This is a genomic window from Marinobacter salexigens (assembly GCF_018860765.1).
Classification (GTDB): Bacteria; Pseudomonadota; Gammaproteobacteria; order Pseudomonadales; family Oleiphilaceae; genus Marinobacter; species Marinobacter salexigens_A.
Window position 1 is genome coordinate 410,529 of record NZ_JAHKPV010000021.1, and the last position, 57,671, is coordinate 468,199.

At 51.1% G+C, this 57,671-nt stretch carries 43 protein-coding genes and 4 tRNA genes (2 of these 47 cut by a window edge); 13 read left to right on the plus strand and 34 right to left on the minus strand.

Features of this window, described 5'->3' with window-relative positions; all coding sequences use genetic code 11:
* The 4 genes in view from KO508_RS15555 to KO508_RS15570 are tightly spaced (at most 21 nt apart) and all read right to left on the minus strand, a layout consistent with a single transcriptional unit that may run on beyond the window.
* Nucleotides 1-78, minus strand: partial view of a TlpA disulfide reductase family protein gene (locus KO508_RS15555; protein ID WP_216009208.1) — the start only. 420 nt of this gene lie to the left of the window's left edge; 78 of the gene's 498 nt are visible here — the first part of the coding sequence; its start codon is at nt 76-78; its stop codon lies beyond the left edge, outside the window.
* 16 nt (nt 79-94) lie between these two features.
* Complete coding sequence (locus tag KO508_RS15560) at nt 95-754, minus strand: outer membrane beta-barrel domain-containing protein (RefSeq protein WP_216009209.1); 660 nt, start codon at nt 752-754, stop codon at nt 95-97.
* Entirely contained in the window at nt 724-1,473 is a 750-nt protein-coding gene (locus KO508_RS15565) for an SH3 domain-containing protein (protein ID WP_216009210.1), read from the minus strand. The genes KO508_RS15560 and KO508_RS15565 overlap by 31 nt, the downstream gene beginning before the upstream one ends.
* A 21-nt stretch (nt 1,474-1,494) precedes the next feature.
* Complete coding sequence (locus tag KO508_RS15570; RefSeq protein WP_354668047.1) at nt 1,495-4,149, minus strand: hypothetical protein; 2,655 nt, start codon at nt 4,147-4,149, stop codon at nt 1,495-1,497.
* Between the two features lie 268 nt (nt 4,150-4,417).
* On the opposite strand from KO508_RS15570, the gene KO508_RS15575 reads away from it, so the two are divergent.
* Genes KO508_RS15575 through KO508_RS15585 form a run of 3 tightly spaced genes read left to right on the plus strand, consistent with a single transcriptional unit; the run spans nt 4,418 to nt 9,703 of the window.
* The gene (locus KO508_RS15575; protein ID WP_216009211.1) at nt 4,418-5,608 is read left to right on the plus strand and encodes a hypothetical protein; all 1,191 of its coding nucleotides are present in this window, start codon (nt 4,418-4,420) and stop codon (nt 5,606-5,608) included.
* Between the two features lie 6 nt (nt 5,609-5,614).
* A complete protein-coding gene (locus KO508_RS15580) occupies nt 5,615-8,128 on the plus strand; it encodes a LamG domain-containing protein (RefSeq protein ID WP_216009212.1) in 2,514 nt (837 codons plus the stop codon).
* A 12-nt stretch (nt 8,129-8,140) separates the two neighbouring features.
* Entirely contained in the window at nt 8,141-9,703 is a 1,563-nt protein-coding gene (locus tag KO508_RS15585) for a general secretion pathway protein GspF (RefSeq protein ID WP_216009213.1), read from the plus strand.
* Nucleotides 9,704-9,731: 28 nt separating this feature from the next.
* Here the strand turns inward: KO508_RS15585 and KO508_RS15590 are convergent, their stop codons facing one another.
* The gene (locus KO508_RS15590) at nt 9,732-10,760 is read right to left on the minus strand and encodes an FAD:protein FMN transferase (RefSeq protein WP_252738158.1); all 1,029 of its coding nucleotides are present in this window, start codon (nt 10,758-10,760) and stop codon (nt 9,732-9,734) included.
* Nucleotides 10,760-11,290 (minus strand): methylated-DNA--[protein]-cysteine S-methyltransferase, encoded by a 531-nt coding sequence (locus KO508_RS15595; protein WP_216009214.1) that lies wholly within the window; start codon nt 11,288-11,290, stop codon nt 10,760-10,762. The genes KO508_RS15590 and KO508_RS15595 overlap by 1 nt, the downstream gene beginning before the upstream one ends.
* A gap of 242 nt (nt 11,291-11,532) precedes the next feature.
* Between KO508_RS15595 and KO508_RS15600 the strand changes: the two genes are divergently transcribed.
* Nucleotides 11,533-12,783 (plus strand): ABC transporter substrate-binding protein, encoded by a 1,251-nt coding sequence (locus KO508_RS15600; protein ID WP_216009215.1) that lies wholly within the window; start codon nt 11,533-11,535, stop codon nt 12,781-12,783.
* Between the two features lie 26 nt (nt 12,784-12,809).
* Here KO508_RS15600 and KO508_RS15605 read toward each other — a convergent pair whose 3' ends face one another.
* The 10 genes from KO508_RS15605 to KO508_RS15650 all read right to left on the minus strand — a co-directional run bounded on the left by KO508_RS15605 (nt 12,810) and on the right by KO508_RS15650 (nt 25,042).
* Complete coding sequence (locus KO508_RS15605) at nt 12,810-14,480, minus strand: NADP-dependent glyceraldehyde-3-phosphate dehydrogenase (protein WP_216009216.1); 1,671 nt, start codon at nt 14,478-14,480, stop codon at nt 12,810-12,812.
* 11 nt (nt 14,481-14,491) lie between these two features.
* Complete coding sequence (gene tpiA / locus KO508_RS15610; RefSeq protein ID WP_216009217.1) at nt 14,492-15,298, minus strand: triose-phosphate isomerase; 807 nt, start codon at nt 15,296-15,298, stop codon at nt 14,492-14,494.
* 26 nt (nt 15,299-15,324) lie between these two features.
* On the minus strand, nt 15,325-16,626 hold the full coding sequence (eno, locus tag KO508_RS15615; RefSeq protein WP_216009218.1) for a phosphopyruvate hydratase: 1,302 nt from the start codon (nt 16,624-16,626) through the stop codon (nt 15,325-15,327).
* Between the two features lie 150 nt (nt 16,627-16,776).
* The gene (locus tag KO508_RS15620) at nt 16,777-18,783 is read right to left on the minus strand and encodes a methyl-accepting chemotaxis protein (protein WP_216009219.1); all 2,007 of its coding nucleotides are present in this window, start codon (nt 18,781-18,783) and stop codon (nt 16,777-16,779) included.
* Nucleotides 18,784-18,909: 126 nt separating this feature from the next.
* Nucleotides 18,910-20,658, minus strand: coding sequence for an ABC transporter substrate-binding protein (locus KO508_RS15625; protein WP_216009220.1), 1,749 nt, complete (start codon nt 20,656-20,658; stop codon nt 18,910-18,912).
* 219 nt (nt 20,659-20,877) lie between these two features.
* Complete coding sequence (locus KO508_RS15630; protein ID WP_216009221.1) at nt 20,878-21,153, minus strand: DUF2160 domain-containing protein; 276 nt, start codon at nt 21,151-21,153, stop codon at nt 20,878-20,880.
* 11 nt (nt 21,154-21,164) lie between these two features.
* Nucleotides 21,165-21,971, minus strand: coding sequence for a carbohydrate ABC transporter permease (locus tag KO508_RS15635; RefSeq protein WP_216009222.1), 807 nt, complete (start codon nt 21,969-21,971; stop codon nt 21,165-21,167).
* 10 nt (nt 21,972-21,981) lie between these two features.
* Entirely contained in the window at nt 21,982-22,848 is an 867-nt protein-coding gene (locus KO508_RS15640; RefSeq protein ID WP_216009223.1) for a carbohydrate ABC transporter permease, read from the minus strand.
* Nucleotides 22,845-23,948, minus strand: a complete 1,104-nt coding sequence (locus KO508_RS15645; RefSeq protein ID WP_216009224.1) for an ABC transporter ATP-binding protein — start codon at nt 23,946-23,948, stop codon at nt 22,845-22,847. The genes KO508_RS15640 and KO508_RS15645 overlap by 4 nt, the downstream gene beginning before the upstream one ends.
* A complete protein-coding gene (locus KO508_RS15650; protein WP_216009225.1) occupies nt 23,948-25,042 on the minus strand; it encodes an ABC transporter ATP-binding protein in 1,095 nt (364 codons plus the stop codon). The genes KO508_RS15645 and KO508_RS15650 overlap by 1 nt, the downstream gene beginning before the upstream one ends.
* 328 nt (nt 25,043-25,370) lie before the next feature.
* On the opposite strand from KO508_RS15650, the gene KO508_RS15655 reads away from it, so the two are divergent.
* Nucleotides 25,371-27,272, plus strand: coding sequence for a sigma-54-dependent Fis family transcriptional regulator (locus tag KO508_RS15655; protein ID WP_216009226.1), 1,902 nt, complete (start codon nt 25,371-25,373; stop codon nt 27,270-27,272).
* Nucleotides 27,273-27,297: 25 nt separating this feature from the next.
* Here KO508_RS15655 and glpK read toward each other — a convergent pair whose 3' ends face one another.
* Nucleotides 27,298-28,770, minus strand: coding sequence for a glycerol kinase GlpK (gene glpK, locus KO508_RS15660; protein ID WP_216009227.1), 1,473 nt, complete (start codon nt 28,768-28,770; stop codon nt 27,298-27,300).
* A 208-nt stretch (nt 28,771-28,978) separates the two neighbouring features.
* Here glpK and KO508_RS15665 point away from each other — a divergent pair, with 208 nt between their 5' ends.
* Both KO508_RS15665 and glpD read left to right on the plus strand, forming a co-directional pair.
* Nucleotides 28,979-29,737, plus strand: coding sequence for a DeoR/GlpR family transcriptional regulator (locus KO508_RS15665; protein WP_216009228.1), 759 nt, complete (start codon nt 28,979-28,981; stop codon nt 29,735-29,737).
* Between the two features lie 189 nt (nt 29,738-29,926).
* Nucleotides 29,927-31,456 (plus strand): glycerol-3-phosphate dehydrogenase, encoded by a 1,530-nt coding sequence (glpD, locus tag KO508_RS15670; protein ID WP_216009229.1) that lies wholly within the window; start codon nt 29,927-29,929, stop codon nt 31,454-31,456.
* Nucleotides 31,457-31,664: 208 nt separating this feature from the next.
* Here the strand turns inward: glpD and KO508_RS15675 are convergent, their stop codons facing one another.
* Complete coding sequence (locus KO508_RS15675; RefSeq protein ID WP_216009230.1) at nt 31,665-32,804, minus strand: porin; 1,140 nt, start codon at nt 32,802-32,804, stop codon at nt 31,665-31,667.
* 383 nt (nt 32,805-33,187) lie between these two features.
* On the opposite strand from KO508_RS15675, the gene KO508_RS15680 reads away from it, so the two are divergent.
* Nucleotides 33,188-34,936 (plus strand): ABC transporter substrate-binding protein, encoded by a 1,749-nt coding sequence (locus KO508_RS15680; protein WP_436836628.1) that lies wholly within the window; start codon nt 33,188-33,190, stop codon nt 34,934-34,936.
* A gap of 25 nt (nt 34,937-34,961) precedes the next feature.
* Here KO508_RS15680 and KO508_RS15685 read toward each other — a convergent pair whose 3' ends face one another.
* A complete protein-coding gene (locus KO508_RS15685; protein ID WP_216009232.1) occupies nt 34,962-35,573 on the minus strand; it encodes a uracil-DNA glycosylase family protein in 612 nt (203 codons plus the stop codon).
* Nucleotides 35,574-35,692: 119 nt separating this feature from the next.
* On the opposite strand from KO508_RS15685, the gene KO508_RS15690 reads away from it, so the two are divergent.
* Nucleotides 35,693-36,436: a nitroreductase family protein gene (locus tag KO508_RS15690; protein ID WP_216009233.1), complete on the plus strand. Its 744-nt coding sequence runs from the start codon at nt 35,693-35,695 to the stop codon at nt 36,434-36,436.
* Nucleotides 36,437-36,462: 26 nt separating this feature from the next.
* Here the strand turns inward: KO508_RS15690 and edd are convergent, their stop codons facing one another.
* Complete coding sequence (gene edd / locus KO508_RS15695) at nt 36,463-38,286, minus strand: phosphogluconate dehydratase (protein WP_216009234.1); 1,824 nt, start codon at nt 38,284-38,286, stop codon at nt 36,463-36,465.
* Nucleotides 38,287-38,455: 169 nt separating this feature from the next.
* Between edd and gap the strand changes: the two genes are divergently transcribed.
* Both gap and pyk read left to right on the plus strand, forming a co-directional pair.
* Nucleotides 38,456-39,460, plus strand: a complete 1,005-nt coding sequence (gene gap / locus KO508_RS15700) for a type I glyceraldehyde-3-phosphate dehydrogenase (RefSeq protein ID WP_216009235.1) — start codon at nt 38,456-38,458, stop codon at nt 39,458-39,460.
* 68 nt (nt 39,461-39,528) lie between these two features.
* Nucleotides 39,529-40,977, plus strand: a complete 1,449-nt coding sequence (pyk, locus tag KO508_RS15705) for a pyruvate kinase (RefSeq protein ID WP_216009236.1) — start codon at nt 39,529-39,531, stop codon at nt 40,975-40,977.
* On the opposite strand, the gene KO508_RS15710 is transcribed toward pyk, so the two are convergent.
* From KO508_RS15710 to zwf, 3 genes are read right to left on the minus strand one after another with little or no spacing between them, the layout of a single operon-like run.
* Nucleotides 40,970-41,620 carry a bifunctional 4-hydroxy-2-oxoglutarate aldolase/2-dehydro-3-deoxy-phosphogluconate aldolase gene (locus tag KO508_RS15710; RefSeq protein WP_216009237.1) on the minus strand — a complete coding sequence of 217 codons (651 nt, stop codon included), beginning with the start codon at nt 41,618-41,620 and terminating at the stop codon, nt 40,970-40,972. The two genes, pyk and KO508_RS15710, sit on opposite strands and share 8 nt — an antisense overlap.
* Before the next feature lie 38 nt (nt 41,621-41,658).
* Nucleotides 41,659-42,378 (minus strand): 6-phosphogluconolactonase, encoded by a 720-nt coding sequence (pgl, locus tag KO508_RS15715; RefSeq protein WP_216009238.1) that lies wholly within the window; start codon nt 42,376-42,378, stop codon nt 41,659-41,661.
* On the minus strand, nt 42,365-43,840 hold the full coding sequence (zwf, locus tag KO508_RS15720) for a glucose-6-phosphate dehydrogenase (RefSeq protein ID WP_216009239.1): 1,476 nt from the start codon (nt 43,838-43,840) through the stop codon (nt 42,365-42,367). The genes pgl and zwf overlap by 14 nt, the downstream gene beginning before the upstream one ends.
* A 212-nt stretch (nt 43,841-44,052) precedes the next feature.
* Here zwf and hexR point away from each other — a divergent pair, with 212 nt between their 5' ends.
* Nucleotides 44,053-44,931 carry a transcriptional regulator HexR gene (gene hexR, locus KO508_RS15725; RefSeq protein WP_216009240.1) on the plus strand — a complete coding sequence of 293 codons (879 nt, stop codon included), beginning with the start codon at nt 44,053-44,055 and terminating at the stop codon, nt 44,929-44,931.
* Nucleotides 44,932-45,015: 84 nt separating this feature from the next.
* Here hexR and KO508_RS15730 read toward each other — a convergent pair whose 3' ends face one another.
* The 10 genes from KO508_RS15730 to KO508_RS15775 form a co-directional block, all read right to left on the minus strand.
* Entirely contained in the window at nt 45,016-46,878 is a 1,863-nt protein-coding gene (locus tag KO508_RS15730; protein ID WP_216009241.1) for a SurA N-terminal domain-containing protein, read from the minus strand.
* Nucleotides 46,879-46,994: 116 nt separating this feature from the next.
* Entirely contained in the window at nt 46,995-47,267 is a 273-nt protein-coding gene (locus KO508_RS15735; protein ID WP_044386154.1) for an HU family DNA-binding protein, read from the minus strand.
* 239 nt (nt 47,268-47,506) lie between these two features.
* Nucleotides 47,507-49,924, minus strand: coding sequence for an endopeptidase La (lon, locus tag KO508_RS15740; RefSeq protein WP_216009242.1), 2,418 nt, complete (start codon nt 49,922-49,924; stop codon nt 47,507-47,509).
* Between the two features lie 184 nt (nt 49,925-50,108).
* Nucleotides 50,109-51,392 carry an ATP-dependent Clp protease ATP-binding subunit ClpX gene (gene clpX, locus KO508_RS15745; RefSeq protein ID WP_216009243.1) on the minus strand — a complete coding sequence of 428 codons (1,284 nt, stop codon included), beginning with the start codon at nt 51,390-51,392 and terminating at the stop codon, nt 50,109-50,111.
* A 78-nt stretch (nt 51,393-51,470) separates the two neighbouring features.
* On the minus strand, nt 51,471-52,106 hold the full coding sequence (gene clpP / locus KO508_RS15750; RefSeq protein ID WP_216009244.1) for an ATP-dependent Clp endopeptidase proteolytic subunit ClpP: 636 nt from the start codon (nt 52,104-52,106) through the stop codon (nt 51,471-51,473).
* Nucleotides 52,107-52,286: 180 nt separating this feature from the next.
* Nucleotides 52,287-53,591: a trigger factor gene (gene tig / locus KO508_RS15755; protein ID WP_216009245.1), complete on the minus strand. Its 1,305-nt coding sequence runs from the start codon at nt 53,589-53,591 to the stop codon at nt 52,287-52,289.
* Between the two features lie 279 nt (nt 53,592-53,870).
* Nucleotides 53,871-53,955, minus strand: a tRNA-Leu gene (locus tag KO508_RS15760).
* Nucleotides 53,956-53,970: 15 nt separating this feature from the next.
* Nucleotides 53,971-54,046: transfer RNA gene (locus KO508_RS15765), tRNA-His, on the minus strand.
* A gap of 113 nt (nt 54,047-54,159) precedes the next feature.
* A tRNA-Arg gene (locus tag KO508_RS15770) sits at nt 54,160-54,236 on the minus strand.
* Nucleotides 54,237-54,268: 32 nt separating this feature from the next.
* Nucleotides 54,269-54,345 (minus strand) — tRNA-Pro (locus tag KO508_RS15775).
* A gap of 225 nt (nt 54,346-54,570) precedes the next feature.
* Here KO508_RS15775 and folD point away from each other — a divergent pair.
* Complete coding sequence (folD, locus tag KO508_RS15780) at nt 54,571-55,428, plus strand: bifunctional methylenetetrahydrofolate dehydrogenase/methenyltetrahydrofolate cyclohydrolase FolD (protein WP_216009246.1); 858 nt, start codon at nt 54,571-54,573, stop codon at nt 55,426-55,428.
* 81 nt (nt 55,429-55,509) lie between these two features.
* On the opposite strand, the gene KO508_RS15785 is transcribed toward folD, so the two are convergent.
* On the minus strand, nt 55,510-57,671 hold the 3' portion of the coding sequence (locus KO508_RS15785) for a malate synthase G (protein ID WP_216009247.1). 19 nt of this gene lie beyond the right edge of the window; only the last 2,162 of its 2,181 coding nucleotides appear in the window; its start codon lies off the right edge, out of view; it ends in the stop codon at nt 55,510-55,512.

Below are 57,671 nucleotides of genomic sequence, written 5' to 3' on the forward strand. Positions count from 1 at the left end.
CATCGCCTCTGCCTGTGCCAAGGTTGCAGCGCCAGACAATACCAGTACCAATGCGGCGGCTTTTACTGGGTTGTTCATTTCAAGGCTCCTCTATTTAGAAAAAGACCGACAGCCGGGTGCTGATCTCAGTGTTCATGGATGTTTTCTCCGCGCCCACCACATCAATCTGGTAATAGTGCTGGCGTACACCAAGGTGTATCGCAAGGCTGTCCGTAAGCAAAATTTGATAGCCGGCTCCAGCGTTTAGAGTAAAGCGGGTATCGCCTCCGAAGTCGGTTGCGCCGGCACCGCCGATCAGATAGAAATTGGTATTGAACCCATAGTTTTCAGTAAGAAACGCCTGCCCGGGTAGAATGTTGTAGCCAAGACTGATGTTGTAATAGCTGTAATCGCGCTCACTATCCGTTAACACCTGTACGTTGCCCGCGAGATTCTCGAAACTGGTTGCGCCCGCTTCGGCAAAGCCCACTCCTGCCTCGAAAAAAAATGATTCGCTCAGGTGGTAGGTAAGCTTGCCTCCGTATACAAACGACGATTCAAAATCCTCAATATTGAGCACACCCGCAAAGGCGCCTATCTCGAAGTTTTCGGTATCAATTAGCGCTTGGTCAACGGGCACTGGCTTTACATCCGGCTCGATTAAAGGCAGGTCGTTGCGCTCGGGCTCATCTGCAGCAAACACCGAAGGCGCAATAGCCATAAGGTGTGCAATGCACAACCCGGTCAGAAAAAGATGCTTAGTCCGATTTTCCATTCTGTCGCTTCTTCATTGGTTGATCGGCTGGTAAAGACTTTGTAGTCCTTAACCTCAGCCCGGATGAAATAACGCTCTGAGATATAGGCTCGCAACCCTACACCCGCATGGCCAACGCTGTTGTCTCGTTCCTCAGGCACCGCGAGCGTTGCTTTCGGGTCCACCCATATATGGCCTATGCCAAGGGTGAAAAACGGCGACACCCGCCAATGGGGAAATGGCTGATGCACGATGTTGGCGTTCACCATGAGCATTTCCGAAGCGCTACCCAGCATCTGTGAACCCCAGAGCTCGGCTGCTAAATTGGGAGTAAACCAGTAGCCTCCATAACCGGCGGTTACCGGCGCACCTTGGAACCTTCCCATCATTATTCCGGCTTCAACATTCCGCTCACTGAACGCGGCTAAATCCGGCACACCAAGGGCAACTCTTTCACCGGTTGCATCCCTTGTTTGGGCAATATCGGCCACCGCCACCCAACCCTCACGATCTTTGCGGTCCCGTACCTTTATCCAGCCGGTTTTGCGTTGTAGAAGTGTCAGCCATTCTCCCTGTTCACTGCTGTGAAATATTGGGTACCCCATCGCTGGACCTGTGCGCCAAGTAACAAAAGGCTCCACAACCTGAACCACCTGCGCAGGTTCATCGTCACCCCACAACCAGCCCGCCCAAACAGTCGCAGGTAAACAGAGCATGAGTAACAGAATGACAATGGGCATGAGTGTTTTGTCGGTCCCGGATCAGTTTTCTGGAGCAGCGAATGGGTTGTTGTAATATTGGGCCCCTAAATCCAGCCATTCCGCCACAAGACGCAATTCCGCAGGTGACAGGAAGCCTCTATGGGAACCCTCCGCTCCGAAGGCATCCCGGAACCCGTCGCTGGCGAGAGCACCGTTGACGGACATGCTGGACCTCACTGGCACAGGAACGAGAATAGGTTGCTGATTACCATTTTCATCCAGAATAGGAACGCCCTCTTCATTTCTAAGAACCTCGCCAGAATCGATCAGCCGATCTCGCAGAACACCCTCGCTGAGCTCTTGTTCGTTATCGGGGAAGAGCAGTTCTCGATAGGCTTTAAAATGCAGTGGCTCGGCATCGGAAGGGCCGTCTGTAAGGTCCAGTTGTGCCGCTGCAATGGATGGCACACCGGCAGCGTCGGCGTTGGTATGGCAGCTGGTGCATGTTGCATCAACGCCTAGAACATCGCGGCTCAAGCTCCAAAGCGGATGAATATGGGCTTCGTAGTTGATAACCACCCGGCAATTGGCTGTCCAATCATTGGCGCACACGGTGGAAATCGGAGGCGGTGTTTGCAAGTTTTCATAGGCCAGTGTTCGATCCTCTACACCTTCGGTAAGGTTTGTCCACTCCCCTTCGCTGTCTATCGGATCTGGTCGTGGCCGACGCAGCTGCTGCGTCCGCGCGTATACCTCTGCCATGGTTTCGCCCATATCGGCAAATAGGGTCGGGTCTGTCCCCGGAAAAGGCAGGCCGGTGGTACTCGCACCAGTCCAAACAGGTTCCGGACCCGCCTCGGGGCGGCCATGGGGAATGTTCGATTGGGAATCGTGACAACCCTGACATTCCAGAGTTTCACCGGGGCGTACCGACAGCCAATTTTGATGGCGATCGCTCATCCTGCGCCCCTGAGCGTCCAATACGCTGACCGCAAAGGCGACATTTGCAGGCACAGCTACTTTTACCGAGCCATCCGGCTCTACCGGCACATACCCGAGAATTTCCCGCATAAGCTGCCCACGACTTCGGCCAAACGCGCTGTTATCAAAGTCCCATACGTTGTCATCAGGCATGGAAACAGGCTTTTCCAAGCGCAGGAATCGGGCCGGGCGCTGAGCAGCTGGTGTGATAGAGGGATTTGCCGTTGTCGCGATACCGTTTGGCGCCATATCGACACCATCTACATCGTACACACTGCGAATGTGTAGAATACCGTAGCCTAAATCCGCTAACTGGGCGGCCTCGCCCGTATACTGTGAGTCAGGAATATAGCTTTCCAAAGGGCGATCCCGCATTAGAACGGCTTCGTCAAACTGCTCACCCTCCAACGGCACCACAACGGGCTTTTGGGTTCCGTTTGTAATATCCAGAAGCCAAATGCCGTATACCGGCGGCGCCGGAACATAGGCGTCGGACTCCAGTCGCGCCTCGGTACAGTTTACAACTCGGCCAGATGTCGCCTCTTCGAGTCGGCATGGCGTCCAGCTCACAAGATGCCTACCGGTGCCATCCATTAGCGGCGAAATGGAGCTATAGCGCCCCTCCAACGTCAACTCGCCATCAAGTCTGACACCCGAAACCAAAGAAACTTGGCCGGTTCCTTCCGTTCCGTCGATACGTATTTCGGCATCCACATAATTGTGGACATCAATTTCGACCGGCATGGAGGCATAACTGTCACTTTCGAAAGCACGCAAGGGCACCAGCACAGAATCTGAGCCAGTTTGACGGGCCTTCAGGTACTCGATGTCGGTAGCCGCCGGAACGGAATCGTGGGAGTTTCGACCATAGAGATAAGCCAATCCTGTGCCATCGGGATTTACACGATAAAGGTTAACCCCGTTGTTACGGGTTTGACCGGCATTGTCCCAACGACTGAATAAGATCGAGCCATCATTAGTTACCAACGGGTATAAGTCATGGCTCTGATTAAACGTAATTTGCTGAATATCGCTGCCGTCGTCATCCATAGTGTGAAGCACAAACGCTGGCGCATTCCGGTTCTCATCCAAGCCCGCAAACTGGCCTTTACCTTCATCCAACAAGATGGCTTTGGAGATAAGCTGTCGGGTGGAAGAAAATACAATACGCCCATCCGGTAGATAAGCTGGCGCCACATCCTGACCTGTTTCGGCGATTACGTTAGAGGTGATGATTCGGCGCAAATAATCGTTTGCGTGATTGTATTCCCAGATATTCCACGTGGGCTGATCTTCGTCATCGGCACCTTCTATTTCCGGAGCGCGCATGGCAAACAGCGCACGATTACCATCATGGGAAACGTGCAAGTCTTTCACGTCGTAACGCAAGCGGCCCGCATCATCCAGAAACTCCGGGCCCGAAAAGGCTCTAGAAGACACATCGATTGCACTGGCGTCAACGGATGCATTGGTTTTTAAATACAAGCGCGCATCCGCGCGAAAGGCGGAGGGATCGGCCAGATTATCGGGAACCAGCGCGCCACTGGCGTCGAACAGCAATGGACGCTTTATAAAAAGAACCGGGTCCTCAAGCACCACCGGGTCAGCCTGCTGGCTATCCGCACCCGACAAACAACCTGCAAGAGAAGCTGTCAGGCCAAGGCATAACAGTGCTCTAAACAGCAGTGTTCTAAAAAGCACAGTCCCAATAGGCTGTTTCGGTCTGTAAGGCACGCGCCCTAGCTCCAATAAAAAATGATGTCACTGCTCTGCAGCAAACGAAATGCATGGCCTAAACTAAATCTGTGCCGCTGTAGATCTCTACGGGCTTTGCGTAAGCAATTGTAATTCCGTGGCGCATCCCACAACTCCCGTAGTAAATTGCAAGTATAAACTATTAACAATTGTAAAATTGGCCTATTGTGCACCAGTTAAAATTATTGAGGGCAGTGACATGAAAGCCAAAGTGGCAACGCGATTTGGCGCATTCAAGGCGTGCAGTATGTCACTCCTGATTTTACTTGCCGCTACACACACAGGTGCGGCTAACGCCGGAGCGCGGGAGCAAGCCAAGCGGATTCATGACCGAATTGCAGGCGTACCCCCAGCGCCCTCTGTTCTTAACAGTATGGAGCAGGACATTTTGTCAGGTCGCAAGCTTGATGCGGCCTATACTGCATTGGCTGACCCGGCTTTTTACAATGTAACCCTGAAAAACTTTGCAGCACCCTGGACGAACGAAGCGATGACGCCTTTCGTGCCGCTAAACGATTACACCGCCACGGTGATCGGCCTAGTAAGGGACGATGCAGATTTTCGTAAAGTGCTTTATGACGACACACTATATGTCGGTTTCTGGAGTGGATTGCCTCCCTATTCCAACTCGGGCAATGCGCATTACGAGCAGATTGATCAGCTTGGCTACGACCTGTCCGACAAGCAAAATTTCAAAGGTGTAAACCAATCTGCATATAACGGCCTTCCCACGTCTGCCACCGCGGGCGTACTGACCTCCCGTGAGGCAGCCAGAGCCTTTTTCAGTGCTGGAACCAACCGCGCCATGTTCAGGTTTACGCTCATTAACCACATGTGCCGCGATCTAGAGCAAGTGGCCGATGTAAACTTGCCTCCGGACAGGATTCGTCAGGACGTTTCCCGCAGCCCTGGAGGCGACAGCCGCGTTTTTTTAAATAACTGCGTGGGCTGCCACACGGGCATGGACCCTATGACACAGGCGTTCGCTTACTACGATTATGATTACAACCCGGACAACGACCCGGATGGTGCGCTAGGCCAACTGGTGTATAACACCGTCAACGACATCGACCCGGATACTCAGTCGCGAGTTCAGGGTAAGTACCACATCAATTCGACAACCTTCGAACAAGGCTACGTAACCCCTGACGATCAGTGGGACAATTACTGGCGTCAGGGTGCTAACCGACGAATGGGCTGGGATGCCAGCCTGCCCGGCTCAGGCAGTGGTGCAAAAAGCTTGGGTAAGGAATTGGCGCATTCTGATGCGTTCGCCGAATGTCAGGTTAAAAAAGTGTTCAAAAATGTGTGTCTCAGGCCGCCCTCCACCAACGCAGACCACTCACAGGTCAGCAACATGGTGGCGAGCTTCAGGTCCCATAACTTCAATCTGAAGCAGGTGTTTGCCGAATCTGCTGTCTACTGTGCAGGGGATTAATACCTGATGAGACCACTAACCTATCCCCGTTCAGGCCAACACCAATCAATACTGTCCATTACTTTAATGGTATTCGCCGCTCTGCTGTTAAGCGCTTGCGGAGGTGAGGCCACAGAGGCTCTACCCAACACGTCATCCGGTTCCGGTGCTGCAAACTACAGTGGCCCGCCACCCGCCACAGGCGATGTACAAAGTTTCAAACTCAATGTTTGGGATAAGCTCGCACAAGATAACCGATGCGGCTCTTGTCACGGCGCTGGTGGCCAGTCGCCTACGTTTGCAAACCAGCAAGACATCAACAGCGCCTATGCCCAAGCAAATAGCATTGTGAATCTCGCCACCCCTTCCCAGTCGCAGATGGTTACCAAGGTAGCCGGTGGCCATAATTGTTGGACGACCAGCGATTCTGTCTGCGCCGATATTATAATCACCTACCTTTCCAAATGGGCTGACGGGGGAACCGGCTCCCTTAAAACCGTTGAGTTAAAGGCGCCCGATCTGAGGCCTCCGGGAGCCACCCTTGCCTTCCCAACAGACAGTAGTGGTTTTGAAAACACAGTGTACCCGGTACTGAAAACCTACTGTGCCGACTGCCACAGCGATGGCGGGCAAACGCCTTACATTGCCAGCGATAACCCGGACATTGCCTACCAACAGTCCAAGAGCCGGATGGACCTAAACACTCCGGAAAACTCCCGTTTTGTTGTTCGCTTGAAAAGGGATTTCCACAACTGCTGGGCGAATCAAGGCGAAGCAGACTGCGATTGGTCGGCAGGCATGATGGAAATGGCGATAGAAGAATTCGCTCAACCTTTATCACCCACTCCGGTGGACCCGGCTCTGGTTGCCAGCAAGGCGCTGGTGCTGGAGCAGGATGGGTTATTGGCGAATTCAGGCGGTCGTTTTGAAGACAACATCATTGCGCTATATGAGTTCAAGGCCGGGCAAGGCCAAATCGCTTACGATACCAGCGGCGTCTCCACGGCACTAGACCTTACGCTCAGCGGCAACGTGGACTGGGTGTTGGGTTGGGGTATAAATATTGGCCCCGAAGTCCAAACACAAAGCGGCCCTGTAACACCCGCAGGCAAAGCTCAGGGCTCGACCGCTAACAGCCGCAAACTACATACCTTGCTAACTGGCTCCGGTGAATATGCCATCGAAGCCTGGGTCGCACCGGGCAATACCACTCAGGAAGACGCACGAATCATCACCTACTCCGGCTCTGCCAGCACGCGCAACCTTACGTTAAGCCAAAGCCTGCAACGCTATGAAGTGCTTCATCGAAGCACCACCAGCGATGAGAATACTCCATTCGCAACTCAAGACGGCGATAAGCTCCTGCAAGCCACACTACAACATGTGGTGATTAACTATGCCCCTGGCACCGGACGGCAAATCTTTGTTAACGGCCAACACTCTGGCGATGTCGACCCGGACAATGCAGGTCTACTGTCCGAATGGGATAACAGTTTTGCGCTGGTTCTAGGCAACGAAACCGACGGCAACTCACCTTGGCAGGGTGCCATTCGCATGGTCGCCTTCCATAGTCGGTCGCTGACGCCGGAACAAATCAGAACCAATTATGATGTGGGTGTGGGACAGAAGTTCTACTTGCTGTTTGGCGTATCCCACCTGATTGACGTGCCTGAAAGCTTCGTTGTTTTCGATGTTAGCGTATTCGACAACTACAGCTATCGCTTCACGGCACCCTTCTTTATCAGCTTGGATGAGAATGCAGAGCCATCAAACATCCCGCTTGAGGGAATGCGTTTGGGTATTAACGGCAAAGAAGCAACCGTGGGGCAATCTTGGGCAAATCTGGATGTAACTCTTGATAGCGAAACATATGTGCCCGGAACCGGCCAGCCCTTATCGCGGCTAGGTACGATTATCGCCCTCGAAAATGGCCCTGCCAGCGATGAATTCTTTTTAACGTTTGATCGACTTGGAAGCAGCACTTTCTCACGCTCTGAGCCTTCCTTGCCCGGAGCCGTCGCACCGCAAATTTTGCCACCTTCATCGGACATTGGCCTAAAAACCTTCGATGAGGTTAATGAATCTATGGCCCGCATGACGGGCATTCCCCGCACCAACGAGGCAATTGCAAACACCTTCAACACCGTGAAGCAGCAGTTGCCAACCGTGGAGAATGTTGAGGGTTTTCTTTCCTCACACCAAATGGCCATTACTCAAATGGCGATTCAGTATTGTGACGCTTTGGTTGCAGACGCTTCGAAAAGACAGGCGTTCTTCCCCGGCTTCAACTTCTCGGCCTCTGCAGCCACTGCGTTTAATACCAGCGGCAAGCGCCAGATTACCGACCCTCTGTTGGCGCGATTTGTGGGCGACAATCTTGGAACTCAGCCGAGCACACAGTCAATCGAAGGGGAGCTGGACAGCCTCATAGACACCCTGTCGCAGTGTGGCGGCGCCACCTGCCCGGCGGACCGCACCGAAACCATTGTTAAAGCAAGTTGTGCTGCGGTGCTTGGCAGCGCCACCACCTTGGTTCAGTAGAGGACAACGCTCATGTTTATACGCAAATCTCGTAAACGGCCTCTGGCCAATGGTGAGCCTCTCCTCCACAGCGACCACTCGCGACCAAAGACCCGGCGGGAGTTCATTGCCCAAGGCATGATGGCCGGCACTGCTACGGTGTTAGGCGCGTCCGTATTTAGCCTGTTCGCCAACCCTAGAATGGCCGCTGCAGAACTGTCGCAGGAACTGAAAGATAGCTGTGGCATCGGCATACCGGGGGCGGGAAAAATACCTTTTATCTGTTTTGACCTTGCCGGAGGCGCCAGCATTGCAGGCTCAAACGTGCTTATGGGTGGAAGCGGTGGCCAAAAGGACTTTCTAAGCACTGCGGGGTACAACAAGCTAGGGTTGCCCGGCGACATGCTTCCAAATGACCCTGCTTTTGTGAATGAAGAGCTTGGACTTGCGTTCCACTCGGACAGTAGCTTCTTGCGGGGAATCCAACAAAGCACCAGTGCTGGAACCCGAGCGGCGGTCAATGGTGCCGTAATTGCTGCGCGTTCGGAAAACGATACCGGCAACAACCCGCACAATCCTATGTATGGCATCTATCAGGCCGGTGCCGACGGATCTCTGCTCTCGCTGATTGGCTCTCAAAGCTCTCAATCCGGCGGCAACTCCATGGCGCCAATGAGCATGATCAACCCGAAAGTACGCCCCACTAAAATAGACCGCCCGTCGGATGCAAAAGGATTGGTGGATGTGGGCGACCTTACGTCCATCCTAAACCAATCCGATGCCGTTTCTGTGATGGAAGCTGTTCAGCGCATCAGTGATGCCAAAATGAATAAGGTAAATACCAAACTCGGTTCTGGTGCCGACGCAGACATCAAAAAATTGGTGCGCTGCGGCTACGCCAAGAGTGCAAACTTGATCGAGAATTACGGCAACCCAGCCATTCTTGACCCTATGCTGGATACCGACATTGTTGGCCCCGGCGGGATATTCTCGAGTACGGAATTCTCAGGCAACCGAGAATTCCAAAAGACTGCCTCTGTGATGAAATTGGTTATGAACGGCTACGCGGGTGCGGGCACCGTGACCATGGGCGGCTATGACTACCATACGGGCGAGCGGGCAACTGGTGAGCGCCGCGATGAACTGGCTGGCCGTTGCATGGGCGCCTGCCTCGAATACGCGGCAAGGGTTGGGGTGCCTCTAATGCTGTACGTGTTCAGCGATGGCTCTGTGTCCAGCAACGGGCGCTTGGACGATTCTGAAGATGGCCGTGGCAAAGGCGAGTGGACCGGCGATAACCAGCAGACCGCAGCGTCGTTTTTCTTGGTGTATAACCCCAACGGGCGCCCTACCCCCATACGTAACCAGATTGGCTTCATGCGCCCGGACGCATCTGTGGAAACCGCATCCAGCCCGGCTGCAAACAATGTAAACCAGTTAGTTCAAACCGTTCTATTGAACTACATGGCGCTGCACGGCGAGCAAGGTGCTTTCGCATCAAAATTTCTTGGCCATGGGTTAGGTAATGCGGCTAGTCAGGACAGGCTGATTGCATTCTCTGATGTGGTTAGCGGAACCATTCCACCGAGGCGCTAACGCGTTAAAAGGTGAAAGCGCCCCGGAATCAGTGTGTTGGCTCCGGCGGCGCTAGCCCCTCAGAAAAGTGCATCACGCGCTGATCATCAATAATGATTGCATCAACACCCGGCAGTTTTTCAATCATCTCCAAGCCCTTTTCCGGCCCGAGAACAAAAACAGCCGTAGACAGTCCATCCGTTGTGAGCGCACCCGAGCCAATGATAGTCACGCTCTGGACGCCGCGCACGGACTTCCCCGTGCCGGGAGAGAGAATATGATGCACCCGTTCGCCTTGCTCATTGATGAAAAACCGCTCGTAATCGCCGGAAGTGGAAATGGCAAGGTTCGCAAGAGGTAACACCACCGCGTTGCGTTTCTCTGAACGAGGGTCGCGAACCCCCACCAACCAAGGCCGGCCACGTTTGTCTCCAAGCAGCCGGAGATCTCCGCCAGCGCTAAGCCGAGCATGCTGAACCCCAGCACGCACCAGTTGCTCAATCCCAAGGTCCACCGCATAGCCTTTTGCAATGCCTCCTAAATCAACCAACAGGCCTTTTTGCCGAAACCTAACCGTGCGTTCGGCTTCATCCAAAACAACATCCTGATAGTTGATATGGCTAAGCCTTGCCTGAATATCGTCTTCCGACGGTTGCTGATGCTCACGGTAATCATAAAGATAACCAACGGAGCCAAAGCTGATATCGAATGCCCCGCCACTGAGCTCGGCTACGTCTTCAGCTCTTTTCAGTACCCGAAAAAGACCGGCGCTTACTTGCACCGGTTGCTCTGCAGCTTGACGGTTAACAACGGAGAGTTCGGAATCCTCCCGGTAACGGCTCATATCCCTATCTACTTGATGAAAGACCGCCAGCACATCTTCAGCAATTGCATCTGCGACACCCTGATCAGAAAACCAGAATTCCAACTCCACCGGCGTTGTCATGGCGATATCTGTATATCGAAACCACTGGGCATACGATGTAACAGGCAGCAGCAAACCAAGCAGGATAAGCGCAGAGAGAAACGCGCCAGACAGTCGGCGAATCTGGAGGAGAAAAAAAGTAGTGACTGACATTATCGTTCAGACAGTCCCTGCTCATGGCTAAGCACCGCTTGTTTGCGCTTAACACCCCAGCGATAGCCAGAAAGGCTGCCATCGCCACGCAGCACACGATGACATGGCACCACCACCGCAAGTGGATTGGCAGCGCAAGCTCCGGCTACTGCTCTTGATGCGCTAGGCATTCCCATGCGCCGTGCAATTTCGCCATATGTGGATGAACTGCCGGAAGGAATCTTCTGCAACGCTTGCCATACTTTGCACTGGAAATCCGTACCACGGAGGTCAAGGTGAATATCGAGCGGTTTACGGCTATCAATCAGATAGCTCATCACTCTGGAAAACCACTCCGCGCGGGAATTATTTGCATGATCAAAACGGGCATGGGGGAAGCGTCGAGCCAGATCTGCGACTAACTCTTCTACAGAATCACCCGGAAGAACAGCACATACTCCCTGTGATGTGCAGGCAACTAGAATTTCACCGAGATAGCAGTGGCCAGTCTGCCAGATGATCGTTTCGTCCCGTGCATTCTTACCCGTCATGGAAAGCTCCTCGATCTCGGTTCCCCGGTTGCTCCATCGCTCTCAACACCGGCAAATGCAGTATGACTCATGTAAGTGAGTGTGCAAACGTACAAATATTTACTCAAATTCCCACTTTTGTCTGATTGCCGCACTCTGCCTCGAAAAAGAAACTAGCCCTCTGGCTAACAAACAAACTACAACAATTAGAGTACCGGCCCAAGTGACGATCACTTGGTCGTACCCTTCAGCTGGAGCCACTTATGCTACCCGGAAAAGCCCTTTTAACCTTCTGTTTACTTCTGCTTTCGGCAAGTACCCTTGGCGCCGAAACACTAAAAATCGGCCTGAATTATCCACAAACTGGTCGATACAAAGATCAAGGGTTACAACAGCGGCTGGGTGCATTTTTGGCGGTAGATGAAATCAACAAAGCTGGCGGTGTTATGGGGCAGCCTCTGGAATTGGTGATTCGTAACACCCGCGGAAAGCCCGCCCGAGGCGCAAGAAACACCGCTGAAATGATCGACAACGAAGGCGTTAAAATGGTGCTTGGTGGCGTATCCAGCTCCGTAGCAATTGCTTCGGGAAACGCCGCCCGCGAGCGCGACCGGCTCTATTTTGGTACCCTTACCTATTCCAATGCAACCACCGGAAGTGCTGCGCACACCCACATGTTCCGCGAACCTTACAATGCCTGGATGACGGCTAAGGTTCTCAGCCAGTACCTAAAACAAAACCATGGCGGTGAGGACTATTTCTATATTACTTCTGATTACACATGGGGCTGGTCGGTTGAGGAATCGGTGCGTAAATTTTCCGATACGGAAGACACAGAGCGCCACCCTGGTGTGAAAACTCCGTTCCCACGGGCTCTGGTAAACGACTTCCAGAATGCTCTAGAACAGGCCGACGCAAGCGATGCAAAAGTGCTTATGCTGGTACTGTTTGGGGATGACATGGTTCGCGCCCTCAACGTAGCTTACGAAATGGGCCTGACTAAAAAAATGCAGATTGTTGTCCCCAACCTTACTTTGGGCATGGCAATTCAGGTTGGCCCAACCATCATGGAAGGTGTTGTTGGTGGTAGCCCATGGGTATGGAACGTCCCCTATGAGATGAACTATCCACGTGGTAAAGAATTTGTTGAAGCCTTCTCAAAGCGCTATGAAATGCGACCATCGACCGCCGCTGCTTCCGCCTACAGCATTGTCTACCAATACAAAAGCGCGGTAGAACGCGCCGGAACAACCAATACCCGAGCATTGATTCGAGCCCTTGAAGGGCATAGGTACACGTTCCTGAAAGACGAACAGTATTGGCGTGACTTCGACCACCAAAACGTACAGTCTGTTTATGTGGTTAAAGTGAAACCCCGTACGGCCATCATGGCCGACGAGTATGGTGCGGATTACTTCAGCATCATCGGCTCTATGTCTGGCGATAACGCCGCACAAACCCGCGAAGAATGGGAGGCTCGTCGCAGGGAGGCTGGAAAGCCAGTGACGTTGTGAGCTCGCCAGCTCTTGCGGAGCAATTATTAGAACAGATAGTCCGTTGTCAGAGTGCGCGAGTGGCGACCGCGCACAATACCCGTTACGAGATCTCGGTTCCGCTCGCTAGATTTGGTCGATACCGTTGTACGAATTGAAAAGACCCTCAATGCATCAGAAACTGAAAGCGTTCCTTCGGCCGAATCTTTTCGCCCGTTGAACGGCAAAGTGTCTGGTCCTCGCTGGCACTGGCCATTCAGATTGATCCGCCCGACTTGATTCGCCAGAATATCAATGAGGCCGCCCATAGTCTCCGGATCGGTACCAAAAATGCTGAGCTGCTGGCCAAACTCGGAATCCCTTACGTGGCGGATAGCTTCCGCCTCATTCCGAAACGCTACCACAGGAATAACCGGCCCAAACTGCTCCTCACTGTATATGCGCATGCTTGTGGTTACTGGATAAAGGAGCGCAGGATGAAAATAGGTGCCGTTTGCCTGCCCTCCCCCTTCATTAACTATGGCGGCTCCATTCGTCTCCGCATCCTTCACTAACTCACGGAGATAGGCTACCTTTCCCGGTTCAGGCAAGGGAGTCAACGCTACGTTTTTATCCCAGGGCATTCCCGCCACTAGGTTGTTTACAGCTACCGAAAACCGCGACACGAACTCTTCAGCCAGAGATTCATGCACCAGCAGCAGTTTCAGTGCAGTACAGCGCTGTCCGTTAAAGGAAAGTGCTCCTGCAACGCATTCACTCACTGCAAGATCTAGATCCGCGTCCGCCAGCACAATGGCGGGATTGTTGGCATCGAGCCCCAGCACTGCTTTAAGCCGATGCGGTTTTGGATGCATCTGTTTCAGCGCAGAGGCGCCTTTATGGGTGCCAATAAATGCAAACATATCGACGTGACCGCTTTTCATCAGCGGACCTACGGTATCCCGGCCCCGACCAAAAATTACGTTGATCACCCCGGGCGGAAAAGAATTCCGAAACGCTTCCAGCAATGGGGCTATCAAAAGCACACCGTATTTGGCAGGTTTGAACACCACGGTGTTCCCCATAATCAAGGCAGGAATAAGCGTGGTGAACGTCTCATTCAGTGGATAGTTGTAGGGGCCCATGCAAAGCGCTACACCAACGGGCAATCTACGGGTCTGGGCTACAACGCCACCAACCGTTTCGAATCGCGACGATCGACGGTCTAGGACCTTGAGCTCATGGATAGTATCGCTGATATAATCGGCGGTTCTGTCGAACTCTTTACAGGCATCGTTATAGGTTTTTCCGATTTCCCACATCAACAGTTCAACGACCGCTTCTCGGTGGCTTCGCATCTCGGCCAAAAACTGTTCTACGTGTTCAATCCGCCGGGCAACCGAGAAACTGGGCCAGTCGCCTCTGCCTTGACCGTAGGCGTTGACTGCAGCGTCCAGAGCCTGCAGGGCAGCTTTTCCATTCATTAGGGGTGTCTTACCAATAACTAATGGCTGGGGGTCAGAGCCGTCTTCTGTTTTCTTGCAAATAGGGCTGAGCACCTCTGCGAATGGTCCTCGCCAATCCCGAAGTTCGCCAGCAATGAGTGCATGGTTTATTGATAACCCGCCCTCACGTATGAGCTTATCGGGAATGCCTTTCTCGTCCGGAAAAAAGTCCGGGTTGCTCCAGCCAGGCGCATGCTCATTACTGTCTGGCCCCAGTGTTTTTGTTGATTGCATTACTGTCTCCGTTAGTGGGTTTCGTAATCGTCTGCCAGCAACCCGTAGGCCTCTGCCAGTGCTCCAGCTATGGCTCCAAAACCTTTGGAATGCAGTGAGGCACCGCCTATCAGGCCACCATCGACATCAGACAGGCTAAAGAGGTCAATAGCGTTTTTGGGCTTAACGCTGCCGCCATAAATGATCCGCAAATCCTCGCTGATATCCTGCGAAGCTTCTGACGCATCACAGCCAACAAAGCTCCTGATATCCTGATGAACTATTGAAACTTGCTCAGGAGTGGCCGTTCTCCCTGTGCCAATTGCCCATACAGGCTCGTAAGCAACAACACCTTTTGTCAGCGACGACAGGCCTACCTCGTTAATCACAGCCTGTATCTGTTTTGCCACCACGTTGGATGTCTGGTCGGCTTCCCGCTCCTCCAACGATTCGCCAACACAAAGCACGGGAGTCAGCCCAACACTCATCGCCGCCCGGAATTTGGCAGCGACGTCCTGATTTGTTTCACCGTATAGCGTTCTTCGTTCAGAGTGGCCAACAAGCACATAGCGACACCCCAGTTCCTGAAGCATGGCTACGCTGACCTCTCCTGTATGGGCGCCGGATACGAAAGCAGATGCATTCTGAGCGCCTAGTGCAACGCCCGTAGAGCCAAGCAAATCTCTCACTTGAAATAGATATGGCAGTGGAGGACAAACACCCAGCTCTAAAGAATCACGGAAGGCGCGCAGTCGTGGTAACAACCTCATCACTAAAGCCTCGTTGGCCTGAAGGCTGCCGTTCATCTTCCAGTTTCCAATTAATAACGGTTTTCTCATGATTTTTCTCGTGACAAGAGCGATGTTCAGCTACCCAGTGAGCAACGAATAGCTCCAACGCCGGGGTAAAAGGCATGGGCGCCAAGATCCTGTTCGATCTGAAGCAGTCGGTTGTATTTGGCAACTCGGTCCGAACGGCAAAGTGACCCGGTTTTGATCTGCCCTGAGCGAGTCGCCACCGATAAATCTGAAATAAACGTATCCTCTGTTTCGCCACTTCGATGGGAGATAACGGTTGTGTAACCAGCGTCATGAGCCATACCAATGGCGTCCAACGTCTCCGTTAAAGTACCAATCTGGTTAAGCTTGATGAGTACAGAGTTCGCTATATCCTTGTTAATTCCTTCGCTGATCAACGAGGTATTTGTGACAAAAAGGTCATCTCCCACCAACTGCACTCGTTCACCGAGCTTTGCCGTCAAGAGCTTCCAACCTTGCCAGTCGTTTTCATCCATTCCATCCTCAATGGAGGCGATGGGGTAATGCATGGCTAGCGAAGTCAGATAGTCGGCAAACTCTTCAGAGCTAAACTTCGTCTCTGCTCTATTGAGGCAGTAATAACTATCGGAATAAAACTCCGAAGCGGCACAGTCCAGAGCCAATACGATATCGGACCCCGGGCGGAAGCCTGCTTTTTCGACGGCCTCTAGTATCAAGTCAAGGGCCTCTTCACTGGAACGTAAATTCGGTGCAAAACCTCCTTCGTCGCCTACAGAGGTAGACAGTCCCTTTTGCGTCAACAAGAACTTCAGCGAATGGAAGGTTTCAACTCCCATTCTCAGCGCCTCGTTATAGCTGGAAGCGCCAACTGGTTGAATCATAAACTCCTGAATATCTATGTTGTTGTCGGCATGAGCTCCGCCATTGATGATGTTCATCATTGGGACGGGTAAAACACTGGGCTTAGTGCAGCCATAGAGTTCGGCCAGATAACGATACAGAGGCTGCTGCCTATGACGCGCAGCCGCATTTGCCAGCCCCAGAGACACAGCTAGAATTGCGTTAGCTCCAAGCTCGGACTTATTAGAAGTGCCATCCAGATCACACATGAACCGGTCGATTGCTATCTGATCAGAGACCAATCGTCCCTCCAACGCTGGCGCAATACGCTCCTCAACACCCCTTACAGCTTCAAGTACGCCCTTACCGTTGTACCTTGAGACATCCCCATCACGTTTCTCCAATGCTTCGCGAGAGCCGGTTGATGCACCGGACGGTGCGCGGCCTTGGCCAACAACGCCGTTATGCAACACCACGTCTACTTCCACTGTTGGAAAGCCTCTGGAGTCCAGAATTTCCCGGGCATTAATTGTCTTTATATTTTCCATATTTTCGTACTCACTCATTGTTTTTGTTTGAGAAATGACTATATATTCGAAAAAACACATTCAATGTTTGTAAACGAAAACCTTTAGGCAAAAAAAGAAGGTGAGCAAATTCTTTTAGACAAAAAAGAATTTCGCTAACCTTCAGTCTAACTATCGAACGTGAAAGCGTCCTGCCAGAGCTTCAATATCGGTCACAGATAACTCTAGGCGCTCACAGGTGCTAACCAATTCGTCAACTTGCTCAAGACTGACCGTGGTAGAAGCACTGATATCATTAACCTGACGAGCAACTGACTGACTGACATCCTCTTGCTCATCCATACCATGACGGATCTGGTCGGCCCCCTGATGGATTTGAGCCATGGCACAACGAATTTTTTCAGCACCCCCGGATACGCCAGCCATGAGTGTTCTCACCGCCTCCAATTGAGAGAAGCTACTATTCATTGAACTCACAGACTCTGTTGCTTCTGCCTGAAGTCGCTCTACCAGAGTGCGTATGGTGTCTGTGCTGTCCGTGGTTTTTTGGGCAAGACTTCGCACCTCATCAGCAACCACTGCAAATCCGCGCCCAGCTTCTCCTGCCCGCGCAGACTCTATTGCTGCATTAAGTGCCAGCAAATTCGTCTGATTGGCAATATCATCAATCGTTGCGGTAATGCGTTCAATATCAAACGAGGCTTTCTCAAGTTGCTGGAGTTTCCCTGCGGTGTGCTCCGCCTGCGTTTCTAAACCAGCAACACATCGATTTCCATGCTCGGCGGCTTCAAGGTTTTCCTCAACTTGCCGGTTGATTTCACCCACCAAACCATGGGTTTCCCGCACCGAACCCGCGACTTCACGGGCAGACGCTTCCATTTGAGTCATCGCCGCGGCTATCGCACCAAGCTCATCGGATTGACCGCGAATTCGCTCATTAAAATCTCTCGCAAATATGGCGTTCCCTGAAGCAATAACCGCAATATCAGCACCCGCCTGTTGTAAGCTCCCAAGAACCGTTGCCATAGCATCGGACAATTGGTTAACAGAAGCTTTGAGAACAACAAATTCGCCCTGTGCATCAAACTCAAGGTGCTGCGAATAGTCTCCCTTTGCCATCCTAGCCAAATGCTCAAGCGTTGCTTTTAGAGGTCGGCTGATCATTTTCCCCAACCACAACGAGGTAGCTACAGCTATAAGAATAACGAGCGGTAGCAACCAATACACGAGCTGCTCTGATCGCCTAGCCATTGCATCTAGGGAGTAAACCGCTTCGATTGTTCTATCCGAAACGGCGGCGCTCATCTCGTCTAGATGAGCAGCCAGAGAGCCCAGATCGCGCTCTAGTGCACCAGAAGTTTTATCAAGCTTTGTTCGATTCTGCCTGTACATCAAATACTGATTGATAATCCCATCCTGTTGGTTTACTGCAGCCATAAAGGTGCTTATCAAAGGCGGGAGGCCTTCAAGCCTTGGAACTTCCGCAACCAGAGCGTCGATATCCGGCTCGATCATTTGCGTATTAAACTTCAAATTCTCGACAACGTCTTCAAGCTTCTGCGCGTCTTCGGTGCTAACCATTTGCATAATTAACAGCTCAATATTGCCCAAGCTTTCCATAACCGTTGTGAACAAGTCGCGAATATAAATGTCATCGCCCGCTGGCTCTGTACCTTCGCGAACCAGAAGCCGTTTCATCTCTGCGTTGTTGGCAAGGAATACCGATAAGCCCTCGTTAACAACTTCAGTTGTGGCCAGCACGGAAGATTTGTACTCGCCAAGCTGTTCCGCAGATGCCTCAAGATCTGTAATGCTGTCGATAATATCTTTGTTTCCGGCCTGAACTGCGGGAAATGCTTCTAAGCGCTCAAAGCCTGAAACCCGGCTTGCGCCCGCGTGCATCTCATCAATTGTCTCTTTTAAGAGTGATTGTCTGGAAAGAAGCGTCTCAGAGTCGTCGGCCGACAACACAGAGAGGGCCTGTTTTCCAGCCTCTGAGCGATTTGTCTGAATCTCTTGAACTAATTCCCCAAGAGGAAAATAGTCGAGTGTGAGTTCATGAGTGGTGTCGGAAAAAGCAGTCATCATGTAAATATTAAACACGCCCCAGCAAGCGATAATCACGCAAAGTAGGGCAAAACCAGCATATAAGCGGTGAATAATAGAAACCTTGTTCATCTCTGACACCTTCATCACTCGTTCACTACTGAGTGAACACCATTGAACAGGAAAACCCAACAAGGCTAAGTGACGATGCCCACCGCAACAAAGAAGATTCTTGCGATGGGCATTTCACGTTAGAGATTAGCTTTCGCGCTCATCTTCCCATGTTTTAATGAGGTCGTCATAAGACACGGTTTTGCCCTGAACTTTCTCATTAGACAGTTTCGGCTTAGGTGCGCCTGGCTGATCAAACCAGTATTGCGGGTCGCGAGGCTCGTTCAATTTTGGTGCACAAGTGGCCAAAATATTGGCTCTCTCAAGACGCTCCATAACCCGATCCTGTGCCTTTGCTAGGCCATCAAGGGCTTCCTGAGCAGTGGCTTCTCCACTAGCGGCCTGAGCAACGTACTGCCACCAAAGCTGAGCCATTTTCGGATAATCAGGGATATTGGTGCCTGTAGGCGTCCATTGGACACGCGCAGGGCTTCGGTAAAACTCAACCAAACCACCCAATTTCGGTGCCATCTCGGTCATGACATCGGAATTGATATCCGAGTTACGAATGGGTGTGAGGCCAGCAACAAGCTTCTCAAGAGAGACTGTTTTCGAAACCGTAAACTGCGCATACAACCATGCCGCCAAGCGCCGCTTTTCAGGCGTCGAGCTCAGGAAGGTCCAGGAACCAACGTCCTGATAACCCAGCTTCATGCCCTCTTCCCAGTATGGGCCACGTGGAGAAGGGGCCATACGCCACTTAGGAAGGCCTTCTTCATTTACAACGGGCAGACCCTCTTCAATCATGCTCGCAGTAAAGGCCGTGTACCAGAAAATCTGCTGGGCAACATTGCCTTGAGCAGGCACTGGGCCGGATTCTGAGAAGGTCATCCCTGTGGCCTCTGGTGGCGCGTACTTGCCCATCCAATCCACATACTTCTCTGTTGCATAAACTGCAGCTGGGCTGTTTGTAGCACCACCGCGAGAGACATCAGAACCAACAGGGTGGCAATCCTCTACCCGAACACCCCACTCATCTACAGGCAAACCGTTAGGCAAGCCTTTGTCGCCAGCTCCAGCCATGGAGAACCAGGCATCTGTGAAGCGCCACCCCAGGGAGGGGTCCTTCTTGCCGTAGTCCATGTGGCCGTATACTTTTTTGCCGTCTATCTCTTTTACGTGAACCGAGAAGAACTCTGCAATATCTTCGTAAGCGGACCAGTTAACAGGAACACCCAGCTCATAGCCGTAGATGTCTTTGAATTGCTTTTTCAGATCTTCACGTTCAAACCAGTCGGCGCGGAACCAATAAAGGTTGGCAAACTGTTGAGTTGGTAACTGGTATAGCTTGCCATCAGGCCCGGTGGTGAAATCAAGACCAATAAAATCCTCAAGATCCAGTGTAGGCAGCGTAAAGTCTTTGCCTTCACCATTCATAATATCTTCAACCGCTACGACCTTGCCGTATCGCACGTGTGTACCGATCAGGTCTGAGTCATTCACGTATCCGTCGTAGATGTTGCGTCCAGATTGCATCTGAGTCTGCAGCTTCTCAATCACGTCACCTTCCTGAATCAAGGTGTGGGTCAGCTTAATACCCGTAATTTCAGAAAAGGCCTTCGCCAGTACGCTAGACTCGTATTCGTGGGTAGCAATGGTTTCGGAAACAACATTGATTTCCATACCGCGGAAGGATTCCGCAGCTTTGGTAAACCATGCCATCTCTTTCATTTGCTGTTCTTTGGTAAGAGTCGACTTTTTGAACTCGTTATTTACCCACTTTTCCGCCGCGTCTGAATACTGATCAGCGCTAGCTTGTAAACTCAAACCCATACTGACAGCCCCAAAGGCAGCGCTTAACAGTAAAGTCTTAGGATATTTGTTGTTTTTGAACATACCCAACCTCATTTACTTTCTTATGGATGGAGCAACGTAAATCCGCACTCCGTTTAGGCTTTTTACAGCACTTAGATCGTCAAGTTATGTTGCTAATGAGAAGCAATAAATGATCGCTTTCGATCATAACTTTAAAAATAGTTCGATTTCGAATTCATTACAACCTTTAAAGCACTATTTTCAGCAACGGCCATACAAGCATAGCCATAAAGTCGCCCCTTAGCCCCAACGTAATAAAATTAACAGCCATATCACCGAAATCGTCAGTGCGGCCCATAGCGTTATATCACTCACGGCAAGGAATGTTAGGTGTATATATGCTGCCGACAGTAAGCCTATGAACAACCTATCTCCACGTGTCGTTTCAATCGGCAAAAATCCTTTACGCTCCGTGCAAGGGGCGACCAGTTCGTAAACGGTCATCACTGTAAGAATCGCGACAATAACCGCAAAAAACACCATAACCGTGGGTGTCCAATTCATCCAAGCAACCATAACAATTCTCCTTATACACGCCCAAGGGCGAAGCCTTTCGCCACATGGTTGCGAACGAACCAGATAACCAACAAGCCCGGGATAATGGTTAGCACGCCGGCTGCCGCCAACACGCCCCAGTCAATACCGCTCGCGCCGATGGTGCGAGTCATAATTGCGCCTATCGGTTGAGCATCCACAGACGTGAGTGTTCGCGCCAGAAGCAACTCCACCCAAGAGAACATGAAGGCAAAAAATGCCGTTACGCCTATGCCCGACCGAATCATCGGTAAAAATACTTTTATAAAGAATCTCGGGAAGCTATACCCATCAATGTAGGCCATTTCATCGTATTCACGAGGAACCCCTTTCATGAATCCCTCAAGAATCCAAACCGCCAGTGGCACGTTGAACAAGCAGTGCGCCAATGCAACGGCAATATGGGTATCGAACAGACCGATGGATGAATACAGCTGGAAAAATGGCAACAAGAAAACAGCAGGCGGCGCCATGCGGTTGCTGAGCAGCCAGAAAAACAGATGTTTATCACCGAGAAACTTGTATCGACTGAACGCATAGGCCGCAGGCAGGGCAACCAACAGCGTAATAACTACGTTAATAGACACATACGCCATGGAGTTAAGGTAGCCGTTATACCAGCTGGGATCCGTAAAGATCACTGTGTAGTTATCAAATGTGAAATTCTGCGGCCACAGAGTAAGCCCGCCCAGGATTTCCCGGCTGGTTTTGAAGGACATGTTCAAGAGCCAGTATACCGGCGTGAGCAATAGCAGGATGTAGATTGTAATCCCGATATTTTTGGAACGTGTTTGTCTCATCACACTCTCCTTATTTTTCTTTGTCGGCGTGAGTAATGGCGGTGAAGAACAACCAAGAAATCAGCAATACGATCAGGAAGTAGATCAGCGAGAACGCTGCTGCACGCCCGAGATCGAACTGCCCTATTGCCATGGTTGTCAGAGTTTGGCTGAGGAAGGTTGTGGAACTTCCCGGCCCGCCACCCGTGAGAACAAATGGCTCGATATAAATCATGAAGCTATCCATAAACCGCAAAAGCACAGCAATAATCAATACGCTTTTCAGTCGTGGTAGCTGGATATAGCGGAAGACGGCCCACTTCGAAGCACGGTCAATCTCAGCGGCTTGGTAAAAAGCCTCGGGAATGGCGCGCAAGCCGGAGTAGCAAAGCAAGGCTACCAGCGGCGTCCAATGCCAAACGTCCATAAGCAGAACCGTCAACCAGGCATCCAGAGTATCGCCAGTGTAGTTATAGTCCATCCCCATCTGATTGATCGCCCAACCAAATAGACCAATGTCACCACGGGCGAAAATCTGCCAGATGGTACCAACAACGTTCCAGGGAATGAGCAGCGGAATAGCTACCAGAATGAGGCACAGCGAACCTTTGACACCAGATTTAGGCATCATCAGGGCTACACCAATACCAAGCGGGATTTGAATCGCCAATACAGCCCCGGAGAATGCAAACTGCCGAATCAAAGAATCTCGCAACCGTTGATCAGTCAAAACTTCTTTGAACCATTCCGTGCCTACATAGTAAGCCTGACCCGGGCCAAAAATATCTTGAACCGAGTAGTTAACAACCGTCATTAACGGTATCAGTGCCGAAAAGGCGACCAAAAGGAAAACCGGCAGAACGAGCCACCAGGCACGATTATCGGATATCTTGTTCATGACTGTTGCCCCTGTACCAGAAACTCATCCACATACAGCATAAGCCACTGTTTGGGGAATGAGAGATGTATGTGGCTACCAATACTGGCGTCAAACTCCTCACTCTGGCGCACTTTCATCACCTGCTCGCCAAGCTTCACTGTAACGATTTTATAGGTTCCCAGATCCTCTACATCCCGAACCTCTGCTTCATAGGTATCATCAGTAGCCACGTGGGAGATTTCTATAAATTCAGGCCTTATACCGACCTTAATATTGTTGGATTTCATGCGTCCGAGAATATCGGCCTGCCATGCGTCTAGAGGCAAGTCAGTAGAATCAAATCGCACGCCTCCTGCACAACGCTCAACCTCTATAATGTTCATACCTGGGCTGCCGATAAAGTAACCGACAAAAGTATGGTTGGGCGCTTCGAAGAGCTCCGTTGGCGTGCCGAACTGCACAACTTGTCCGTCGTACATTACTGCAATCCTGTCAGCGAAAGTCGATGCCTCAAGCTGGTCGTGGGTAACGTACACCATGGTGATGTCAAACTGCTCGTGGATCTGCTTCAGCTTTCTGCGCAGTTTCCACTTGAGTTGTGGATCAATGACGGTCAAGGGTTCATCGAACAAAATGGCCGAGACATCTTCCCGAACCAGACCCCGTCCCATGGACACTTTCTGCTTTTCATCAGCTGTTAGGTTCTTAGCCTTTTTGTGAAGTTTGTCCTCTATCTCAAGAACTTCTGCAATTTCATGTACTCGCGTTTTGATTTTGGCGGCGGGCACTTTGTTGTTTTTGAGAGGAAAGGCAAGGTTCTCGTAAACAGTCATCGAGTCGTAGATCACAGGGAACTGGAATACCTGTGCAATATTTCTATCTCGTGGCGACAGTTCGTTTACCCGCTTCCCATCAAACAGCACATCGCCTTCAGAAGGCTGAACCAGACCCGAAATAATGTTGAGCATTGTGCTCTTTCCGCAACCAGAAGGTCCAAGCAGTGCATAGGCACCTCCTTTGTGCCAAACGTGGTCAAGCTGGCGAATGGCATAGTCGTCAGGCCCAGTTGGGTTTTCAATGTAACTGTGCGCCATAGCTTTCAGTTGAATTTCAGCCATCAGAGTGCGCCTCCTAGAATCCGCGATGGTGTATGCACCAATTGCTCATCGTTATCGAAGACGAACAGCTTATTAACGGGCAGGTAGACCTTCACCGGAGCACCTGTGTGGTATTGGTGAACACCCATCAGTTGCATAACCATCTCGAAATGGCTGTTTTCAACGTGCATAAAGGTCTCAGAACCACTGATCTCGCTAAGCGCGACCTCCATGGACATTTCCAGATCGTCGTCGTTCGCGGGAACCAACGCAATATGGCTAGGGCGAATCCCGAACCAGTAATCTCCAGGCGCCAATTTTGCCAGCTCCTGAGTCAGAGCGTGGTGAGAATATTCGTCAAAGGTCACCTCAGTATCCGTTACACGACCCCGGATCATGTTCATAGGCGGTTCGCTGAACAACTGCGCGGCCAATGTATTGACCGGAGCCCGATACACGTCCATAACAGGCCCTGTCTGAACGACACGACCCTCGTGCAATATGGTTGTTGTGCCGCCAAGAGCTAAAGCTTCGTTGGCCTCAGTTGTTGCGTACACAGCAATACACTGTCGCTCCCGAAACAAATCCCGTAGTTCCGCTCGAAGTTCTTCCCGTAGTTTATAGTCAAGGTTAACTAAGGGCTCATCGAACAATACCAGAGTGGCATCTTTCACTAACGCCCGAGCCATAGCAGTGCGCTGCTGCTGGCCACCGGAAAGCTCAAGGGGATAGCGTTTAAGCAAGGGCTCAATCTGCAACATTGACGCAGTCTCTTTTACTCGGCGATCAATCTCAGATACTGCCATTTTGGCCAAGCGCAATGGTGAAGCGATATTTTCGTAGACGGTGAGCGTGGGGTAATTAATGAACTGCTGATAGATCATCGAAATGTTCCGGCGCTGAACACTCTGCCCAGTAACATCTTCGCCCTTATATAGCACACGCCCTTGGGTCGGCTTATCAAGGCCAGCCATCAGTCGCATCATGGAGGTTTTACCGGCCAGAGTTCGGCCCAACAGAACATTGAAAGAGCCCGCTTCAAAAGTGAGGTTGGCATCTCGAACGTAATCGACGCGGTCGACGGTTCGGGAGAGGTTCTCCAGCGTTAAGGACATAAGCATTCCTTGTTGTTCTTATGGAAACACGTCCGAGTATGAAAACGAATACCCAGACATTCAATTTCGAATCTTTAAACGCAAGGTCTATACCAATTTCTTCAAACTATAGGTAAAAACCACATCACTGTTGATTATAAAGGACTTTTTATTTGTCCTGCATTTCTATACCGAAAACCAATATGTTCGTTTAACACTACTTTGTTCAAATTGAACATTGACGTGAACACCATTAACACTGATTATTGAACAGTTAGCAGACTTAAGCTGAACACATTTTTCAAATTTTCAGTAGATAACGTGAAAGCGAACACAGAGATTTAGGCTGATGCGGAAGAACAAACACCTTGATGTCCGAAGCGACATTGCAGCCTCTTGGGATCGTTGCATTGCGTGGGGGCTTGATCAGGAATATAAACCCACGCCGCCAGCACTCAGCGCCTTACGAATAGAAGAGCTAAGCCGCCAACATAATGAGCTACTCTCTAGTACGGAAGCGGAAGTAATTCCCTACTACCGGAACGTGCTGTCTAATAGCCGCTGTCTAATTCTATTGGCAAACCAGCATGCCACGGTTTTGAGAAGCTGGGGTGACGAGCGCATTACTGAATCCCAGCTAAGGCCTTGGTTTCATGAAGGCGCAAACTGGCAGGAACAACAATGCGGAACAAATGCCATCGGAACCGCTGTTACTACCGGCAAAGCGATACAGGTTCAAAGAAACGAACACTTCCTAAAACTCCATCGGAGCATTATCGGCTCCGCTGCTCCGATATTTGATGCCCGAAAACAACTTATTGGAGTGTTGAGCGTGTTTAGCGATGCTTATCTGCCACAAGCCCATACGCTTGGCATGGTGCGCCTGCTTACGCAATCTGTTGAAAACCGCCTACTAAACCGACAATTTGAAACGGACCACTTTCAAATTACACTGAACACCACAGCTGATAACTTTGACAGCCCCTGGTCAGGCATTCTTGTGTGCGATGAGTCTGGCAAAGTGATTGCCAGCAATCAGAGAGCAGACCAATTGCTTGGTACTCAAACTACGGGGCTAGAACTCGGCAACCTGTTCATGGCTCACTTCAGTGACATCCTCGGATACCCCGAGCATTCGCCGCTTCAATTAATAACGAAGGGCAAAGTCAGACTAAGCGCCCGCTTGAAGCGGCCAGCCACAACAAAACCACCACATTTAGAGTTGCCGATAGGGTCGCCACAACCATCCTCCTCGAACAAACAGCCCCACTTACCGGATCTTGAATACGGAGATGCATCAGTCCGTCGCTGCGCAGAACAAGGGCTGAAGGTTCTCGAAAGGGGTATTCCCGTGTTAATAACTGGAGAGACCGGAGTAGGTAAAGAAGTTCTGGTGACGGCTCTGCATAAGGCATCACACCGAAGAGACCAATCCTTAGTCGCAGTGAACTGTGCAGCCATCCCACCAGAGTTGGTGGAATCTGAGCTATTCGGCTATGAAGCAGGGGCATTTACGGGAGCCCGCGCCCAAGGTTCTCTCGGTCATATTCGCAAAGCCCACAAAGGCATACTGTTTCTAGATGAAATTGGCGAAATGCCGCTATCCGCTCAGTCAAGACTGCTTCGTGTGCTGCAGGAGCGCGTGGTGACACCGGTTGGCGCCACAGAGAGTGTCCCTGTCGATATTCTACTTATTACCGCAACCAACCGGTCGCCCTTATCCAGCGTTGAGTCAGGTCAGTTTCGAGCAGACCTTTACTACCGTATCAACGGACTATGCATTGAATTGCCAGCGCTGCGGCACCGCACCGACAAGCGCAACCTGATTCAGCATATTTACTGTCAACATCGTGCCCCTATCCAGAGCGAGTCGCTAAGCCCTAGAGTACTGTCAGCATTGGAAAACCACCCTTGGCCAGGCAACATTCGCCAGTTGGTAAACGCTTTGAGGGTGGCGATTGCGATCGCCGATGATGAGGATGTACAGATCTGGCATTTACCTGCGGACTTTCTAGCCGGGCTCGACACCACGGCGCCTTCAACGCAACCAACAACTGTGACCGCTCCCAGAGCTTTAAGGCAACAACAGACCAAAGTAGACCTTCGAGAAGGAAGCGAAGAGCAGAACAGCCACAGTCATACACTTCGGGTGTACCACAAGTGCAAAGGCAATGTATCGAGCGCGGCTAAAGAATTATCGATTAGCCGGAATACGCTTTATAAGCGGCTAAGGGAATTGGGGGTCCGCTAGCCCCCTCTCCCATTAGAAACGCCGCTTAAAGCTTATGGACGGCTTTAATCCAGCCCTCGTATAGAGCATCGCGTTTTTTCTTTGTCATGACCGGCTCAAAACTTCGATCACATCGCCACAAACTGGCGAGCTCATCCAGCGACTCATAAACACCCGCTTTAAGCCCTGCCAAGTACGCCACGCCCAAAGCGGTTGTTTCTACGATTGACGGTCTGTCGACACGCGCTCCTAAAACATCTGCAAGGAACTGCAAGACCCAGTTATTCGCAACCATACCGCCATCAACCCGAAGATTGATCGGCCGCATGCCGTCCTTTTCCATAGCTTTTTGCAGATCTTTGGTTTGGTAACACACAGACTGCAAGCCGGCAGTTACAATTTCTTTGATGCCCGTATCTCTGGTTAAACCAAAAATAGCTCCGCGTGCATTTGGATCCCAGTACGGCGCTCCCAAGCCGGTAAAAGCTGGCACCAAATAAACGCCATGATCCACTGGTGTGCCCTCAGCCAACGGTTCTGTATCACATGCATTCTGAATCAGTTGAAGACCATCACGCAGCCATTGAATCGTCGCCCCGGCAACAAAGATACTGCCCTCCATAGCATAAGTAGGCTTACCATTTAGCCGATAAGCTACTGTCGTCAATAGCCTATGTTCCGATTTCAGCGCCTTGCCACCCGTGTTAAGCATAAGAAAGCACCCGGTGCCGTATGTGCTTTTTGCCATACCAACGTCGAAACAGGTCTGGCCAAACAAAGCGGCCTGCTGATCGCCCGCCACCCCAAGTACAGGTACCCCGTTAAGCGCTCCACCATCCGCAATTTCCCCAAAATCATCGGCTGAGTCCATCACCTCTGGTAGCAGCGATTCCGGTATATCGAATAATTCGAGCAGCTCTGGATCCCATTGCTGTGCATGGATATTAAACAGCAAGGTTCGGCTTGCATTAGTGGCGTCAGTTTTGTGCTCGCGTCCACCGGTAAGATGCCACAGCAGAAAGCAGTCAACCGTTCCAAATGCCAACTCCCCACGTTCCGCACGTTCACGGGTTCCCGGAACATTGTCTAGAATCCACCGGATTTTAGTTGCTGAAAAGTAGGGGTCGATTAACAACCCGGTTTTACTATGAACACCCGGCTCATGGCTCGCGCTCTTGAGTGATTTGCAATATGAGGCTGTTCGTCGATCTTGCCAAACGATGGCGTTGTAAACCGGCTTACCTGTTTTCCTGTCCCAGACGATGGTGGTTTCCCGTTGGTTGGTAATGCCGACAGCAACCACCTTATCGTCCTCACCGCACTCTTCCGACATTAGATCGTTGCAGGTGTGCTTTACTGAAGACCAAATGTCATCCGGATCATGCTCCACCCAACCACTTTCTGGAAAATGCTGAGGAAATTCTTGTTGACGAGCTGCGTGTATGTTGCCTTTTAAGTCAAAAAGTATGGCCCGGGAACTCGTTGTTCCCTGATCAATGGAAAGTAGATATTGAGTCATTTTGTTTTCGTCCTCGCTTTCTTATTTGTTCGTATTTTTACTTTTTTGAATATGAAAGCCAAGAGATTTTAGAGGCAGCCCCAGCCAGCGAACAGATAACTTGCTCAAAAGGCTGTATAAAACGCTGAAAACGACTAAACTTTATTTTTAAACAGTAATAAAAAGCACTAGGTCGAACAAGAACAGCGACACGACGGAGAGCTATTAAATGGTACAGCAGCGGCGACAAGAGCTGATCATGGAGCTAATCCAGCAAAATGGATTCGTGACAACTGAGCAGTTAGTAGATCAATTCAAAGTAACGCCCCAGACCATCCGCAGGGACCTAAACGAGCTCGCGAAAGAGAAAAAGCTCCGCCGGCACCATGGCGGCGCTGGGATCGACTCCAGCACCGTAAACACAGCCTACCAAGCTAGAAAAATCATGGACTTGGAGGCCAAAGAGCGCATCGCCGAAGCAATGGTCGCACTAATACCCGACAACTCTTCCATGTTCATCAATATCGGCACTACCACTGAAACTATCGCCAAAGCCCTACTTGAAAAAAATAACTTGCAGATCGTTACCAACAATCTCCATGTCGCCTCCATCCTCTCGGCGAAAGAGGACTTCCATGTGATTATTGCAGGCGGTGAAGTGAGAAGCCGCGACGGAGGCATTGTGGGCGAAGCCACCCGAGATTTCATTAATCAATTCAAGATGGATTTTGGCATTATTGGGATCAGCGGCATTCATAACGATGGCTCATTACTTGACTTTGATTACCGTGAGGTTCGGGTGGCGCAAGCCATCATTGCGAATTCAAACCAAGTTTTACTCGCAGCCGACCACTCAAAGTTCGGTCGCAATGCAATGGTAAGGCTGGGCAACATTACTCAAGCAGATCATGTATTTACCAACCAAAAACCTCCTTCTGAAATCTCTCAGCTTCTGAACGAACACAGCGTCGAACTGCACCTCGTGTAACACGTATCAATGAAACTGAGCCAAACCTGACCAGTTTCTTTTTACCGCCAAATATTCGTTTTTTTTCCATATTTTCCTTTACGAATATAACCTTCTTTCGCATAATATAGAAACAACACTATTTGAACGTCGACGGGTTGGCACATCAAACGATATGTCTTCTCCAGCGGCATTAGGAGATGACCAACAATGACTATGGATCATGAACAGTATGACGTTGTCGTCGTTGGCGGCGGCGTCAACGGTACAGGTATAGCGATGGACGCCGCAGGGCGAGGCCTCAAGGTACTGTTGTGTGAAATGAACGATTTGGCGTCTGCAACTTCGTCAAATAGTAGCAAACTCATTCACGGTGGGCTGCGCTATCTTGAGCATTATGAGTTTCGACTCGTCCAAAAGGCTTTGGCCGAGCGTGAATCCCTACTCAGGAACTCACCTCATATTATGTGGCCAATGCGCTTTCGCTTGCCTCACCGCCCTCACCTTAGGCCAGCTTGGATGATACGCACCGGTCTATTCCTTTATGACCACTTAGCCAAGCGTGAAATTCTTCCCGGGTCTCGCTCTATCCGCTTTGATGAGTCTGGGCCGCTAAAACCAAATATCACGAAAGGTTTCGAGTATTCCGACGGCTGGGTTGATGACGCCAGACTCGTTATATTAACTGCGAAAAAGGCGCAGCAAGCGGGTGCAAAGATCCTGACGAGAACCAAGTGTGTACACGCTGTGCGTGGAGGCACGGACTGGAAGGTTACGCTGCGCAGTACTGTGAGCGAAGAAGAGAACACAATCTCTGCAAAGGCAATTGTCAATGCTTCAGGCCCATGGGTAAGCAAACTGTTTAGCGAAACCCTCTCCATGCCTGCCCCAAAGATGATTCGAATGGTCAAAGGCAGCCACATTGTTGTCCCTCGACTAAATATTGATCAAGAAGCCTACATTCTCCAAAACGAAGACGAGCGCATTGTGTTTGTGATTCCTTACGAGGATCACTTTTCTTTAATAGGCACTACAGACGTTGAGTATGAAGGCGACCCTAAAAAGGCTAAAATTTCGCCAGAAGAAACAAATTATCTGCTGGATATAGTTAACGCGCACTTTACTCGCCAACTAAAGCCCTCCGACGTCGTTTGGGCATACTCAGGAGTGAGGCCTCTGATGGATGGAGAAGAAGAGAACGCGCAGAAGGCATCTCGCGATTACTCCTTTGAAGTCGATCAAGAAGGAGATAAGGCGCCTCTAATATCTGTATTTGGGGGTAAAATTACGACCTACCGAAAACTCGCTGAAGCTGCTACAGACAAACTTTGCCAGTTTTTCCCTGAAGCCAGCGGCCACTGGACAAAAACAGCGAGCCTTCCAGGCGGAGATTTTGATAGTCATGACGGATTAAATGCGACACTTAGGCGAGAGTTTCCCTGGATGCCCAAGGAGATATTGAACCGCTACATACGTACATACGGGACGGCCTCTAGAGATATTCTTAACAAATCCAGCTCGGTAGAGGATCTTGGCAGACATTTCGTTGGCACACTGTATGAAAAGGAAGTGCAATACCTCATAGAAAATGAATGGGCCATGACTTCCGAAGACATCCTGTGGCGCCGCACCAAACAAGGCCTCTATGCATCGCAGGACAACGTAAAGGCACTTGACACTTACCTCGCGGAAAATATCTCACTTTTTGTTACAGGAGGCCATCTCCGCAACAGCGCCTGATGCTCTCTCAGGTACTTTTCTCCGGCCGGACTTGTTCCGCCCGGAGTTTTTTTGGTGCCTAGCGCTCAACCTAAATCGATGTAGCATAACCACCATCAAATTGTTTGTGTTTTGAGCTTTGCAAGAAAAACAAAAAAACCAGCGAACCCTTCAGCTCACTGATTTTATAAAGCTCAGCTGGACTGTTAAGGCGTCTCAGTTTTTAGCCTTAAAACGTAAGCTGCGAACCTACAATAAAGGCATTGTAATCACCCGCGCTGGTTTGAGTACCGTATGCTTGCGCTTCCACCATCAGAGTCAGAGCATCTGTAACGGCATAGCGGGCAAAGATCATAGTAAGATCTGTATCATTTTCACCAGTGCCTATATCATCTTCGCCTTCACCATAGCTAACGCCAAGGGTCGTGCTGCCAATGTCATACGTCGTTTCTACGTACCATTGGCTGGCGTCCGCTTCTTGTTCGTCAAAACGGGCAGCGTAAACACCGTTTCCTGTACCCGATGTCATCGCATAGTTGCCGCGCACCCCCAAACCGCCCAGAGAAACCGAACCACCGAAGTCGATACCAGACATTGTGTAGCTATCGAACACGCCGGTCCTTGAATCTACATCTTGTGTGAATGCACTCGTCCACAAAGAGAACCCGTCTGTAGAGTAGACAAGGTTACCCTCAAACCGCGGTAAATTGTATTCAGCATCACCGCTCGGATCATCAGCAGCTGACAGCTTTGTCGGCGTAAAGATACCGACCTTGAACTGTAGACCACCAAAGCTATTAGACGTGTACATCACGCGTGGGTTGAAGTTCGCATAAAAGTAGCCATTGCCAATTCGGCCAGCGGTAGCGGCAACACTATCCGGGCTGCCGATCAGGCCTACACCTAAGGCGCTACCATTATCACCGATTGCGGGAGTACCGTAGATACCAAAACCTTTACCGATATTGACGGTACCAAAATCGCCAGCGACCGCAATTTCTGCTACTCGGCTCCGAAAATTGAGGGCAGCATCTCCAACCGCAAAGTCAGCGTTCATCTGGAAATGACCAGAAACCTGAATCCCGTTCTGTCGCGGCGCGTAGAGGTTGGTCTGTAACGTTGCAGGGTTAAAACCGGTGGTAATGTTGAACGAATCTTCGTCTGCAGGTTTATCATAATCACCCACCACCGCAAAAACCGGAATATGGCCATTGAAACCTACCTTCCAGCCGTCTTCAGTTTCAAGCGCAACCTCCGCCATAACGGGAGGTGCAACTCCAAGTGCTAGTAGCGAAATAGCCGCTGCTATCGGCACTTTCCGAAACACAGTTTTGTTGTAGGCTGTTGGAATTTTGTTGTTATCGATCATATTACCTTCCTATTTTTATTGATATTTGAATCAGACTGCTGGTCTCACCCTTTGTACGCCACAGGTGTCGAGATGAGGAGCTGAACAGCAGCAAAATATTTCGCTAACGAACTATTTAATGCTCAAAGAACACAAAAGGAACACGAAACAACATCAATTTAGCCATACAATTACAAAATAGAAAGTTCTGACTTGGGTATTTTTCGCTATTTTTAATAAAACAACATACTTTAAAATGACAAAAACGTTACAAGCCATTGTTTTAATTGGACATAAAATAAACCAATAATCATTTTGAAGTTTTCGTTGACGAACCTTCAGGAGCCACCTAAGCTCAAAACGTAAACGAAAACAAACAAGAACAAGAGATCGCCATGAAATTAATGAAGCCGCTGACCAGCTTTATCCTCACTCTTTGCTACTCGTCATTGACAATGTCGGGGCCGCTTTTCGACGCTCTTTCTCAAGAAAAGCAAGCATTTATACGGACTATTATTGAAGAGCACTTTTCCTCTTCAACACTGACCGTAAGTGAACAGGCCGAGGAGTTGGCTTGGTTTGCAAACGCAGCAGCTCCTCTTAACGGGACTTCTATTGCTGTGCTGTCCGAAGAGTTAGCCACACATTCCTACGAATCAGAAGTTCTGGCACCCGTGTTTTCTCGTCTAACTGGTGTCCCAGTCCGGCACGACCTAAAACCGGAAGGAGAAGTTATTCAAGAAGTTAATTTGCAGCGAATTATGGCGGCTAAAGGCCGCTACGATGCATTCGTGAATGATTCAGACATGATAGGCACTCACTCTCGCAGTGGCTGGGCACTAGCCCTCAGCGATTACATGGAAGTGGAGGGAAAAGCATTCACCCTACCCACCCTTGACCTCGAAGACTTTATTGGTCTGGACTTTGTAACAGGACCTGACGGAAAACTATATCAACTGCCAGACCAACAGTTCGCCAACCTGTATTGGTTTCGGTATGACTGGTTTCAAAGATCAGATTTGAGGGAGCAGTTCCGCGAACGTTACGGATATGAACTCGGGGTGCCAATAAACTGGTCTGCCTATGAGGACATTGCAGAATTTTTTTCAGTCTATGTAAAGGAAATCGATGGAGAGCGGGTCTATGGGCACATGGATTATGGAAAACGCGACCCCTCACTCGGCTGGCGCTTCACTGACGCATGGTTTTCTATGGCGGGTGCAGGAGACACCGGCTCTCCAAACGGCCTACCGGTCGATGAATGGGGTGTGCGCATGGAGGACTGCCACCCGGTCGGATCATCCATGAGCCGGGGCGGCGCGACAAACAGTCCTGCTTCAGTTTACGCTCTGAGCAAGTATATTGACTGGCTGAGACGCTTCGCACCACCGGAAGCAGCTAACATGACCTTTACAGAGGCTGGGGCGGTACCAGCCCAAGGGCACATCGCACAGCAAATTTTTTGGTACACCGCTTTCACCTCAGACATGACAGAAAATGGCTTGCCTGTCGTCAACAAAGATGGAACTCCCAAATGGCGCATGGCACCTTCACCCCATGGCTCGTACTGGCAGGACGGTATGAAATTGGGGTATCAGGATGTCGGTGCCTGGACAATACCCCGGGTTATGGGCAAGAAAGAGCAAAAAGCTGCATGGCTGTACGCGCAGTTTACTGTCGCCAAAACAGTTTCTTTAGAAAAAACACTTTATGGCCTCACCCCCATCCGGCTTTCCGACCTCGAGTCCCAACCGATGCAAGCACGAGCTCCGTCTCTGGGAGGGTTGGTCGAGTTTTACAGGAGCCCTGCCCGCCAGCAATGGTCCCCGACAGGTATTAACATCCCGGACTACCCTCGCCTTGCAAAACTCTGGTGGCCGAACATCGCTGATGCGGTTGACGGTAAGGTCAGCCCGCAAGTTGCCCTGAACAATCTCGCGACGGCTCAGGATCGTGCTCTTGCAATAGTTCAGAGAAACTACCTGACCAAAAATTGCGGCCCAGTCATAGCACCTAATAGCGCACTAAGAGGTGCGCAGTGGTGGCTAGCGCAGCCAGGAGCCCCTAAACCAAAAATCGCGAATGAAAAACCCAGAGGCGAAACCATTCGTTATGAAGATCTTATCAAGAGCTGGAATGCGGCGGGAGGCTAAGGGTTCGCCTCTCGCACAGGGTACGTCAAAAATACATTTCAGGCTCCAGAAGCGACGCAACTCGCTCCTGAAGCTCTGGAATCACCTCGTGTTCAAACCAAGGATTCCGACGCAGCCAAAGGTTGTTACGCGGGCTCGGGTGAGGCATAGCCAGTACATCTGGCCAGTATTGTCGCCAGTTCTGGACATTTTCAGTAACGGACTTTTTCGCTCCTGAGAGATGCCAGGCATGAGCATACTGGCCAATCACCAGAGTCAGCCCTACATTGGGTAGTCGCTGCAGCAAAGCGTTACGCCAAGTCGGGGCACACTCCGGCCGGGGCGGCAAATCACCGGACTTTCCCGTGCCCGGGTAGCAAAAACCCATAGGCAAAATGGCCAGCTTTTGGTCATCATAAAACGCCTCTCGTGTTATACCCATCCATTGCCGAAGGCGGTCTCCACTGGGGTCATTGAATGGCAACCCGGTTTCATGAACACGCCTACCCGGTGCCTGACCCACCACCAGAATACGGGATTCCGGCGATAGCTGCACCACTGGCCTGGGTCCATACGGCAAAGCCTCCGCACAAATCGTGCAAGCTCGCACCTGTTGAACAAGTTCTTCAAAAGATAGCTTTTCAAGGGTCTGCGTCATAGGCTCCGCGTCATCCGGGCAATTGCAACAAAAATGTTTTCCCGTAACCATATAGCTCGAAATTCAATGCAGCAAGCCGGTGCCGGTCTCCGGAACATCTGCAAAATCAGGAATGAACAATGAACGCAAAAGTTGATGAACTTTCCTTGCCAGAGATTGATGTTGAAGAGTTCCGAAAGGTTGTTCGCAGCCGCAGGTCTGTTCGGCGTTTCACAGATGAGCCCATCCCGGATGCCGTACTTGAAGACTGCTTGGAGCTGGCCACGTTGGCACCGAACTCCAGCAATCTGCAGCCTTGGGAGTTCTATGTGGTAAAAACACCGGAGCTGCGGGGCAAGCTCGCAGAAGCCTGCCTTGGCCAGAATGCCGCCACTACCGCACCGGTATTAATCGCGATTGTTGCACGCCCAGATACGTGGCGCAGACATGCCCAACTGGCGTTGGACGAGTGGCCAAAAGATGAAAAACTGCCTCCTATCGTTGAGAAGTACTATAAAAAAATCGCACCCCTTCACTACAATCAGGGACCGTTCGGGCTTTTGGGCGCGGCCAAAAAGACCGCAGGGCTGGCTGTGGGCCTAGCTCGCCCAGTTCCCCGCGGGCCTTATTCAGTGAATGAAATGAAGGTGTGGGCAACCAAATCCACCGCTCTGGCCGCACAAAACCTCATGCTGGCCTTGCGTGCGCACGGTTACGACTCCTGCCCCATGGAAGGAATGGACGAATGTCGAGTAAAGAAACTGTTGAACCTGCCCTCCAAAGGGCTGGTAACCATGGTATTGGCGGCTGGCCGTCGCGCCGAAAACGGCGTTTATAATAGCCAGTACAGATTCGATCAGAAAACTCTGGTTCACTACCTGTAAGAAGTCTGTAAGCACTCGGCCCCTGATTAACAGGGGCTGCTAGCACCGAAAACACTGGCGCCCTCTTCCGGCGTGCTCACCGCGCGCCGCATCCAGCCAAACAGTTCTCTGCCGTAACCTTGATGGTACCTAGACAAATCTGGCTTAGCTGGCGCGCGCTTTGCAAACTCCGCCTCATCCATCACGATCGATAAAACGCCCTTATCGGCATCCAGACAGATCAAATCGCCATCCTGAACCCTTGCAAGTGGACCACCGTCAAGTGCTTCGGGATACACATGAATCGCCGCCGGAACCTTGCCTGAAGCGCCAGACATACGGCCATCGGTTACCAAACCAACTTTGTATCCGCGGTCCTGCAACACACCAAGATAGGGTGTCAGCTTGTGCAGCTCAGGCATGCCGTTTGATCTTGGGCCTTGAAAACGCACAATAACAACGCAGTCCATATCAAGGGCTCCAGCCTCAAACGCAGCTTTTAACTCGTTTTGATCATTGAATATGACGGCGGGTGCTTCAACTCGATGGTGCTCTGGCGCAACCGCAGATACCTTGATGACACCTCGCCCCAGATTGCCGTCCAACAACTTTAGGCCACCGTCCCTAGAAAACGGTTCTGTAGCGCTGCTGAGCACATCCGGGCGCAAGCTCTCCCTGAGCGCAGGCTTCCAAACCAGCTTGCCAGATTCAAGCTCTGGCATTTGGGTATATCGCTCAAGACCATGCCCGACAACCGTCTCGACATCGTTATGCAAAAACCCCTTTTCAAGCAGCTCACGAATCAGGAATGGTGTGCCACCTGCCTCATGGAACGCATTTATATCTTCTTCGCCGTTGGGGTAGATTCGGGTCATGGAGGGCACAACGGAGGACAGGTCGGCGTAATCAGACCAATCAATAATGATGCCTGCGGCGCGGGCGATCGCAACCCAGTGCAACGTATGGTTGGTTGATCCCCCGGTTACCAGAAGCGCAACCAGTGCGTTGACGATGCTTTTTTCATTCACCATATCACCAAGACCAAGTTCCCCACCTTGGGGCTTGGACAATCGAATAACCTGCTCTGTCGCTGCTCGGGTCAGTTGTTCTCTCAGTGGTGTGTTCGGATGGATAAACGCGGCGCCCGGCAAGTGCAAGCCCATAACTTCCACCAGAAGCTGGTTACTGTTTGCTGTGCCATAGAATGTACAAGTGCCCGGGCTGTGATAGGACCGGCTCTCAGCCTCTAGTAACTCGTCTTTGCCAATTTTTCCCTCTGCATACAATTGCCGGATACGTTGCTTTTCCTTATTGGGCAGGCCCGACGGCATAGGGCCTGCAGGTACCAGAATACTAGGTAAATAGCCAAAACTAAGCGCGCCAACCAACAACCCCGGAACAATCTTGTCACAAATGCCCAATAGCAGTGTGGCATCGAACATGTTGTGACTCAGTGCCACCGCTGTGCTCATGGCAATGGTGTCCCTCGAAAACAGACTGAGCTCCATCCCCGGCTGTCCCTGAGTCACCCCGTCACACATAGCGGGCGTGCCTCCGGCAAACTGTGCCACGGACCCCATTCCGTGGGCCGCGTCGCGGATAACGTCCGGAAACGCCGCATAAGGCTGGTGTGCCGAGAGCATGTCGTTATAGGCAGAAACCATGGCCACATTGGCCTTGTTCATCAGCTTCAGGGTGTCTTTGTCGCTCTGCCCACAGGCCGCAAAACCGTGGGCGAGATTACCGCAGGAAAGTGTGCTCCGATGGGGAGAACGAGCTTTTAGCTCACTCATACGTTCAAGGTAATCCTGCCGAGGTGCACGGCTGCGGTCGATGATTCTTTGCGTTACTGCTTGGACAGTCGGGTGCATGGTGGAGCTCCAGTCTCAAAACTTATGCAATTACGATAAATACTCCGTAATTTTACCTTCTTTTTTTCGCCAAACATCGGCTCAATGTTCATATTCGATCATTATTTTGCTATATTTACTACACAACAAACAAAACTCGAACAAAAACATCTAAATCAGGACTCAGACTATGACAATTCGTATCGCGATCAATGGTTTTGGGCGGATTGGCCGCAACATTCTTCGGGCACTTTATGAAAACAACTACCGAGACAAACTTCAGGTCATCGCCATCAATGACCTTGGAGATGCAGAAACCAACGCCCACCTACTCAAATATGACAGTGTACACGGGCGGTTTAATGCTGAAGTCAGCCACGATGCGGAATCCATCATCGTAAACGGCGACCGAATTGCCATTACTGCCACCCGCAACCCGGAAGAGCTGCCTTGGAGCGACCTGAATATTGACGTTGTCTTCGAGTGCACAGGACTCTTCACCAAGCGCGCTAAAGCAGAAGCCCACCTAAAGGCCGGAGCCCGAAAAGTCATAATCTCTGCACCAAGTCCCGATGCCGATGCCATGGTCGTCTATGGTGTTAACCACGATGTTCTTACAGCGAAGCACACTATTATTTCGAGTGCCTCCTGCACAACTAATTGCCTTGCACCGGTTGCTGAAGCCCTTCACACGGCCATTGGTATCGAAAGTGGTTTAATGACGACAATACATTCATACACCAACGATCAGAATTTGAGCGACGTCTATCACTCTGACCTTTACCGCGCACGTTCTGCAACTCAATCGATGATCCCGACTCAAACCGGCGCTGCAGCAGCAATTGGCAAAATTATCCCCGAGCTTTCGGGAAAGCTTGACGGGCTGGCAGTTCGGGTACCAACTATTAACGTATCTTTGGTTGATTTCGGCTTTATCGCAAGTAGAGAAACATCGGTAGAAGAGGTTAATGCAGCGGTAAAAGCTGCCGCAGAATCGAATCCGGTGCTGGGCTACAACCTTGAGAAATTGGTTAGTATTGATTTCAATCACAATGCACTCTCTAGTATTTTCGACGCCAACCACACTCGCGTGCTGGGCTGTCATGTAAAAGTCATGGCCTGGTACGATAATGAGTGGGGTTTCTCAAACCGAATGCTGGACAACGCTCTCGCGCTGATGAAGGCTAGCCAATAGAACCGATCAACCCGCAATCGCCCGCACACGCGGGCGACATTAACCCGAACAGCAAAGGGACACGAAATATGCTCAGGCGTACCAAGATTGTCGCCACCCTCGGCCCCGCCACAGACACACCTGAATCGCTGACTGCCATCATCCGCGCCGGAGTAGATGTTACCCGGTTAAACTTTTCCCACGGCAGTGCTGACGAACACTTAGAGCGCGCCAGGCAAGTGCGCAAGGCAGCCGCAGCACAGGGGCGGTTCGTGGCTATACTTGCCGACCTGCAGGGCCCAAAGCTACGCATTGCACGCTTTGCGGACAACAAAGTCACCCTGAAAACAGGGCAAACCTTCATTCTCGATGCCTCAATGGACAAAGAGGCGGGTACGGAAGAACGTGTAGGCATCGACTATGAACAGCTGATTAACGATGTAAAGCCGGGCGACATTCTTGTTCTGGACGACGGTCGTATCGAAATGGAAGTGCAGTCGGTTGACAGTCACAGCATCACATCTTCGGTTCTGATTGGCGGCCCCCTCTCCAATAATAAAGGCCTCAATAAGCGTGGTGGCGGGCTTTCCGCCGATGCGTTAACCGAAAAAGACAAGCAGGATATCGTAACGGCGGCACGCCTTGGGGCCGACTATGTGGCTGTTTCGTTTGTCCGCACGGCCGAAGATATGCACACCGCTCGCAGGCTGCTTAAAGAAGCCGGCTCTGATGCAGGCTTGGTTGCAAAAATCGAGCGTGCCGAACTAGCCCACGACGTGACAGCGCTGGATGCAGTTATCGAAGCATCCGACGTTGTGATGGTGGCCCGTGGCGACCTTGCCGTTGAGATCGGTGATGCGGAGCTTGTGGGTGTACAGAAGCATATTATTGCGCGAGCTCGGGTATTGGATCGCGCAGTGATTACTGCAACCCAGATGATGGAGTCTATGATCACCAGCCCAATGCCGACGCGAGCTGAAGTGTCCGATGTGGCAAACGCTGTTATGGACTACACAGATGCCGTTATGTTGTCAGCAGAAACAGCGGTTGGTGATTATCCGGTTGAAGCCGTAGAAGCAATGGTCCGTATATGTATTGGTGCAGAAAAGCACCCTACGATGCACCAATCGAACCATCGCATACACGAAAGCATGGAACACGTAGATGAGGCCATTGCTTTGTCCGCTATGTATGCAGCCAATCACTTAGACGGTGTCACGGCGATTATTTGTATGACGGAAACAGGCGCAACGCCCAGACTTATGTCCCGAATCAAATCTAGCCTACCGATCTTCGCGTACTCTCGGCACCATTCTACGCAGCATCGCGTTGTGATGTATCGCGGCGTTCAAACGGTCCCCTTTGATTCCGCAAAGATACCGAACGAGAGAACCAATGCGCTGGCTATTTCCGAACTGGTAAACAGGCAAGCCGTAAGCAAAGGCGATTTAGTGGTCATCACCAAGGGCGACTATGTAAATGCACAAGGCGGAACAAACACAATGAAGATTGTGCGGGTTGGCTCTGATATCAGCTGATATCACGCAAACTACCCAACGCAATCTCGGTAATCTTAGCCCAGTCTTTCGCTGCAACAGCATCGTCAGGGGTCAGCCAACTGCCCCCTACGGTTTGCACGTTGTTCAAATCGAGATACCCTCTGGCGGTGTCGCGGCGAATGCCACCGGTCGGGCAAAAGGCTGCATCCGGAAAAGGGCCACTAAAGGCCTTCAACGCAGGAACGCCTCCGGCTACCTCTGCTGGAAAAAACTTAAACTCGCGATAGCCCAAACCATAGCCCAGCATTAGTTCGGAAGCCGTAGACACTCCGGGTAGAAGCGCCGCTTCCGAGGTCAACGCAAAATCAAGCAGCGCTTTGGTAACGCCGGGGGTGACGATAAATTGTGCACCAGCAGCCTCCGCCTGACGATACTGGGCAATGCAAGTAACCGTGCCAGCACCAACCCAGGCTTCTGGCAGAGCTTCTCTTACACTTTCTATCGCCCTAAGGCCGTGCTCCGTTCGCAAGGTTATTTCCATTACTCGAATACCGCCCTCGAAGAGCGCCTGACAAAGCGGGACGGCATCGTCAGGATGCTTGATCGTGATCACAGGCATTATCTGTGAAGCACCCAGAACAGATCTGATGCGCTCGCGGTGAAAGCCGGATACATGATTCATGATTCTCTCCACAGGGACTTAATAGGGCTAACTATGCTTTAGGGGCTCCAGTAAACTCGAAGGCCCGATTTAAGGAATCCACGAACCGGCATCTCGAGCACATCATTCGGTCTACTGCACGCACGCTTTAGTGTTTCTAGCTTGTCGTTACCCTTGAGGTGAAGTGCGATGAAACGAGCCTCCCGCATTAAGGCATAGGTAAGTGTAATGCGCTCGTGCGTCTGAGACGGCGGGGTCATGGCCGCCAACGCATCCCGGTTTTTAACATTCATGGCATGCGAAAGCTCGGGGGCGTCCGGAAATAACGATGCAGTGTGGCCGTCATTCCCCATCCCCAAAACCAGAACATCCAGTGGGCGCATTAGGTTGGTGAGTTCGGTTTCTGCGGCGCCCAAACTTTCCTCAGGCGTACTGCCTGATTGCTTGATAGATAAGAACTGTGCCACTGCGGCGTTACTCTGCAACAGATTTTCTTTTACCAACTTGGTATTACTGTCCTCATGGGTCTCATCCACCCAGCGTTCGTCGACAAGCAAAACGTCTACCCTGCCCCAATCGAGTGTCTTGCGGGACAATGCCTGAAAAAACGGCAAGGGCGTGGAGCCACCAGACACTGCAAGGCTCGCGCGTTCTGCACTATGAAGGCGGCCTCTCAGGAACTCGGCGACCGTGTCAGCAAGCTGCTGCGCAGCCTCCTGCGGCGTTTCTGAGAAGTGGGTCTCTATACCAGACGGCAAATCCAATTCAGGCGTCTTCATACCAACTCCTTCCATCACGGGTGATCATTGCTATGGACGCCACTGGCCCCCAGGTTCCTGCCGCGTATCGCTTAGGCGGATCACCACCATCACTCCAGTTTTGAATAATCCGGTCGACCCAATGCCAGGCATGTTCGACTTCGTCACGGCGCACGAACAGGTATTGGTTCCCCTTCATAATTTCCCAGAGTAGGCGTTCATAAGCGTCCGGGATTCGCTCGGATTCAAATGCTTCGGAGAAGGTAAGCTCCAATGGCCCCTGTCGTAGGCGCATGCCTTTGTGCAAACCTTGGTCCTTGGTGAGTATTTTTAATGACATACCCTCGTCCGGCTGCAATCTGATAATCAGCTTATTGTTCGCCAAGTGCTTCTGATCCGGATCAAAGATGTAATGGGGGGCGGGCTTGAAGTGGATAATAATCTGGGACAACTTTTCTGGGAGGCGCTTGCCGGTACGGATATAAAAAGGCACGCCTGACCAGCGCCAGTTGTCTATTTCCACCTTCAAGGCTACAAAGGTTTCTGTTTCGCTTCTTTTGTTGGCACCCTCTTCTTCCAGATACCCCGGAACCGGCTTTCCTGTACTGGTTCCTGCTGTGTATTGGCCCCGAACCACATAGGTTTCCATCATATCCGGCGTAATCCTACGCAGTGCTTTTAGCACTTTCACCTTTTCATCGCGGATACTATCTGCCGACAAGTCCGAGGGAGGGTCCATGGCAATCAGACATAAGAGCTGCAGCATATGGTTCTGGATCATGTCGCGAATCTGACCCGCTTTGTCGAAATAACCCCAGCGCCCTTCAATTCCCACGCTCTCGGCTACCGTTATTTCCACGTGAGATATATGGTTTTGATCCCATTGGGATGCGAACAAGTTATTGGCAAAACGTAACGCAATCAGATTCTGAACTGTTTCCTTACCCAAATAATGGTCAATTCGGAACAGCTGGCTTTCTTTATAAACCTCGCCTAATTCATCATTGATAACACGGGACGACTCCAAATCGTGTCCAATTGGCTTTTCGACAACAACCCGGGTTTTTTCGGTGCAGCAACTGGCAGAACGAAGGTTCCGGGCAATCACGCCGTACATGGCAGGCGGGCTTGCTAAATACACAATAAGTTCGCTGTTCTCCTCGTCCCTCCAGCTGTTCAACAATCCAAATCCAGCTTCATTATTGAAATCCAGAACCTGATATTCAACCCGCTGCAAGAAGGCTTCGACAACTGAAGGGTTAAATTCTTCAGGTTTAACGTACTGCTTTAGCCTTTCCCGCAGTTCCTTGCGCACCTCATCTGAGCTGAGTTCCCTGCGGGCAAGCCCCAGTATTCTGCTGCCATCGGCCAATAAACCAGCTCGTTCAAGTTGGTATAACGCGGGAAACAGCTTACGCTGCGCCAGATCACCCAGAGCACCAAACAACATGATGTCGCAGCGGGTTGCTATTTTATTGGCCATTGCACGCTTCTCTCCAGTGAGTCAGGCCACGTCTCTGGCCCGCACTCGATATTAAATGTAGTAATTTTATCCAAATAATGGCACTTGAGCTGAATTAATCCAAGGGCAAAACCGTCACATTGATACGTTTACTACCCAAAATACGTTAAAATCCCGCTATAATCATTGGACACTTAATAAAAGTTCCATCTAGATTCCAGGGAGTAGCTTTGATGGCCCCGAAACAGGCACATCGTGACGATAATCTGCTAGAGGATATTCAGGCTCGGCTGGACACTCTGAACAAATCGGAGCGTAAAGTCGCAGAGGCTATCCTGCGAGACCCAAGCGCAGCTACGCGTTACAGTATTGCTGCTCTGGCAAGAGCCTCAAATGTCAGCGAGCCCACCGTTAACCGGTTTTGCAGGGGCTTCTCGGCAACAGGCTTTCCGGATTTCAAGATTCGCCTCGCGCAGAGCATTGCCACCGGCACGCCCTATATCGGCCAAAACATTGAACCTGACGACACGGTTGCTGAGTTTGCAGACAAAATCATGCTAAGCACCATTGCTAATCTGGACAAAGCGCGCCAAGCGTTGGACCCCAATGCCTTGGCAACTGCAATCGACTATCTAATTCAGGCCAAACAAATCAATTTTTTTGGCATGGGCGGCTCCGCTTCTGTAGCACTGGATGCGCAGCATAAGTTTTTCCGTTTTAACATTCCCGTTATGTCTTACGATGACGCACTGATGCAAAGAATGGTAGCGGCAGGCGCGAGTGTTGGCGATGTCATCGTGATGATTTCTTACACCGGGCGAACCAAGGAGACCGTTGAAATTGCGCGCATTGCACGGGATAACGGAGCGACGGTTATTGGCATCACAACCCCAAACTCGCCACTCGCAGACGTTTGCACCACCGCCTTGGAAATTACGGCACCGGAGGACATCGAGGTGTATATGCCCATGTCGTCCCGAATCATTCATCTAACGGTCATCGATATTCTGGCTACAGGCGTTACGTTAAAGCGTGGCGCAGACTTTTTAAGCCACCTCAAAAAAATCAAAGACAGCCTAATGCCTACACGTATTCCGTCCGCTCCCGGTTGATAAATTTGTTGCCGTAGGTTATTCAGTGCAATAAAAAACCCGAACAAACATGTTGTTCGGGTTTTTTATTGCGCTTGCCTTAGATTAGGGGCGCGACACCTCAGCTGTGCTCCTTAGGAACTGCTGATAGGCGGCATACTCACGCTGACCTTCAAGCGATGCCAGAAAGCTTCGCAACTGGTCTAGATCACTATCGCCAGTTTCAGCATTGGTTTCCACATCACCCTCATTAACAGCATCAAGCGCAACCACTTCAATGCCATTATTCGTTATTGCAGAACCATAGCTCGGCTTGCCTTCGGCGGGGCGATTCAGAGAAAAGGCCGTCTGAATAACCCGCGGATCTACCCCAGAGGCATTGCGTGCCTGATCTTCAAACGACTCCCAATCACCAGAACCCAGAGAGTTCAATGATTCACCTTCCTCAAGACCCACAATAATTGCATCTGCACGCTCATTTAGCAGCTCTTCAGTCCTACGTGCCTCAAGAGTCCTGCGAATATCATCGCGCACATCTTCCAACGCAAGCTGCTGAGCTTCGCGATACTCACGAACACGGGCAACAACGGAAACACTATCACCAACATCTATCAGCTCGGTGTTGTAGCCACCCTCAAGCACATCGTCGGAGAACAGTTGGCGCACCAGTCCTGCGTGATCAAACGGCGCACGGCCGCCATCTTTGGTAATACCATTGGCCTCGCGAATTTCCAAACCTAGCTCTTTTGCCGGGCCAGCAAGATCGTCTGCCTCATATGCGGAATCGGCCAACTCTGCACGTACCTCAGCAAACTCTTTCGCAGCGCGCTCACGAGCAAGCTCCTCACGGAGCTTCTGCTCCAAGTCAGCCAACGGTGGCACTTCAGAGCGACGAACCTCATCCAGACGAATCAGGTGAACACCAAAGCTGGTTGATACCGGGTCAGACACCTGCCCTTCCTCAAGCGCAAATAAGGCTTCTTCAAAGGCTTCGTCGTAAACACCACGACCAGCAAACCCGAGGTCGCCGCCTTCTTTTGCAGACACAGTATCCACGGAGAATTCTTTTGCTAAATCCTCAAAGCTCTCTCCAGCTGTCAGGCGCTCTTGAATCGAGCTAATGGCCTGTTCTGCGTCACCCGCTTCCACCAAAATATGAGAGGCACGACGCTCTTCCCGGGCCAGATCGCCAGCACGCTGATCGTAGTATGCCTCAAGCTCATCCTGAGTGATCTCGATATTCTCTGCGAGGGAGCCCAAAGACAAAGTGATGTAGGCAGCATCAACCTGCTCCTGCTGTCTGAATGCCGAGCCGTTCTCTTGGTAAAACGCCTCGATGTCAGCATCTGTGACTTCCACGTCACCGGAAACAGCACTCGCGGGAACCTGAAGAACTCGGAAGCTCCGGGTCTGGTTCTGGATTCGTAGAAGCTGAGCGGCATTTTCGTCGGCGACGAGGCCGCTTTGCATGATACCTGCTCGAATCTGGTTGACCACATACTGTTTGCGCATGGCCTCCCGGAACTCGCCCACACCCATGCCTAAATTACGCACTGATGCGACAAAGCGATCGCGGTTGAATTGCCCGTCCACCTGAAATTGCGGCATTTGCGTAATCAGAGCATCAATATCCGCATCATTGAGTGAAAGGCCTTGTGCACTGGCATCCTGAATTAAAACCTGTTCCTGAATCAGCTGATCAAGAACGTCTTTACGAATCTGGTCTTCATTAAGCAAAGCAGGATCGGGACGCTCCATTTCGCCCAACCGGCGCTGGCTTTCCATCTGCACAACCCGCAAGAAATCCCGCTCGGTAATATCTTCACCGTTAACTGTTGCCACTTCCGGCTCGCCCGAAAAGCCGCCAACAATGGCGTCCATTCCCCAAATGGAGAGGGACACGACCAGTAGACCGATGATGATCTTGGCAATCGTTCCCTGGGAGTTTTCCCGTATATCTTGAAGCATGTTTCTCCCAAACCCCTATACCGATTAACTTAACGTAAAAAGGCGCACCCTGTAGGAATGCGCCTTGAATTCTTCTTGGCGGCTCCTTTTGGCTGGAGCCGCCGGAGAAAGAACCGTTACTTAACGGCGTCTTTCAGGGCCTTACCTGCTTTAAACCCGGGCACTTTGGAAGCCGCAATCTTGATCTCGGCACCCGTTTGCGGGTTACGGCCCGTGCGCGCAGCACGGTCTTTCACGGAGAAAGTACCAAAACCGATCAGAGTAACCTGATCGCCTTTTTTGAGGGCACCGGTAATAGAGTTGGTCATTGCGTCCAGAGCACGGCCAGCGGCGGCTTTGGAAATATCTGCTGATTCTGCAATTGCATCGATAAGTTCGGACTTGTTCACACTAAACCCCTTCGCTTTCAGGTTGAAGATGTTCTAGGTCGGATTGTTTTTTTCTCGGATGCTCTCGACTATCGCATAAGCGGTCGGAGAATTCCATTCTTCGGTTTTCTTATTCCTTTCGGCGTTCAACCGGTGTTCGGAATAGGCACATATGGCGCGGGAGCCCTTGGTATTGGCTGCTTCACGGCGAAACAGTTATACCAATGGGCTCTCCGGCATGTCAACAACTCATGTTGGGTTTAATGTGTATTTATGCGTTCTGCACTGTCACTTTCGTCGTCACGGGGCTTGCTTGACCCTGCTTCAGACGATGAGCTGTCCTTGCGCAGCTCGGGCGCATAGGCAAGCGCAATATCCAGCACTTCATCAATCCACTTGACCGGAATTATCTCGAGTGATTCTTTGATATTATCCGGTATCTCTTTGAGATCCCTAACATTTTCATCAGGTATCACAATCGTTTTGATACCGCCCCTATGAGCGGCAAGTAGCTTTTCCTTGAGCCCACCAATAGGCAGTACTCGTCCCCGGAGGGTGATCTCACCGGTCATCGCGACGTCTGCTCGAACCGGAATTTTAGTCAATGCAGAAACAAGCGCTGTACACATGCCAATACCGGCACTTGGGCCATCTTTTGGCGTAGCACCCTCAGGTACGTGCACATGAAGATCGTGTTTTTCGTGGAAATCGTCGGCGATACCCAGCCCCGGCGCTCGGCTTCTAACAACGGTAAGCGCGGTCTGGATAGACTCCTGCATCACGTCACCAAGCGAGCCTGTCTTAACCACTCTGCCCTTGCCCGGTGTAAGTGCGCACTCTATGGTCAGCAGCTCGCCTCCCACCTGAGTCCAAGCAAGACCCGTTACCTGCCCAATCTGGTTGGTTTCCTCCGCCAACCCGTAATTGAACTTGCGCACTCCGGAATAGTGCTCGAGCATGTCAGGCTCGATGGTGATGACGGCTTTCTCGTTGGCCTCCACATGCTCGCGCACTACTTTGCGGCATATCTTGGCAATTTCCCGCTCCAGACCACGCACACCGGCTTCGCGAGTGTAATAACGCACAATATCCCGCAACGCGGCTTCGCTCAGGGTGAGCTCATCTTTACGCAATCCATTGGCCTTGATCTGCTTCGGCAACAGATAACGCAACGCAATATTTACTTTTTCATCTTCGGTATAACCCGGGATCCGGATAATCTCCATGCGATCCAGCAGTGCTGCCGGGATGTCCATAGAGTTGGAAGTACACACGAACATAACGTCGGAAAGATCGTAATCCACTTCCAGATAGTGATCGTTGAACGTGTGATTTTGCTCAGGATCCAGAACCTCAAGTAATGCGGAGGCGGGATCACCCCGGTGGTCCATACCCATTTTGTCGATTTCGTCGAACAAAAATAGAGGGTTTTTCACACCGACTTTCGACAGCTTTTGCAACAGTTTACCCGGCAAGGCACCAATATAGGTTTTACGATGGCCGCGAATTTCGGCTTCATCGCGCACTCCGCCAAGAGCCATTCGCGTGTACTTGCGGTTTGTCGCTCTGGCAATAGACTGCCCAAGGGATGTTTTACCGACACCAGGAGGCCCTACAAGACACAGCACGGGGCCTTTCACTTTTTTGACACGACTCTGCACTGCGAGGTATTCAAGGATACGCTTCTTGACCTCATCAAGGCCGTAGTGATCCTGATCGAGAATCTCCCGTGCCTTCTCGATATCGTGGCGCACCCGACTGCGCTTTTTCCAGGGGACTGCCAGCATCCAATCGATATAGCCACGAACAACTGTAGCCTCTGCCGACATTGGCGACATCATCTTGAGCTTGTTCAGTTCAGATTCTGTCTTTTTGCGGGCTTCTTCGGGCAGACCAGCCTCTTCGAGCTTTTGCTCCAGCTCTTCAAAATCGTTATTACCTTCGCCAAGGTTACCCATCTCTTTCTGGATAGCCTTCATTTGCTCGTTCAGGTAATACTCACGCTGACTGCGTTCCATTTGCTTTTTTACTCGCCCACGGATGCGTTTCTCAACCTCAATAAGGTCGATCTCACCATCCAGTTTCCCGAGTAGAAGTTCAACACGGACATTAATATCCAGAGCTTCCAGAAGTTCCTGCTTTTCTGGAATGCGCATCTCAAGATGGGCAGCCATGGTATCGGCAAGACGTTCGAGCTCTTCGATTCCGGTCAGCGCGTTGGAGACTTCCGAAGGAACTTTTCGAGACAGCTTCACGTACTTTTCAAATTCGTCCGTAAGGGTCTTCATAAGCACATCTTCTTCGCGCTCAGGAAGGCTCTCTTCGTCCATCAGGGTAGCCCCGCCGGACAGGTATTCCGCTTCTGTTATATTACTGATCGCAGCCCGGGCATTACCCTCAACCAACACCTTAACGGTGCCGTCCGGGAGCCGAAGCATTTGCAGTACAGTTGCCAGCGTACCCATTTCAAAAACGTCACCCGGGCCAGGCTCATCCGTAGAGGCGTCTCGCTGGGCTACTAGAAGGATTTCCTTGCTTCCTTCCATCGCGGCTTCAAGAGCCTGAATGGATTTCTCGCGGCCCACAAACAGGGGGACCACCATGTGCGGAAACACCACCACATCCCGAAGCGGGAGTAGCGGGTATTCTTGCACGATATCTTGGGGTATCCGGGTCATAAGGAATCCTCTGAGGATGTTTCTTTCAGCATACCACCCTTCATTGGGGCGACCTCTGAAATTGCAATCTTTTTACCAAACGACACAACGTAAAGCGCTGTTGATACAAACCATTAAAAAAGGGGCGTTCCCGCCCCTTTTTTAAATTTCTTTAAGTCACTAGCCACTTTTAAGTGGAGCCTGATCAATCATCCGGCACTGCTTTGGCATGATCGTTGTTGGCGTATATCTTAAACGGTTCTGAATCGCCCTTGATCACGCTTTCATCAATCACCACCTTGGAGATGTCGTGCTCCGAAGGAATTTGATACATCGTATCCAGCAGCGTGGCTTCCATGATGGAACGAAGGCCACGAGCACCAGTTTTGCGTTCCAGTGCCTTGCCAGCAACTGCGCGCAGTGCGTCGTCCCGGAAGTCAAGTTCCACACCTTCCATATCAAACAGCTTCTGGTACTGCTTAGTTAGGGAGTTTTTCGGCTCTGTCAGGATCTGCACAAGGGCATCTTCATCCAACTCCATCAGAGTAGCAACGACCGGCAAACGCCCAACAAACTCGGGGATCAAACCGTACTTAACCAGATCTTCGGTCTCGACATCCTTGATCACATCACCCGTATTTTTGCTTTCTTCCCGACTGGCAACTGCTGCCGAGAAGCCAATGCTGCTCTTTTCAGTCCGGTCACGGATAACCTTGTCAAGCCCTGCAAACGCACCGCCACAGATAAATAGCATATTGCCAGTATCAACCTGCAGAAACTCTTGCTGCGGATGCTTGCGTCCGCCCTGAGGCGGCACAGATGCAACTGTACCTTCAATGAGCTTCAGCAGCGCCTGCTGCACACCCTCACCCGAAACATCCCGGGTGATGGATGGGTTATCAGATTTGCGCGAAATCTTATCGATCTCGTCAATGTACACAATGCCGCGCTGGGCTTTGTCTACATCGTAATCACATTTCTGGAGCAGCTTCTGGATGATATTCTCAACATCCTCACCCACATAGCCGGCTTCTGTAAGCGTTGTAGCATCTGCGATGGTAAAGGGTACATTGAGCATACGCGCGAGTGTTTCAGCGAGCAGCGTTTTACCGCTACCAGTCGGCCCAATCAGCAGGATATTACTCTTGCCAAGCTCGACATCGCCCTTGCCTTCACCATAGCGGAGGCGCTTGTAGTGGTTATAAACCGCTACTGCGAGTACAACTTTGGCACGATCCTGACCAATGACATATTCATCCAGCGTGTTGCGGATTTCAGCCGGCGTCGGAAGGCGATCACTCGGCTCCTCCTGTGCATTCTCCTGAATTTCTTCGCGGATGATATCGTTGCACAGGTCGACACACTCGTCGCAGATGAACACCGAAGGCCCTGCAATGAGCTTACGGACTTCATGCTGGCTCTTTCCACAAAACGAGCAGTAGAGCAACTTGCCGTTATCGTCGCCTCTGCCGTTTCTTTCATCTGCCATTGAAATACCTCTGATCTCGTTTTGCCAGCGTTTTAGATAGTCGGGCGCTGGCCAGGGGTGATGCTATTACTACCAGTATTATTTATTCGGCACGCGCTTATCAAGTATCGAGTCAATAAGCCCGTACTCTTTAGCCTGCGTCGGATCCATAAAATTGTCGCGATCCGTATCTTTTGCAAGCGTTTCCAAATCCTGACCGGTGTGATGGGCCAGTATGGAATTCAGCGTATGCCGGATTTTAAGAATTTCACGGGTATGAATTTCAATATCAGTTGCCTGCCCCTGATAACCACCCAAAGGCTGGTGAATCATAACCCGCGAGTTAGGCAAGCAAGCACGCTTACCAGGCGCACCGCCAGCCAAAAGGAAGGCTCCCATGCTAGCCGCTTGGCCAACACACAGAGTTGAGACGTCCGGCTTGATGAACTGCATGGTGTCGTAAATGGACATACCAGCTGTTACAGACCCACCCGGGCTATTGATGTAGAGGTGGATATCTTTATCCGGATTTTCAGACTCCAAAAACAGAAGCTGAGCCACGATCAGGTTCGCCATGTGATCTTCCACCTGCCCAACCATGAAGATCACCCGCTCCTTGAGCAGACGGGAATAAATATCAAACGAACGCTCTCCACGAGCGGTCTGCTCAATAACCATCGGCACCAGAGCGGATCTGGTAAGCATTGCGGGATCATCAATCGGTTTCTGCATCATGATGCGCCTGAACTCCTTATGGACAGATGGAACGTGGTTTCACACCACGGCTACTTCAGTATTCTTGTACTGTGCCAGTCGCAAGCCAAGATGAAAACAGCCGGACATGCCGGCTGTTAGCTCTGTTCGGCCAGCCCGGGCCAAAAGTATATCTGACCCTGACACCAACGCTTCGCCTTATCAGCGCTGGGGCTGTCCTGCCTGAATGGCTTCTTCGTATTTAACTTTCTTCTCTTTGACCTTAGCCTGAGAGAGAACATAGTCAACAACCTGATCTTCCAGTACAGAAGACTCAATCTGGCTTTTTTGCTCCGGGTTACCGTTGAAATGAGCAATCACCTCGTCAGGTTGTTCATACGTTGACGCAATTTCTTGGATCTTTTCATCAACCTTGGCAGCATCAACTTTCAGATCGTTTGCCTTAACAACTTCCTGGAACAACAGGCCGGTCTTCACGCGACGGTCAGCTTGCTCCTGAAAAATTTCCTTGGGTAGCTGCTGAAAGTCTACTTGTCCGCCAAAGCGCTGAACTGCGTCCTGACGAAGGCGATCAATTTCCTGATCTGTCAGTGCAGCAGGAACCTCGAACTCAGTTGATTCAAGAAGACCGTCTACAACGTCATTTTTAACCTTGTTAGATACAGCCTGCTTGAGCTCACGCTCCATGTTCTTTTTCACTTCTTCACGGAACGCAGCTTCGTCTTCTGCCTCAATACCGAACTTGGTGAAGAACTCGGCATTTAATTCAGGCAGCTGAGGCTCTTCAACTTCGTGAATTTTGATTTCAAACTTCGCTGGCTTACCTTTGAGGTCTTCGTTGTGATAGTCCTCTGGGAAGGTCACTTCGATTTCCAGCTCTTCACCGGCCTTGCCACCAACAATCGCTTTTTCAAAACCTGGAATCATTTGATCCGAACCCAGAGTCAGCTTGTGGCCTTCTGCAGCGCCGCCTTCGAATTCTTCACCATCAATGAAGCCTTTAAAGTCGATGGTCAGCACGTCCTTGTTCTTGGACTTGCGCTTCACAGATTTCATGGTGGCCTGCTGACGACGCAGGTTATCGATCATGGTGTCGATATCCTTGTCGGTGATCTCAGAAGTCAGCTTCTCGATAGAGACTTTGCTCAGATCGCCCAATTCAATTTCAGGAAGCACTTCGAAGATGGCAACAAATTCCAGATCTTTGCCGGCTTCCATTGTTTTGGGCTCAAGCTTTGGCCAACCCGCCGGATTAATATCCTGCTCCTGCAGTGCCTTAATGTAATTGTCGCGCATAATTTCGCCGACAATTTCCTGGCGAACACTGTCACCGAAACGACGCTTGACCACGCTCATGGGCACCTTACCAGGGCGGAAACCATTCAGACGCACAGTGCGCGCAGTTTCCTGCAGGCGTTTCTGAACCGCCTGATCAATTTCCTGGGCGGGCACACCAATCGTCATGCGACGCTCGATGTTGGAGGTCGTTTCAACAGACACTTGCATGGAAGATCCTCAAATTTCGGGTTCGGTATGTGAATGAAATTAAAACCAAAAGTCCGTTTCTGGGAGGCTTTCCCGGAAAGGACCCAAAATTAAAAGCCGACAGTTTATCACGGTTTACCCCAGCGAGAGAATCACCTACCAAGGTAGTTTCAGAGTTCGTGATAACAGCGACACACTCTGTGAGCAGGAGTTTGGGGCAAAAACTGAAAAACAAAGGGGTACCGGGGCAAACTGAAAAGAAAAAAGGCTCTTAGATCGTCTCTAAGAGCCTTTTAAAAATGGTCGGGTTGGGGAGAATCGAACTCCCACTCCTCTCGGAACCAGAACCTAAATCTGGCGCGTCTACCAATTTCGCCACAACCCGGATTTTTAATAAAAGTGGGGTGGACGAAGGGGATCGAACCCTCGACCGCAGGAGTCACAATCCTGAGCTCTACCAACTGAGCTACGTCCACCACATAGAGACATACCTTTCGGTATAATCCGACAGCTTTTCAAAGCTGCTGTTCAACTTATTTAACACCAAAACGTCAGTGCTAAATCAGCTTCGATCAAGCCGACGCTTTAATGGCGCGCCCGGCAGGACTCGAACCTGCGACCCTCGGCTTAGAAGGCCGATGCTCTATCCAGCTGAGCTACGGGCGCTTGACCGTTGGCCTAGCTGAACATTCAGAAAATGGTCGGGGTAGAGAGATTCGAACTCCCGACATCCTGCTCCCAAAGCAGGCGCGCTACCAGACTGCGCTATACCCCGTTTAAACTGAACAATATCTGCATCAGCAAAGTTGGCGCGCATATTACCGTCGCCAAATCGATCCGTCAACAAAGAAAATCAAATTCTCTCTTAAATCAGTTATTTTAAACTCGACCGCCCCGCAAACCGCGGCTTTAGCCCAACGCTCCACCAATTGGAGTTAAGCGACAAGCGTGAGACAATGATGCCCCTTTTATTTACCCATGCCAACTGACAAGACGAAACATGAGCGCCAAACTGATCAATGGAAAAGAAATTGCCGCCGCAGTGCGACAGCAAGTCGCTGCCGGCGTAGAAGCACGTGCCCGCAAAGGCCTGCGCGCGCCGGGCCTAGCTGTAGTACTAGTGGGAAACGATCCAGCTTCCGAAGTCTATGTAGGTAATAAACGCAAAGCGTGTAACGCCGCAGGCATTCTTTCACTGTCCTACGACCTGCCTGCAGACACCTCGCAGCAAGCGTTAGAAGCTCTGGTCGATGAACTGAATGACAATCCTGCGGTTGATGGAATACTGGTACAGCTTCCATTACCCAACCATCTGGATGCAGACCCGATCTTACTGAAAATTCGACCAGATAAAGATGTGGATGGCTTCCATCCCTACAACATAGGGCGCCTAGTCCAGCGTAAGCCTGCACTCAGGCCATGCACACCGGCTGGCGTGATCACCCTACTCGATAGCATCGATACCCCCTACAAAGGGCAGCACGCAGTGATTGTAGGCGCATCCAATATTGTCGGCCGCCCTATGACCATGGAATTACTGCTCAAAGGTGCAACCACCACAGTGTGCCACCGCTTCACACCGGATTTAGAAAAGTTTGTCCGTGAAGCCGACATTTTGATTGCTGCGGTAGGCAAACCCGGCTTGATTAAAGGCGACTGGGTGAAGCCTGGCGCAACTGTGATTGATGTGGGTATAAATCGTATGGAAAACGGCAAACTACAAGGGGACGTGGACTTCACAGCTGCCTCGACCCGAGCAGCATACATCACACCCGTGCCGGGTGGCGTAGGCCCCATGACGATTGCCACCCTCCTACAAAACACCCTGTACGCAGCAAACGAACTGCACAACGAGTGATGATTCAGCGCCCTCAACCTTCCCCCCTTGAATAAAAACTAAAAAACCCGCCAAAGCGGGTTTTTTAGTATCAGCTAATTATTACTGGCCAAACTTCTCTTTCGCTTTGAGGCGATAAGCGTGCAGCAGCGGCTCAGTGTAGCCACTTGGTTGCTCGCGACCCTTTAAAACCAAATCCATAGCGGCCTGAAACGCAATACTGTCAGCAAAGCTGGGCGCCATAGCCCGGTAGCTTGGATCGTTGGCGTTCTGCTTATCCACAACCTTCGCCATACGCTTCATGGTTTCTTCAACCTGAGCTTCGGTGCAAATACCGTGGTGCAGCCAGTTAGCCAGATGCTGTGAGGAAATACGCAGGGTTGCGCGATCTTCCATCAGGCCAATATCGTTGATATCGGGCACCTTGGAGCAACCCACACCGCTATCAATCCAGCGCACAACGTAACCCAGAATACCCTGAGCGTTGTTATCCAGCTCCTGCTGGATGTCTGCCTCTGTCAGCTTGGAAGGATCCTCCATCACCGGCACAGTGAGAATATCGTCCAGACTCGCGCGGGCGCGGCTTTCCAGATCTTTCTGAATATCGGCCACAGACACTTGGTGATAATGCGTAGCATGCAGAGTGGCCGCCGTTGGCGAGGGCACCCACGCTGTATTGGCACCTGCTTTCGGGTGGCCAATTTTCTGCTCAAGCATCCCTGCCATCAAATCCGGCATGGCCCACATCCCTTTACCAATCTGGGCAACGCCACGGAAGCCGGTTTCCAGACCAATGTCGACGTTCCACTGCTCGTAAGCGCCAATCCAAGCCGCCTGCTTCATTTCACCTTTGCGAATGAACGGACCGAGCTCCATGGACGTGTGCATTTCATCACCGGTACGATCCAAGAAGCCGGTATTGATGAATACAGCACGATCCTTAGCTGCGTGAATACAAGCCTTTAGGTTCACCGTCGTGCGACGCTCTTCGTCCATAATGCCAACTTTTAGCGTAAAGCGCGGCAGACCAAGGGCATCTTCAACACGACCAAAGAACTCGTTGGTAAACGCCACTTCTTCCGGGCCGTGCATTTTTGGCTTAACAATATAAACGGAACCTGTAGCGCTGTTCTGGAACTTACCATCGCCCTTCAGGTCATGAATGGCAATCAGTGACGTTATAAGACCATCCATCAGGCCCTCGGGCACTTCGCTGCCATCTTTCAGCAGGATAGCGGGGTTGGTCATCAAGTGGCCCACGTTACGAACAAACATAAGGCTGCGGCCTTTCAGTTTGATCTCGCTACCCTCAGCTGCAGTGTACTCGCGATCCGGATTCATTTTACGGGTCAGGCGCTCGCCACCTTTCTCGAACGTTTCTTCAAGATTGCCTTTCATTAGGCCGAGCCAGTTGCTGTAAGCCAGAGTTTTGTCGTCAGCATCCACAGCGGCAACCGAATCTTCACAATCCATGATGGTGGTCAAAGCAGACTCCATCAGCACATCTTTCACGTGAGCGCCGTCGTCTTTGCCAATCGGGTGGCTGGCGTCAATCTGGATTTCGAAGTGCATGCCGTTTTTGACCAGCAGGATACCGGTAGGTGCATCAGCCGCCCCGGTGTAGCCCACAAAACCAGACTCATCATCGAGGCCAGTCACGTCACCGTTCTGCATCTTAACGGCCAGCTTACCGCCAACAACCTGATACAGCGCCGCATCTTTGTGACTACCTGCCGCCAGAGGTGCAGAGTTGTCCAGCAAGTTGCGGGCAAACTCAATTACCTTGGCACCACGAACCGGGTTATAACCACGACCCTTCTCAGCACCTTCTTCTTCAGAAATCGCATCAGTACCGTAAAGTGCATCGTAGAGACTACCCCAACGGGCGTTTGCCGCGTTCAATGCAAAACGGGCATTCATGATGGGCACAACCAATTGCGGCCCGGCCATGGTGGCAACTTCCGGATCAACATTCGCTGTAGAAATACGGAAATCCGCTGGCTCGTCGACCAAGTAGCCGATTTCTTTCAGGAAGGACTTATAGGCAGCCATATCCAGCTTCTGGCCCTTATGGTCACAATTCCAGCTATCCATTTTTTCCTGAATGGCATCACGCTTGGCCAGCAACTCACGATTGCGCGGCGCCAGATCGTTTACGATCTTGTCAAATTCCGCCCAGAATTTTTCAGCATCCAGCCCAGTACCCGGAATTGCTTCGTTAGTTACGAAGTCATACAAGTTCTTTGCGACCTGAATGCCGCCGA

Bases quoted from the DNA above. Each gene is read 5' to 3' on its own strand.
- KO508_RS15565 (WP_216009210.1), bottom strand. From the start codon at position 1,473: ATGCCCATTGTCATTCTGTTACTCATGCTCTGTTTACCTGCGACTGTT.
- KO508_RS15655 (WP_216009226.1), top strand. From the start codon at position 25,371: ATGCGGAAGAACAAACACCTTGATGTCCGAAGCGACATTGCAGCCTCT.
- eno (WP_216009218.1), bottom strand. From the start codon at position 16,626: ATGGAAAATATAAAGACAATTAATGCCCGGGAAATTCTGGACTCCAGA.
- KO508_RS15580 (WP_216009212.1), top strand. From the start codon at position 5,615: ATGAGACCACTAACCTATCCCCGTTCAGGCCAACACCAATCAATACTG.
- KO508_RS15650 (WP_216009225.1), bottom strand. From the start codon at position 25,042: ATGTCCTTAACGCTGGAGAACCTCTCCCGAACCGTCGACCGCGTCGAT.
- KO508_RS15630 (WP_216009221.1), bottom strand. From the start codon at position 21,153: ATGGTTGCTTGGATGAATTGGACACCCACGGTTATGGTGTTTTTTGCG.
- tig (WP_216009245.1), bottom strand. From the start codon at position 53,591: ATGCAAGTGTCTGTTGAAACGACCTCCAACATCGAGCGTCGCATGACG.
- clpX (WP_216009243.1), bottom strand. From the start codon at position 51,392: ATGGCAGATGAAAGAAACGGCAGAGGCGACGATAACGGCAAGTTGCTC.
- KO508_RS15605 (WP_216009216.1), bottom strand. From the start codon at position 14,480: ATGCAATCAACAAAAACACTGGGGCCAGACAGTAATGAGCATGCGCCT.
- KO508_RS15560 (WP_216009209.1), bottom strand. From the start codon at position 754: ATGGAAAATCGGACTAAGCATCTTTTTCTGACCGGGTTGTGCATTGCA.
- KO508_RS15640 (WP_216009223.1), bottom strand. From the start codon at position 22,848: ATGAACAAGATATCCGATAATCGTGCCTGGTGGCTCGTTCTGCCGGTT.
- KO508_RS15685 (WP_216009232.1), bottom strand. From the start codon at position 35,573: ATGACGCAGACCCTTGAAAAGCTATCTTTTGAAGAACTTGTTCAACAG.
- KO508_RS15595 (WP_216009214.1), bottom strand. From the start codon at position 11,290: ATGACGGGTAAGAATGCACGGGACGAAACGATCATCTGGCAGACTGGC.
- clpP (WP_216009244.1), bottom strand. From the start codon at position 52,106: ATGATGCAGAAACCGATTGATGATCCCGCAATGCTTACCAGATCCGCT.
- glpD (WP_216009229.1), top strand. From the start codon at position 29,927: ATGACTATGGATCATGAACAGTATGACGTTGTCGTCGTTGGCGGCGGC.
- KO508_RS15600 (WP_216009215.1), top strand. From the start codon at position 11,533: ATGCTACCCGGAAAAGCCCTTTTAACCTTCTGTTTACTTCTGCTTTCG.
- zwf (WP_216009239.1), bottom strand. From the start codon at position 43,840: ATGGCCAATAAAATAGCAACCCGCTGCGACATCATGTTGTTTGGTGCT.
- KO508_RS15690 (WP_216009233.1), top strand. From the start codon at position 35,693: ATGAACGCAAAAGTTGATGAACTTTCCTTGCCAGAGATTGATGTTGAA.
- KO508_RS15665 (WP_216009228.1), top strand. From the start codon at position 28,979: ATGGTACAGCAGCGGCGACAAGAGCTGATCATGGAGCTAATCCAGCAA.
- hexR (WP_216009240.1), top strand. From the start codon at position 44,053: ATGGCCCCGAAACAGGCACATCGTGACGATAATCTGCTAGAGGATATT.
- KO508_RS15675 (WP_216009230.1), bottom strand. From the start codon at position 32,804: ATGATCGATAACAACAAAATTCCAACAGCCTACAACAAAACTGTGTTT.
- KO508_RS15585 (WP_216009213.1), top strand. From the start codon at position 8,141: ATGTTTATACGCAAATCTCGTAAACGGCCTCTGGCCAATGGTGAGCCT.
- KO508_RS15575 (WP_216009211.1), top strand. From the start codon at position 4,418: ATGTCACTCCTGATTTTACTTGCCGCTACACACACAGGTGCGGCTAAC.
- pgl (WP_216009238.1), bottom strand. From the start codon at position 42,378: ATGAAGACGCCTGAATTGGATTTGCCGTCTGGTATAGAGACCCACTTC.
- KO508_RS15730 (WP_216009241.1), bottom strand. From the start codon at position 46,878: ATGCTTCAAGATATACGGGAAAACTCCCAGGGAACGATTGCCAAGATC.
- KO508_RS15710 (WP_216009237.1), bottom strand. From the start codon at position 41,620: ATGAATCATGTATCCGGCTTTCACCGCGAGCGCATCAGATCTGTTCTG.
- KO508_RS15635 (WP_216009222.1), bottom strand. From the start codon at position 21,971: ATGAGACAAACACGTTCCAAAAATATCGGGATTACAATCTACATCCTG.
- KO508_RS15590 (WP_252738158.1), bottom strand. From the start codon at position 10,760: ATGTCAGTCACTACTTTTTTTCTCCTCCAGATTCGCCGACTGTCTGGC.
- KO508_RS15680 (WP_436836628.1), top strand. From the start codon at position 33,188: ATGAAGCCGCTGACCAGCTTTATCCTCACTCTTTGCTACTCGTCATTG.
- lon (WP_216009242.1), bottom strand. From the start codon at position 49,924: ATGACCCGGATACCCCAAGATATCGTGCAAGAATACCCGCTACTCCCG.
- folD (WP_216009246.1), top strand. From the start codon at position 54,571: ATGAGCGCCAAACTGATCAATGGAAAAGAAATTGCCGCCGCAGTGCGA.
- tpiA (WP_216009217.1), bottom strand. From the start codon at position 15,298: ATGAGAAAACCGTTATTAATTGGAAACTGGAAGATGAACGGCAGCCTT.
- glpK (WP_216009227.1), bottom strand. From the start codon at position 28,770: ATGACTCAATATCTACTTTCCATTGATCAGGGAACAACGAGTTCCCGG.
- KO508_RS15625 (WP_216009220.1), bottom strand. From the start codon at position 20,658: ATGTTCAAAAACAACAAATATCCTAAGACTTTACTGTTAAGCGCTGCC.
- pyk (WP_216009236.1), top strand. From the start codon at position 39,529: ATGCTCAGGCGTACCAAGATTGTCGCCACCCTCGGCCCCGCCACAGAC.
- gap (WP_216009235.1), top strand. From the start codon at position 38,456: ATGACAATTCGTATCGCGATCAATGGTTTTGGGCGGATTGGCCGCAAC.
- KO508_RS15645 (WP_216009224.1), bottom strand. From the start codon at position 23,948: ATGGCTGAAATTCAACTGAAAGCTATGGCGCACAGTTACATTGAAAAC.
- KO508_RS15620 (WP_216009219.1), bottom strand. From the start codon at position 18,783: ATGAACAAGGTTTCTATTATTCACCGCTTATATGCTGGTTTTGCCCTA.
- edd (WP_216009234.1), bottom strand. From the start codon at position 38,286: ATGCACCCGACTGTCCAAGCAGTAACGCAAAGAATCATCGACCGCAGC.